Consider the following 43,123-nt stretch of genomic DNA (forward strand, 5'->3'; position numbering starts at 1 on the left):
AAAATATCTGGGCAAGATTTGTTCCGGTACTCGATAATAATGGCGCGTTGTATATTGGCCATTCGGAGCGTGTCTCGGGTGGGGCAGAGCAAAGTTTCGTTAGTGAAGGTGTTACGATTTATAGGAAATCATTGACGGGAGGCTCGAAATGACGGTTCGTGTTGTTATCGTTGACGATTCCGCGACCATGAGGGCGATTATCGCGAGTACGTTGAGAGCTGATCCTGATATTGAGGTTGTCGGTGAAGCCGCGGAACCGCATGAGGCCCGTCAGTTGATCAAACGTCAAGCACCTGATGTGATTACACTGGATATTGAAATGCCGAATATGGATGGCATTTCTTTTCTTGAAAAAATCATGAGGCTACGTCCAACACCTGTTATTATGGTTTCCTCTTTGACCCAGTCTGGAGCGGATATCAATTTACGCGCGCTTGAGATAGGTGCTTTTGATTGTGTTGCTAAGCCGTCTTCTATATCTCATGACAGCTTCAATCAACTTGCCGAGAAAGTGAAAGCCGCGGCATTGGCGCGTCGTAAACCAAGGTTTGCCGATGGTTCGTCCCATTCACTGGCTCCTTCCAATTATGAGCCGGATGGCAGAATCGTGGCGATTGGGTCTTCAACAGGTGGTGTCGAAGCATTGATTGAAATTCTTTCAAAATTTCCGGAGAATTGTCCACCGACAATTATCAGCCAGCACATGCCTCCGACTTTTACAAAAAGTTTCGCAGCGCGTTTGGATAAATTATGTAAACCGAAAGTGCGAGAAGCTGAAAGCGGGATGCGTCTTGCCGTTGGGCATGTATATCTTTCACCTGGCGACAAACATTTTGAATTGACCGGAAGGAATGTTCTGGAAATCAATTTGACCCAGACAGACAAGGTTAATGGTCATCGCCCATCGGTGGATGTGATGTTTAAATCCGTTCGGGCTCATGTGGGGGGGCGTGTTGTCGGTGTGATTCTGACAGGGCTTGGTTGCGATGGCGCGAATGGGTTGCTTGCATTGCGTCAGGCTGGCGCTGAAACCATAGGCCAGGATGCCGCTTCTTGCGTGGTTTATGGCATGCCGCGCGCGGCGTTTGAACTGGGCGCCGTGGAACGGCAATTGCCGTTGGAAAAAATCGCCGAACAAATATTATTGCTGACATCCGTTCACCGGAAGGTGCCGGCGGCATGACGACATCCTTGCTGCCGTATCAAAAGGACGGAGAGCGGCGAATCAACATCGTACAGGGTCATCATTATGTGGATAATGACCCGCGTACTGTCCTGACCACGATATTAGGTTCATGCATTGCGGCTTGTATTTGGGACGACATGGCGGGCGTGGGGGGCATGAATCATTTTCTCCTGCCAGGGGATGGCAGCGCAAAAGGCGCGCCGGCAGGCAATGAAGCAAAGCGATATGGTGTGCATTTGATGGAGCTTTTGATCAATGACTTGCTCCGACGCGGTGCGCATAAACCCAGAATGAAAGCAAAACTATTTGGCGGGGCCTGCATGATGAAAGGACTAACGGATATTGGCACGTTGAATGCGACTTTTGCGGAAAATTTCCTCAAGGGTGAAAATATTGAACTGGTGGGAGGTAGTTTGCGCGGTGGGTTTGGGCGGCGCATCCAGTTCTGGCCTGTGACTGGCCGGGCCAGGCAGGCGTTGTTAACGAAAGAGACCGCTTCCATCATGCGTGAGGAGACGGCCCGTCCGCCCGCCGCGCTGTCTGGCGCGGGACAGGTGGAGTTGTTTTGAGCTGATCTGAGATTGGCGAAAATTTAGAGTTTGTTCCTTTGTGGAAGGAGGATGGCAGCTTGACTGGCACGGAAGCTCATATGGAAGATCACCATACCTCCTTGAGGCTTATCCTCAACGCGGTCGGAGAGGAGTTCCGTGAACTCGGGCGTTTTTCAGAGCGTTTTCAGGTGAGCCTCAGTCCCGCCGTTAGAAATTTGGCTTTGGATCCGGCATGTCACAGAGATGTTCAATCGCTGGATCTTTTGGCTCAGCGTCTAGCGGCCTTGTCGGGCTATATCATGGAAATCAGCCAGCTTTTGCCCGATGATCTGATGCTTGATTCACGTAATGCCCTGGCCTCCATCACATTGTCGGAATTGCAATACAGGTTGAAGGGGGCGCCGGTTCCGATTGAAGAGGGGCACCGTTCCGGTGAGTTGGAATTGTTTTAAGTATGAACCACTCCATGAATTCTTAAAGATTCCGGCATTAATTGTGCAATGACGGCAAGGGCTATCCAGATCATGGAAGGGAGTAGCGTGCGACATGTCTTATCATGCCGAGCATAAGGGCAATGAACATAGTGCGGAGTTTTTGTCCGTTCGTGTCGGAACGCAGGAATTTGCCATCGATATAAGAACAATTCGGGAAATTCGCGGTTGGATCGCCTCCACCCATCTTCCGCATGCGCCGCCTTTCATCAAGGGGATGATCAATCTGCGGGGAAGTGTCCTGCTGGTGATCGATTTGGCACAGCGGCTGGGGCTTCCCCCCATCATGCCCAGTGCGGCTTCCGTGGTCGTCGTGGTCGAATGTGGGGATAAGGCGGTGGGTCTGCTGGTGGATGCGGTATGCGACATTATCACTGTTACGGAAGATATGCGTCAAAATACACCCGAAACCGGCAGTGATGTTCCCAAGGCCTATATCGAGGGGCTGGTGATGATGGAGAGCCGGATTGTGAGCATACTTCTCATCCAGGCGCTGATTCCGGATGAAACGGTTCAGAAAATGGCTGATATGGCAATGGCCTGATTCTCACACGCGTAAATATGAAAAAGACGGCTTGGAGGCCGTCTTTTTCATGGTCCGCGATGCTTTATGACAACCGGCTGTCTAAGCCAGACCTGCTTTAGTCGGCGGCGAGCGCCATTTGCTTGCGGGCCAGGGACTGGCTCACATAGCCTTCCACGGCCTCGGATACTTTTTCCGCATGGTTGGCGAATACGTGATCCGCTCCTTCGAACACGCGGTAATCAATGGCCACGCCTTTTTGCTGGTTGAGCTTGTCGACCAGTTTGCGCACGGAATTTTCGGGCACCAGCTCATCAGCATCGCCGTGAATGATCAGGCCGCCGGTTGGGCAGGGGGCCAGAAATCCGAAATCATACCCAGCGGCGGGCAGGGCCACGGAAACCCAGCCGGAGACTTCCGGCCGGCGCATCAAGAGTTGCATGCCCACGAAGGCGCCGAAAGAATAGCCCGCGATCCATAAACCGCCATGGCCGGGGTTCAGCGCCTGCATCCAGTCCAGCGCTGCGGCGGCGTCGTTGATCTCGCCCATGCCCCCGTCGAACTTGCTCTGGCTACGGCCTACACCCCGGAAATTGAAGCGCATCACCGAAAAACCAAGGCGCTGGAACACCTGGTACATGGTGTAGGTGATACGGTTATTCATGGTGCCGCCATGCAGCGGGTGAGGGTGCAGCACCAAGGCCAACGGCGCACCGCGTTCCTTGGCGTGGTGGTAACGGCCCTCAAGGCGGCCTTCTGGGCCAGCGAACATCACTTCAGGCATACTCGAACTCGTCTTTCATGCTTAATATAAATTCGTCACATCTTGCGGGTAAAATTTATTGCGAGACGCTTTTCCGGAGAAAACGGCTCTCAGGCAGATCATCCGAAAAAGTTGACCGCATAGGTCGGGATACCTAAATGCTCCTCAAGATCTGTGGCTGACATAGCGGATTTAATACCTGTTATTTCTCCTCAGGTCTTTCAATATAACCTGCTTCTGGGCTGTTTATCCACGGAAATTCGCATGCCCCTTATGTTTTTGCGCGAGACGATCCAGGCTTACCGTAAGAGCGACCCCGCGGCGCGGTCGAATCTTGAGGTTTTGCTTTGCTACCCAGGGCTGCATGCCGTGCTGGTTCATCGCCTTGCGCATGGGGTTTGGCGGGGTGGGTTTGTCACACTGGCCCGGCTGATCTCGCATATCGGGCGATTTCTCACGGGAATCGAAATTCACCCAGGGGCAAAAATTGGCCGGCGGTTCGTGATCGATCACGGGATGGGGGTGGTGATCGGTGAAACGGCTGAAATCGGGGATGATGTATATATATATCATCAGGTTACGCTAGGCGGCACCAGCTCCGCCCAAGGCAAGCGCCACCCGACGATCGGTAATAACGTGATCATTGGCGCCGGGGCGAAAGTACTGGGGGCCATCAATGTGGCGGAGGGAGCGCGGATCGGCGCCAATGCCGTGGTGGTGGCGCCGATCCCGGCGGGCACCACTGTTGTCGGCATTCCGGCCCGGCCGGTGGAACGCGGCGGCCGCAAGCCGCGCTTCGATGCCTATGGCACGCCCTGCGACCCCTGTATCGATCCGCTTTTTCATGAAATCGAGCTGTTGCGTGGCGAACTGACGGCCCTGGAAGCCCGTATCCAGGCTCGTGATCCGCAAGCCGTGGAGCTTTTGTCCCCCCAAAAATGATTTATCTGGACGCCAACGCCACGGAACCCTTGCGCCCCGAAGCGCGCGAGGCCGCTCTGGCCGCCATGGAAACAGGGGGCAATCCTTCCTCCGTGCATGGGGCTGGCCGCGCGGCGCGCAAAATTCTGGAAACAGCGCGCGAGCGGGTGGCTGCCTTTGTCCATGCGCGCCCGGCGGATGTGATTTTCTGCGCGGGGGCCACGGAGGCGGATGCCCTGGCCGTGCATGCGCTGGGGGCCGGAAGGCCTGTTTTCATCGGCGCCACCGAGCATGATGCCATCCGCGCGGCCGCCCCCGGCGCCGTGACGATACCGGTTCTGGCCGATGGGCAGGTGGATTTGGCCGCCTTGGAGGCGTTGCTGGCAGATCATCCGGGGGCTCTGGTGTGCTTGATGGCGGCGAATAACGAGACTGGCGTGCTGCACGACATTGCCGCGGCGGCTAGGCTTTGCGCCAAGGCGGGGGCTTTGCTGCATGTGGATGCTGTTCAGGCGATTGGCCGCGCTAATCAGGACTGGCTGGCGCTGGGGGCGGCCAGTTTTGCGCTTTCGGGTCATAAATTCGGCGCTTTACCTGGGGCGGGCGCGTTGGTTACCCGGTCCAATCTGGAGATCAAGGCGTTGATCAAGGGGGGAGGGCAGGAGCTGGGGCGGCGTGGCGGCACGCCGGCCTTGCCGGCCATAGCCGGTTTGGCGGCAGCCCTCGGCGCGCCTTATGAGGCAGGGCAGATTGCCGCCTGGCGCGATGAGATCGAGGCTTTTGCCCTCTCCCATGGCGCCGTGGCGGCCGGCCGCGCCGCGCCGCGCTTGCCCAACACGGTCTGTCTCATCCTGCCCGGCGTGAGGGCGGAGACCCAGCTCATCGCCTTGGACATGGCGGGCATCTGTGTTTCCTCGGGTTCAGCCTGTTCCTCGGGCAAGGTCACCGCCAGCCATGTGCTGCTGGCCATGGGGGTGGATGGGGCACTGGCCGGCCAAGCGATCCGGGTTTCGCTGCCCTGGAACGTCCAGGGTGAGGCAGTGCGGAAATTTCAGACCGCTTATGCTTCCATGCTTGCCCGCGCCTTGCGAAATGGCGTCCAATCGGCTTAACCACCCCGGCGGATTTCAAGGATTATTCATGCCCAAAATGACTTTCATCGAACGCGACGGCACGCGCCGTGAGGTTGAAGCCCCGTTGGGGCTTTCCGTGCTTGAGGTTGCGCATAAGCATGGCATCGACATTGAGGGGGCTTGCGAGGGGTCGCTTGCTTGTTCGACCTGCCATGTCATCGTCGACCCGGACTGGTTCGACAGGCTGAAAGGACCCTCCGAGGATGAGGAGGACATGCTTGATCTCGCCTTTGGGCTGGAAAAAACCTCCCGCCTTGGCTGCCAGATCGTCATGACAGACGCGTTGGATGGTCTGGTGGTGAAGTTGCCCGCCGCCACCCGGAACGCGGGCAAGTAATATGAAGGTGGTGGTCGCCATGTCCGGCGGCGTCGACAGCTCGGTCGTGGCCGGGCTGATGGCGCGCGAGGGGCACGAGGTGATCGGCGTCACATTGCAGCTTTACGATCATGGAGCGGCGGTGGGGCGCAAGGGGGCTTGCTGCGCCGGGCAGGATATTCATGATGCCAAGCGCGTCGCGGACCGGCTCGGCATTGCCCATTACGTGGTCGACAGCGAAACCCGCTTCAAGGAGCGTGTTATTTCCGCCTTCGCGGATTCTTATGCGCAAGGCCAGACACCCGTGCCCTGCATTGCCTGCAACCAGCATTTGAAATTTGGCGATTTACTGGAGATGGCCAGGGATCTTGGCGCGGATGCGCTGGCCACGGGCCATTATGTCCGCCGCCTGGAAGGTCCGGATGGGGCTGAGATGCACAAGGCGGTCGACGAGGCCCGCGATCAGAGCTGGTTTTTGTTCGCCACCACCCAGGAACAGCTGGATTTCTGCCGATTCCCGCTGGGCGGTTTTGCTTCCAAGGCCGAGGTTCGCGCCGTGGCGGTTGAGATGGGGCTTACCGTGGCCGAAAAAGCCGATAGCCAGGATATATGTTTCGTGCCCTCTGGCAGCTATGCCGGAATCGTCGAAAAATTCCGCCCGGACGCGTTGGCGCGGGGTGAGGTCGTGAGTGAGGATGGCAGCGTGCTCGGCGTGCATCAAGGTATCGCGCGCTATACGATCGGCCAAGCCAAGCGTCTGCCGGATAAGGCGGCGCATATGGTGGTGAAGGCCATCGAGCCCGGCACCAAGCGTATTGTCGTCGGTCCACGCGGCGCGCAAAGCCGCACGGTCAGATTGCGAGATGTGAACTGGCTGACGCGCGCGGGGACGTTGCGCGCCGGGGTGAAGCTGCGCGCGCGAGATGAATTGCATGCGGCCACCATCCATCCGGAGGGTACGGGGGCCATTTTGGAGCTGGATGAACCAGCCCTCGCCGCGCCTGGGCAGGCCGCGGTGTTTTACGAAGGCTCGCGTATTCTCGGGGGCGGCTTTATCATCTAAAATACAAATCAAAATATGGTTTTGTTGCCTTCTTGACTGTTTTTGCTACAGTCCAAAGTTGTAACGCCGCTGACGCCGAAGGGGGCGGTGCGGATGGCTCTGGAAGGCGGCATGTCTGGTTCAAGCTACACCTCACTGATCGGCACGGGTGATACGCTTACCGTTACGTCTCCTTATAGTGTCGCCACCAATTTGACATTCGAGAATGAAGGCACCGCCAGCGGTGTCATTATCTTCTCGCGCACGGGCATCGCGGCGGGTACGGCCACCCTAAATGGCACGATCACGCCGGTGGCGGATTTTGGCGGTGGGACCATCGGGAATTTTCTGCCCAGCGCCTACCGCAATTATGGGTTTCTGGGCGATGAGGTCAGTATTCAGGCGGTGGAGAGCCTGTTCAACGCGTTGGACAGCGCCAGCACCGCCGCCGCCGACAATGCGGACTTCGCCGACCATATCACGCTCGCGGCTCGCGGCGGCAATCACATCCTCATAGAAAATGGTCATGTGGAGGTCAGCGCTGGCACGCCCTTCACTCTCGATGCCAATCAACAACTCATTATCGACGAGATCGCCCTCGGCCTGTTCGGCACCGCCGCCAATCAGGGCACACTCGAAATTTCCTTTGCCGAGCGGACCAACCCCAACAGCAACAATCCCTTCGTCGATGCGATGATCGTTGCCGATACCCCGGTCAATCCATGTTTTGCAGCTGGCACGCTGATTCTCACGACACGCGGTGAGGTGCCGGTCGAGACATTGACGCAGGACGATAGGGTGATCGCCCCGGACGGGGAGGAAGAGCAGGTGGTCTGGATCGGGCGGCGGGAGCTTGATCTCGCCAATGCGTTAAGGCCCGAGCGGCTCCGTCCTGTTGTGATCGAACCGGATGCCTTGGCCGATGGGGTTCCCGCGCGCCGACTGTGCCTTTCGCCCGATCATGCGCTTTATCTCGATGGTGTTTTAGTGCCGGCTAAACTCTTGATCAATTGGAACAGTATCCGCCAGGACCATATGCTGTCGCGCGTGACATATTATCATATCGAACTGCCCAGCCATGGTGCCCTGTTCGCGGAGGGCACGGCGGTGGAATCCTTCCTCGATACCGGGCATCGGGGGGTGTTCGACAATGCGCGCGAGCAGGTTGTCGCCATGCCGGATGCGATGCAGGCCCGCCGTGAGGCGCAAAGCTTCGCGCCGCTCTGCATGGGGGGAGCAAAGCTTGAGGATCTCCGCGCCAGAATCGCCAGCCGGCAAGTGGGGCTTCGCCTGTCGGGAGGCTGAGTGGCGGGTCCGGAAGCCCGCATATTTTGTTTGCCTGCGGAGGCATTCGACATCCGCTCTGAGCGGGAGATGCGGTGCTTGTTGATTTAGCTGGTCGGGGTCAGCCCCGCGGCGGAGAGCTGAAGATGCCTGCTGCTGGTTTCATAATGGCTGATGGCGACGATGGTGGTGCCCGGCAGCCGGGCCCGCAATGTGGCGCGAATGTCTTCCGCCAGTTTTTTATCCATGGCCGATGTCGCCTCATCCATGAACAGCCAATCCGGTTTGGCCAGCAAGGCGCGCGCCAGGGCAAGGCGCTGCTGCTCACCGCCAGATAAAGCGAGGCCCCAATTGGCGGTTTCTTCCAGCCGTGGCACCAGATGCCCTAGCTCCAGGGCGCTGAGGGCTTCCGCCGCCGCTTCGTTGGACAGGCTGCTCTCGGCGGCGGGGTAAGCTAGGTTACGCTTGAGCGTGCCCAGCGGGAAATAAGGTTTTTGCGGCAGGAACAGGAGGCGCCCCGACGGGCGTGTGATTTCACCCGTGCCGAAGGGCCAGATGCCAGCCAAGGCACGGAAAAGGGTGGATTTGCCACTGCCGGATGGGCCCGAAATAGTGATGATTTCCCCTGGCGTGAGGGTCAGGGAGGCATGGTCCAGCAATTTCCGCCCATCCGGCAGGGTCAGGGTCAGATCCTTCAAGGTCAGCTCGCTCTGGCCATTGCTGATTCGTGGCCCGCCGGTGGCCACGGCGCGCGCGGCCTCCATCGCTTCATGGAAACCGTAAAGACGAGAGACCGTCGCCCGCCAAGTTACGAGGCTGGTATAGGAGCCAATGAACCAGGACAGCGCCCCTTGAACCTGGCCGAACACCATTGGAATTTGGCTCAACCCGCCCAGTCCGATCTCCTTGGCGAAATAGCGCGGCAGGATCACCACCAGCGGGAAAATATTGGCGACCTGGTTGAAGCTGATGGTGAAGAAATTCAGGGCCTTGGTCCGGCGCATGATCGACCAGAAATTATCCCGCACCAGTTGGAAGCTGGAACGCAACTCCGTGTTTTCCTCTGCCTCGCCATGGGAGAGGGCGATCGCTTCCGGGTTTTCGCGTACCCTGACCAGCCGGTAGCGGAAATTCGCCTCCAGCTTCTGCTGGCTGAAGGAAAGCGGTACCAGCTTGCGGCCGATGAGGTGCGTCAGCCCCGTGCCGACCAGAGAATAGAGGATCGCAACCCAGAGCATATAGCCATGGATGGTGACGCCAAAGAGCGTGATGGAACCGGAAATGCTGTAGAGAACGAACACGAAGCTGAAGAGGGTCACCACATTGGTGATGAAATCCGTGCCGAGCGAGAGCGTGTTGGCGGTGAAATTATTCAAATCCTCGGAAATGCGCTGGTCGGGATTGTCCACCACGGCGCTGGGGGCCTGGCTGAGGCTGATATTGTAATAGGCCCGGTCCTGAAGCCAGTTTTCCACATAATGCACGGTCATCCATTGCCGCCATTTGATTTGCAGCATCTGGCTCAGATAGGTGGCGTAAACCGCGATGAGTACATAAATGATCACCAACTCGGCGAAGCCGGGCATTGGTCCCTTACCCTTGATATGCACGAGCGGCATGTAAAGCAGGGTTACCACTGTTTTGACGTCGTAAACCTGGATGGCGTTGAAGAAATCGTTGTTCCAGTAGGTCAGGACCACGTTCAGCCCGACCAGCAACAGGTTCAGCGCGATCACCGACCCTAGGAGCCCCCATGCCGCCCATTTTTCATCGGATTTAAAATAGGGCTTGGCCAGGCTCCAGCCTTCGGCGAAACCGGTGAAGAAATTCGTCATCGTGCGGCGCATGGCTCAGCCCTCCAGTGTCTTCAGACGCAGGCGGATGACGCCATGCAGAACATCCGGGTTCACGGGTTTACCCTTGCGCAATATCTCGATTGTTCCGGCGCGGGCCAGACGTTGCGCCGCCAGCTTTACCGCCGCCAGAGAGCGCCGCCAGCTTTCATCGCGCGGGTGACCCGCCAGTGCTTTCGCGGCTTCGGTGGGGCAGATCGATTTGTCCGGCCCGCGGGCGGCGAGTGTGTCGAGAATGGCCTGTTCGGCTGGATCGGCGGTCATGAGCCGAGCCTTATGCCTGATCCGCGTGCCCCTTCAAAGCCAGATCAGGTTTCAATTTGCAAAGATGGATTGCCTTTTTTCTCACCCCTGTCCGAACATCGCGGTCAATTGGTCCCCGGGGATCGCGGGTGTGAAATGGCTGCCTTGCCCTTCATCCGTGCCGATTTGGCAGAGCAGATCATATTGCGCCGCGGTTTCCACCCCATCCGCCAGAACGGAACAGCCCAGGGCATGCCCCGCCTCGACCGCCGCGCGCGTGATGGCGGTGGAGGCCGCTCCCTCGCATAGATTTTGCACCAGCGATTTATCCAGCCTCAGGCTTGAAAAGGCCATGCGCTTCAGCGGTGCCAGCGAGGCATAGCCTGTGCCGAAATGGTTCAACCCCAGATGCACGCCCAGCGCTTGCGTCGCTTTCAGGGCAAAAGCCGAATCCTCATTTTCATCCAGCAGCATCGCCTCGGTGATGAGTAATTCCAGCCTTTCCGGCGCGACGCCCGAATCGTTTAACGCTTCCAGCAGTTCCCTGGTCAGTTGCCCGCTTTGCAGATGACGCGGAGATATAGCCAGGGCGATTCTGAAATGGGCGGGCAGGCGGGCCGCCTCGTGGCAGGCCGCGCGCAGCATCCACCCGCCGACTTCGATGATGACATCCGATTGTTCGGCCAGCGGCAGGAAATGGCTGGCCTGGATGAAGCCGCGCCTTGCATGGCTGAGCCGTAGCATTGCCTCCGCGCCCTGAATCAGTCCCGTGGACAAGGACAGGATCGGTTGGAAATGCAAGGCAAGCCCATCCGCCGATAGGGCCTGGCGCAGCTTTTGGACGATCCGCCGGCGTTCGACGATCTTGTGTCTGGCATGATGCTGCCTGAGTTCCCGTTCGGTGTGCGCGACCGTTCCGGAAGCCGGTGTGAGCTGCATCTCAACAGGCGGCTTTGTCGTTGGCATGGCAAAACTGGAATGGCATGCGCGGGACTGTGCAGTCCGTTTCTTAACAATTGCCCAAGGAAAAAATTGTATTTTTTGGCAAGATTTTGAGGGTTGATACGATAAGGTTAGCGCAAGATTGTCGCTTTGGGCCGCTTTTCGCGCCGGTCTTCCTCAGGCCTCGGTTAGGCGTTTGCCTCTGGCGGGGGCCAGCGCCGCCTTGAGGCTGGCAAAGGCACTTTCAACGCCATATTGGCTGATCACATAGGCCAGGGCCTGTTCCGGTGGCGGGGGCGCCGCCGCATGCCGTAGAATTGCCAAGGCGAACATTCCGGCACTGCCCGCCATGATGAAAGGGGCGTTCGGTGAAATGTCGAATCCCTGCAAGCTAGGGGGGGTAGCGATGGTGAATAATCCATGCCGGGCATAATCCAGCATCTTGATCTTCAATCCGGATCCCGTCCGTAAGGGGGAGATGGCCAGCGCGGCCCGATGCAGCAACGGCGCCAGATTGCGCACACGCCCATGCACCACGATTTCCGGCGGCAAACGGCGGCGCAGTGCCGGGCCGCAATCGCCGATCAGATCGAGCGTCAGCCCATGCCCTCGTAATTCCGGCCAGATTTCTGAGAAGAACCAGCGCAAACCATCCAGGTTGGGGAGAGAATCGCTTCCCACGAAGACCAGCCGTCCCGCGATTCGCCGGGTTTGAGACGGTGGTGGGCAGGGCAAGGCCGGCATGGGGGTGATGAAAATATCCGTCGCCGGGCACATTTCCCGCAGCAATGCGGCTTCCTCGGGTTGAATCGCGGCGATATGCCCGGCTTGTTCCAGCAGCTTGGCCTCGCGGTCGCGGGTCAGAGTCTCTGGACGGACCGTATAGCCAGCGGCGCGCAGGGCTTCGGCGCGGCGGTAAAACAGATCATGGGTGATCAAGACGCTGTTTCGGCCGGCCAGTTCCGGTTCGCTCAGCAAGGGGGCGCGGAAGATCGTATCGATCAATACGGCATGTGGTCGCAGCCTGGCGATGGCGCGGGCACACCAGCGCAGATCGTCGGCGGATGGAAAGCCGCCCAGCACCGCGTCGGCTTTGTTCCGGCGGCGGTGCAGCCTGGCGGCGAAGGGGGCGGGGAGGCGCCGCAGCATCTGGCGGGCCAGCGTCCTGGCCGCCGCGATAGGGGAGGACGGCGTTACATAAGGGCCGACCCGCAAGATATGCGGTCCCGTGAGGCGCACGAGATCGTAACGCTCCACGGCGGAAACCAAGCGCATGCCGGTGAGCAGAATGACGACTTCGTGCCCCTCGGCGCGCAACCAGGATAGAATGGCATAATTAAGAGCCAGATGCCCGGCGGCATCCGGTCTGGGCAGTTCGTCGGTGACGAAGACGATCACCTGCCCACGATGCGGTCAGGCCGCGTTCTGCGTGATGCCCTTTTCGGAGAGCAGGGTCTGCAGCTCGCCATTCTGGTACATCTCGGTCACGATATCGCAGCCGCCGACAAACTCGCCCTTGACATAGAGCTGCGGAATGGTCGGCCAGTTGGAGAAACCCTTGATCCCTTCCCGGATTTCCGGTGCTTCCAGTACGTTCACGGAAGCAAAGGGGACGCCGGAATGCTTTAGAATCTGTACCACGCGGGCCGAGAAGCCGCATTGCGGGAATAGCGGCGTGCCCTTCATGAACAGCATGACGGGGGCACTGTCGATATGTTTCTGAATTTCGTTGAAAACGGGATTTTCCATAGGGTGTCGGTCCTTAATCCGGCGCGGAGGTTTGCAGCGCCAGGGCGTGAAGCGCGCCGCCCATGCGGCCCTGAAGAGCAGCGTAGACCATCTGGTGCTGACGCACACGGGAGACGCCCCGGAATGCCTCGGAAACCACGGTCGCGGCATAATGGTCGCTATCCCCGGCAAGATCCTCGATATGGATCTTGGCATCGGGGAAGGCTGCCCTGATCAGGGTTTCGATCTCACCCGCTGGCATGGCCATGTTTTGCAATCCTCTTCAGGCGAACCAGCGGGGGAAAAACCCCTCATGGGTTTCGCGCAATTGAGGCAAAGATATGGCAAGCCCATCGGGCAGAGTCAATTTTTTCTCATCGGAGGAGCGTCCGATATGTTGTGCGGGAATACCCGCGGCGGCGGCGGCGGCCAGCAAGGCCGTGGCGTCAGCCACGGCCAGCACATAGCGGCCTTGATCCTCGCCGAACCAATATTCCGCGCCGCCGGCGCCGGTCAGCTCCGCGCCGCACGCTCCGGCCAGGGCCATTTCGGTCACGGCCACCAGCAACCCGCCATCGGACACGTCATGGCAGGCGGCGACATCACCGGCCAGAATCCGCGCGCGCACGAAATCGCCATTGCGCCGTTCGGCGACCAGATCCACGGGCGGTGGCGCGCCTTCCTCACGGCCCAGAATTTCACGCAGATAGAGCGAGCATCCCAGCTCGCCCTTGGTTTCCCCGACCATGACCAGCGCAAGGCCGGGTTTCAGCCCATACCCCACCGCCTGGGCGGCGTCCTCCAGCACGCCCACGGCGCCGATGGCCGGCGTGGGCAGAACCGGGCGGCCCTCGGTCTCGTTGTAAAGTGAGACATTGCCAGAGACGACCGGGAAATCCAGCGCCAGGCAGGCCGCCGCCATGCCCTTGATGGCGCTGGCGAACTGTCCCATGATTTCTGGTTTTTCCGGGTTGCCGAAATTCATGTTGTCGGTGATCGCCAGCGGTTTCGCGCCCGTGGCGGTGATGTTGCGCCACGCCTCGGCCACGGCCTGGGCGCCGCCCGCCTCGGCATCGGCCACGCAATAGCGCGGGGTGACATCCGTGGTGATGGCCAGGGCGCGCTTGGAGCCATCCAGCCGGACGATGGCGGCATCGGCCTGGGCGGGGCGTTTCACGGTTTGCCCGCCCACGGTCGAATCATATTGGTCGAAAATCCAGCGGCGTGAGCAAAGGTCCGGTGTGCCGATTAGTTTCAGCAGGGCCTGGTCCAGCGGCGCATGGCTGGAAATCGGCGCCAGTTTCGCGGGCTTGGGGGTTTCCGCGACCGGGCGGCGGTAAAGCGGCGCGGCATCGGCCAGCGGGCTGAGCGGAATGTCAGCCTCCACTTGGCCCTTATGTTTCACGACAATGCGCCCGGTATCGGTGATATGACCGATGACCGCGTAATCCAGATCCCATTTCTCGATGATGGCGCGCGCCATGTCCGAGCGTTCGGGTTTGAGCACCAGCAGCATGCGCTCCTGGCTCTCGGAGAGCATCATTTCATAGGCGCTCATGCTGGTTTCGCGCTGGGGCACATTGTCCAGATTCAGCTCGATGCCAACTCCGCCCTTACCCGCCATCTCGACGGAGGAAGAGGTGAGGCCCGCCGCGCCCATATCCTGGATGGCGACGATCGCATCCGTCTGCATCAGCTCCAGGCAGGCTTCGATCAGAAGTTTCTCGGTGAACGGATCGCCCACCTGCACGGTCGGGCGCTTTTCCTCGGAAGCGGAATCGAACTCCGTGGAAGCCATGGTCGCGCCGTGAATGCCATCGCGTCCGGTCTTGGAGCCGACATAGACCACCGGATTGCCCACCCCCGCGGCGGCGGAAAGAAAAATCTTATCCTGGCGGGCGATGCCCACGGTCATCGCATTCACCAGCGGGTTGCCGTTATAGGCCGGGTGGAAATTCACCTCGCCGCCCACGGTCGGCACGCCGACGCAATTGCCATAGCCGCCAATGCCGCGCACCACGCCATCCACGACGCGCTTGGTGACGGGCAGGGCCGGGTCGCCAAAGCGCAGCGCGTTCAGGTTGGCGATGGGGCGCGCGCCCATGGTGAACACGTCGCGCAGAATGCCGCCCACACCGGTCGCGGCCCCCTGGTAAGGCTCGATGAAGCTCGGGTGATTATGCGACTCCATCTTGAAGATGGCGGCCAGCCCGTCGCCAATGTCGATCACGCCGGCATTCTCGCCAGGGCCGTGGATGACCCAGGGTGCCTTTGTCGGTAGCTCCTTCAGCCAGACGCGGCTGGATTTATAGGAGCAATGTTCCGACCACATGACCGAGAAGATGCCAAGCTCGGTGAGGCTCGGGGTGCGGCCCATGATCTCAAGGACCTTGCCCCATTCCTCCGCGTTGAGGCCGAAGGATTTGGCGAGGGTTTCGTTGATTTCGGTCATGCTGCCGCCAGGGAATCGAAGAGAGGTTTGCCATCGGTGCCGCCCATCAGCGGATCGACGAGGTTTTCCGGATGTGGCATCAGCCCCAGCACCCGCAGATTGGGCGAGAAAATGCCCGCGATGCCGCGCGCCGAGCCGTTGCGGTTGAGGTCGCTGTAGCGGAAGGCCACCAGCCCGTCGCCTTCCAGCCGGTCCAGCGTTGCCTCGTCGGCGGTGTAATTGCCGTCGCCATGGGCCATGGGGGCACGGAATTCGGCGCCTTTTTCCCATTTGGAGGTAAAGACCGTGTCGCTGCGCTCCACTTTCAGCATCGTGTCCATGGAGAGAAAGCGCAGGCCCGCATTGCGCAGCAGCGTTCCCGGCAGCAGCCCGGCCTCGGTTGCGATTTGGAAGCCATTGCATACGCCCAGCACATAGCCGCCTCTTTCGGCATGGGCCTTTACCGCGCGCATGATTGGGCTTTGCGCCGCCATGGCGCCGCAGCGAAGATAATCGCCGAAAGAGAAGCCACCCGGCAGGATCACAAGATCCGTGCCGGCGGGCAGCTCCGTCTCCTTGTGCCAGACGATCGCCGGTTCACGGCCAAAGCTCTGGCGCACGGCCAGGATCATATCGCGTTCCCGGTTGATGCCGGGGAACAGGAGAATGGCGGCTTGCATGGCCCGCTTCTGCCGTAAGAGCGGGCTGGGAGCAATATGCCCTGGCTCAGCCCGGCTTTGTCCGGGCGTCCAGTAATTTTTCCATCAGGCTGTTGCTGTCGATTTTTTCGTCGGTCAGCGCCATGGCCAGCACCTCGCCGCCGAACACGTTGGGCGCGAGGATCATGTCGGGCTGCACCCGGCGCACCCGCTCCAGATTCTTGCGGCTATTCACGGCGGCGACTTTCTTGGCTTCGGTGTTCACCTCGCGCAGAGCCAGGATCACGAAGGCGTTTTCGGCATCGTCGTCGGAAAGGGCAAGAACCGCATGCGCGGTTTCCGCGCCAGCCTTGCGCAGCACGTCCAGTTCCGTCGGGTCGCCCTTGACCAGTTCCGCCTCGCCGAAATCGTCATCCGTGTCGCTGATGACGATCACGGATTCGTCCCGGGCCAGCAATTCGCGCGCGGTATTATGCGCCAGGGGGCCGTTTCCGGCGATGATGTAATGGTTCACCCGTTTCATGCGTTTCCTCTTGGGTTCGATGATGCGGTTGAGGCGCCCCTGCACCAGCGGCCCGACCACGGCGGTGATGGAGGTGGCGAATACCGTGATGCCGACAATGATGAGCGACATCACGAACAGCCGCGCCTCGTCGGTCTTGGGGGCTATATCCCCATACCCGACCGTGGACATGGTGACGATCGTGAAATAGGCCGCCTGCGGCAAGGTGACGATCGGCGGTGAGAATCCGTCTCCCAGGATCAATGAGCCCAGCACGCCATAAGTGAGCAACAGGGCCGTGGCGGCGGTGGCGAATAGCGAGGCGGCGGCGATCGAGGAGTTCTGGAAGTCACGCCCGGAGACGCACAAGGCCAGGAACAAGGCCGCGATATAGAGGAACGGGCCAGAATGCCAGGATTGGTGGCTATAGCCAAGGGCCAGCGCGCCTTGGGTGAAGGTGATGAGCAGGGCGGAAATCCAGGCCAGGCGCGAGCGTAGAAGCAGCCCAATGGCGATGAAGATCTGCAAAGTGCCGACCACGGCGCTGGGCACGCCTTGCAGGATCAGCTCCGGCACATTGGCATTGAGGGGGTGCAGCGCGTCGAACAGGCCGTTGAGCTGAAGATGCAGATATTCCGAGGCGTAGCGCTTTATGGTGGGCAGCAGGGCCAGCAACCCGGCTCCTCCAACGGCGCCGGCCAGGAGAATATGGGGAAACCAGAGATCGAGCCGGGCCCGTTTATAGACGCGCCAGGCCAGTCGTTGAATCAGCCCGAAAGTATCTCGAAGCCTGTGGAAGAGTTTCATGCCGATCCGGCCCGGATGGAAAAGAGGTGCCTCATGGCCTCTTGTTTGGCGAGGCGAAGGCCGGATTTAAAGTCTTGCGCCGGGCTTTTCTCCGGCGCGCGGTACGGATATCAGCCCGCCACCTCGACCTTGAAGCTTTCGATGACCGTGTTGGCCAGCAGCTTGCGGGCCATTTCCTCGGCCTCGCTCTTGGCTTGGGCCGCGTCCGTTCCGGCTAGTTCCAGCTCGATGATCTTGCCCATGCGGACTTCTCCCACCTGGGCGAAGCCGAGATTGTTCAGCGCATGGCCGATGGCCTTGCCCTGCGGGTCAAGCACGCCGTCCTTCAGCATGATGGTGACGATGGCCTTCATGAATCAAAAAACCTTTTCATGGATGAATGCCGACAAGTGGCGGTGTTACTGCATCGTCTCCGGGCCCTTCAGGTCGCGCGACCCGGCCTCGGGGAGGATGCCAAGGCGCCGCGCCACTTCCTGATAGGCTTCCTCGATCTTGCCGAGGTCGCGGCGGAAACGGTCCTTGTCCATCTTTTCGTTGGTCTTCGAGTCCCAGAGACGGCAATTATCCGGGCTGATCTCATCGGCCAGGACGATGCGCATCTCTTCGTTCTCGTAGAGGCGGCCGAATTCCAGCTTGAAATCGACCAGCGTGATGCCGACGCCAAGGAACAACCCGGTGAGGAAATCATTGATGCGCAAGGTGAGATGAACGATGTCGTCCATATCCGGCGGGGTGGCCCAGCCGAAGGCGGTGATATGCTCCTCGGCCACCATCGGATCGCCGAGCTGGTCGTTCTTGTAATAATATTCCACGATGGAGCGCGGCAGGCGCGTACCTTCGGGAATGCCAAGACGCTGCGCCAAGCTGCCCGCCGCGATGTTGCGGACCACCACCTCGATGGGGATGATCTCAACTTCCTTAATAAGTTGTTCGCGCATGTTGAGGCGGCGTATGAAGTGCGTCGGGATGTTGATTTCGGCCAGCTTCATCATCAGGAACTCGCTGATCCGGTTGTTCAGCACGCCCTTGCCGGTGATCGTCCCCTTTTTCTGGGCGTTGAACGCGGTGGCGTCGTCCTTGAAATACTGCACGAGCGTACCGGGCTCGGGCCCCTCGAACAGAATTTTTGCTTTGCCTTCATAAAGCTGGCGGCGGCGGGCCATGGATCAAAACCTTCGAAATTAACGGAGCCGGTCTATACCAACTGAACCGCGGGAATACCATGGGGGCAGTCGCATGGGCGCCAAGCCTTGGTGGGACATGCGAAAAATGACGGGACAATGTATCTGACCGGTCATAATGGGAGCCGCGCGAACCTTTCCGATCATCCGTGCCGCCTTCAGCGGTTTGCTAGCCATGTTCGTCAGTGTCGGGGTGGCCCGGTTTGGGTTCGCGCCGCTGGTGCCAGCCTTGGCTGACGCGCATTGGTATAGCGCGGCCACTGCGTTCTGGCTGGGTACGGCCAACCTCGTGGGTTATTTTATCGGAGCGGCGGCCATGCGGGTCTGGCGCCGGCCGTTCGCCGCCAAACCCGCCGTGCTGCTGTTCATGGGGTTGACCGCCGCCGCCATGCTAGGCTCGGCCCTTAATTGGGGGTGGCTCTGGTTTGGCGCTTGGCGGCTGGTTTCAGGTGTCACCGGCGGTGTGTTGATGGTTCTGATGGCCGCCGCCGTGGTGGGGCGCGCGCCGCCCTCGGCGCGGGGACGGGTTTCAGGCATCACCTTCGCTGGCATGGGGGCGGGCACGGCTTTCAGCGCCATCTTGGTGCCGCTCCTGCTGACGCGCGGGTTGATATTCACCTGGCTGACCTTTGGCGTGGTGTGCGGTTTGGCGACATTGGCCGTGGCGGTGATGATGCCGCCAGCGAGAATCGAGCCTTCCCCCCGGCATGAGGCGGCGGGGCTGCCGCCTCGTCCGGTTCTGTTGATGATCGCCGCTTATGCGCTCTCCGCGCTGGGTTTCGTGCCGCATATGCTGTTTCTTTCCAGCTTCGTGGCGCTCGGTTTGGGGCGCGGCGTGGCGGCCGGGGCGCAAATCGCGGCCTGGCTCGGCGTGGCCGCGATGCTGGGGCCGCCATTATTGGGGCGGGTTGCCGACAGGTTTGGGTTTCTGGTGACGTTGCTTGCCGGCTATGTGGTGATGGGGTGCGGCGTGGCGGCGCCGTTGCTGCTGCATGCCCAGGCCGCGCTGATTGTTTCCACCGCCGCGGTGGGCGTGGTGGCGCTTGGCGCGGTGATGCTGGTGGCCGGAGCGATCGCGGGGATGGTGCCGGCGGCTCGTCTATCTGGCGATTGGGGGCTGGCCACCATGGTTTACGCGGTGATGCAGGCCGTGGTGGCGGCGTTTTTCTCGCATCTGTTCCATGTCACCGGAAGCTACGCGCTGCTGTTTGGTATTGGCACGGTGGCGATGGCGGTTTCCGTGCTGCTTATTCAACTCGCGGCGCGGGCGGAGGCGCGTTAGCGCCCCGCCCGGCCGATTGACAAGGTTGATCAGCTCAAGGCCGGTTCCAGCGCTGGATAATCCGTGTAGCCAGCCGGGCCCGCCGCGTAGAATGTTTCGGGTACGGGCTCGTTCAGGGGTGCATTCCTGATGAAGCGGGCGGGAAGGTCAGGGTTGGCGATGAAGGCTGTGCCCCAGGCCACGGCGTCCGCCGTGCCCGCCGCCAGCGCGGCCTCGGCGCTTTCCCGGGTGAAGCCTTCATTGGCGATATAGACGCCGCCGAAGATTTTCTTCAGCTCCGGCCCAATGGAATCGGCGGCCTGATGCTCGCGCGCGCAGATAAAGGCGATATCCTTTTCGCGCAGTTCACGGGCGACATAGGAGAATGTCGCCAGAGGGTTCGAATCACCCATCGTATGGGCGTCACAACGCGGCGCAAGATGCACCCCCACCAGCTCCGGCCCGAAAACGGAAGCGGCGGCGTCGGTTACTTCCAGCAGCAGCCGGGCGCGGTTGGCGATGGAGCCGCCATATTCGTCTGTCCGCTGATTGGTCGAATCTTGCAGGAACTGATCCAGCAGGTAGCCATTGGCGCCATGAATTTCCACGCCGTCGAAACCGGCCATCTGCGCGTTCATCGCGGCCTTGCGGTAGCATTCGATGATGCCGGGGATCTCGCTGGTTTCCAGGGCGCGCGGTGTCACGTAATCCTGCAGCGGCCGCACCAGACTGACATGGCCCTGCGCGGCGATGGCGGAAGGAGCAACCGGCAACTCGCCATTCAGGTAAAGCGGCGCGGAGATGCGCCCCACATGCCAGAGCTGGGCAAAAATGCGCCCGCCTTTTTCATGCACGGCCTTGGTGACGAGCTTCCAGCCTTCCACCTGCTCCTGGGACCAGAGACCGGGTGTGTCTGGGTAGCCGACTCCCATCGGGGTGACGGCGGTGGCCTCCGAGATGATCAGCCCGGCCCCGGCGCGTTGGGCGTAATATTCGGCCATCAGGGCGTTGGGCACGCGCCCCGCGGCGGCGCGGCAGCGTGTCAGTGGCGCCATGATGATGCGGTTGGGCAGCGTCAGCTCACCGAGCTGTAGCGGGTCGAACAGGTTAGGCATGGTACATGTCCTTCTTGGTCAAGACGGTAATGGGCAAACCGGCGCGCGCATGGCGCGCCGGTGGGCAGGGCGGCAGAGGTAGGGCGTGGTTCCGCGCGATCATAGATTCTCCCGCAAGGCGGCGAGAAACTGGGCGATGGCGGTTTCGTCGCGTTGATAGAATACCCACTGGCCGATCTTTTTGGCGCTGACCAAGCCGGATTGGTGCAATGTGGCGAGATGGCCAGACACCGTGGATTGCGACAAGCCGCAGGCGGATTCGATCTTGTTGGCGCAGACGCCCCATTCATATGGATGTTCCTGGCCCGGAAAATAACGTTCTGGCTCGCGCAATTCATGCAGGATCTTGCGGCGAACCGGGTTGGCCAGGGTTTTCAGGCAATCCTCGAATGTCGGCATGTCGTTTTGGATCGGCATGATACGATAGTTAAATCGGAAAAATACGATTTAAAGGGTGTCAGAGCGGAATTTTGCCCAGCCCGCCGGGACGGTCAAGGATATAGGTGGGAAAGGCGGTGCCGCTGATCTTGCCACGCAGATTGGCCAGGATTTCGCGTCCGCGCTCCGGCGCCACATGAAAGCGCGCGGTGCCGGGGGCGGCATCGAGCTGGTGGAGATAATAGGGCTTCACCCGGGCGCGCAGCATGGTGTGGAAGAGATCGGCCAGGGCCATCTCCGAATCGTTCACCCCGGCCAGCAGCACGGATTGGCCGAGAAGTGGGATGCCAAGGCGTGAGAGCCGGCGCAGGGCCGCGTTCGCCGTGGGAGAGAATTCCCGCGCATGATTGGCGTGGACGGCGATATAGAGCGGCTTGCGCGTTTCCAGTGCCGCCAGGAGCGCGTCGTTGATCAAGGACGGGTCCGCCACGGGCACGCGGGTATGGATGCGCAGCAGATCGACATGGGGGATGTCATCCAGCGCTCGCAGGATGGCACCGAGACGGCGCGGCGAGAGGATCAGCGGATCCCCGCCGGTGAGGATCACCTCATGGATGGCGGGGCGAGCGGCGATGTAGGCATAGGCGGCGTCGAGTTGCTCAGCGGAGAGCAAGCCGCCATCTGGCCCCACCTGCTCGCGCCGGAAGCAGAAGCGGCAATAGACGGGACAGGCGAGAAGCGGTTTCAGGAGGGCGCGGTCGGGATAGCGGTGAACGATGCCGGGGAGGGGGGACAGCGCTTCATCGGCGATCGGGTCCACATCTTCATGCGCGGCGGTGATCAACTCGGCCGGGTCGGGCAGGAATTGCAGGCCGAGCGGGTCGCTGGGAGAAGTGATCTTCGTGGCGAGCGTGGGCGGCACGGCGATGGCATAGCGCGCGGCCACCTCTTGCGCGCCATGAAGGTTCTCGGGCCGCAGCAATCCGGCATGGACCAGATCCTGGGGGGTACGCAATGTGCGTTGCGGGGGAGCGGAAATTCCGTCGGGCATCGGGAGCGTGTAAACCCGACGCCATGAGCTCTCAACCCTGGCAGACCCTGCCCGACCGCATGGCGCTTCTGCGCCGGCGCAATCTTTTGGCCGCCGGCGTGCGCGCCTTTTTCAACGCGCGTGGCTATATGGAGGTGGAAACCCCTTATGTGGTGCCCGCTCCGGGAGAAGAGGTGCATTTACGCGCGCGCCGGGCCGGGGATGGGTGGCTGAATACCTCGCCGGAATTCGCCATGAAAAAATTACTGGCCGGTGGGTCGGGGCCGGTTTTTCAACTGGCGAGGGTCTGGCGGGAGGAGCCGTGGTCCGACACGCATGCGCCGGAATTCACCATGCTGGAATGGTACGATCTGCACGACGATATGGGGCGGCTGATGCAAGAGACATTCGCCCTGTTGCAGGCCACGCTGCCGCCAGAGGTTAATTGCAAGGGCGTCGTCACGCGGCTGGACGAGCCGGAATATCTGACTGTGGCGGAGGCGTTCACGCGCCATGTGGGCGCGGACGTGCTGGCTACGGCGGGGGATGCGCCAGCCTTGGCGGCGCAGGCCGGGGTGAGGTTGCGTGAGGGGGAGGGCTGGGAGGATCTGTTTTTCCGGCTGATGCTGGAACGGGTGGAGCCGCATCTGGGCCGGGACCGTGCGACATTTCTCACGCATTGGCCCGCCGCGCAGGCGGCCTTGGCCAGGAGATGTCCGGAGGATGGCCGGGTGGCGGAACGTTTCGAGCTTTATGTCTGCGGGATCGAGTTGGCGAATGCCTTCGTGGAACTGACGGATGCAGTCGAGCAACGGGTGCGGTTTCAGGAGGACCGGGCGCGCCGCCATGCGTTATATGGGGAAGACTGGAAGATGGATGAGGCATTTCTAGAAGCCGTGGAGGCGCTGCCGGCCTGCGCGGGGATCGCGCTGGGGTTCGACAGGTTGGTCATGCTGGCGGCTGGTGCGCGGCGCATCGCCGATGTGCTCTGGCTACCGGAGATTTGAGGCCCTGGTGGGATTTGTCATGGACATGAGCAGGCGAAGCGCCTCCCGTTCCAGGGTAACATCCGGTCGGATAAGGTTATGCACGAAGCTGACAAGCCAGAGCATTCTCCGTGCGCCGACACGAACGGAAAACGCTCCGGATCCTGGCGTGGGAAGGAAGGATAGAGGAAAATGCGAAAGGCCATTGCGCTTGGCCTGATATTGCTCCTGGCCGGATGCACCGCCGGGCCCAGCCTGCAATCGCGGCTGGCCGCTTATATCGGTGTGCCGGAGAGTACGCTGGTTCAGCATTTCGGTGTGCCCGTCAGGCAGATCAGCGTGGATGGGGTGGATTATCTGGCCTATCAGGTGCGTTATCAGGCGCAAACCATGCCCGGGCCTTACTGGGGTGGGCCTTACTGGGGTGGGCCTTACTGGGGTGGGCCTTACTGGGGCGGGCCGTTCTGGGGGCCCGGTTGGGGGCCGTATGGCGGGTTTCCCCAGGATGTGCGGGTCTGGTCTTGCGAGGCGACCTTTGCCCTGGTGAAGGGTAAGGTGGAGAATGTCAGCCTGCGCGGGAATGATTGCCGGTAGGCGGGGCTAGGTGGCGTCCTGGATTGCGCGCAGCATTGCCTGCACACCCGCCGCCGCGCCAGCCTCGTGATTCCAGACCGCGCCGCTGACCGCCAGGAATTCCGCGCCGGCGCGCACGAGGGGGGCGCAGTTATGGGCATTGATGCCACCAATGGCGACGCAGGGAATTTCCATCGTCTCGGCCCAGGTTCTCAGCGTGGCGATGTCCGCCATTTCCGGCGGTTCCTTGGTGGTGGTGGGAAAGAAGGCGCCGAAGGCAACATAATCCGCCCCGGCTTCCCCGGCTTCCATCGCCAGATGGCGGGAATTATGACAGGTGACGCCCAGCGTAAGATCGCCCAGGATTTTCCGGGCCTGCTTGGCGGGCATGTCCGTCTGGCCGACATGCGCGCCATCGCAGCCGGATTTCACCGCCAGGACGGGATTGTCGTTCAGCAGAAAGGCCACGTCCCGGCTCTGGGCGATGGGGCGCAGGCGGTCGATCGTCCGTGAAAGCTCGGCTTCTGGCACATCCTTCAGCCGTAATTGCAGGGCGGCGACATCCCCCGCATCAAGCGCGCCGGCCAGGGTCTGCTCGAAATCGGCGGGCAGGACGGGCGGTGTAATGAGATAGAGGCGGCAATCGGCTGTCATGGCGCTGTCCAATAAAGAGGCGGCCTTCCGGATAAAAGGCCACCTTTGGGAGTTTTCGTGAGTGGGGCCGGAGGAGGCTGGCCGTTATTCCGCAAAATAAGGGCCGGGTTCAGGGAGCGCTTTGCGATCCAAACACGCCATGAGCCCATCAAGCTTCAGTCATTTCAAATTTTTGTGGGATGAGGCGGAAACCTCCCCGCGGAGCATGGCCGCCCGGTTTCATTGGTCTGGCGCGAACCGGGTAACTCGCGCCAGACCGGTCTGGATTTGAATCAGGCCTTGTTCAGATAGATGTCGATGATCTTTTGCAGCATGGCCAGGGCTTCCTCGCGGGGGCGCTGGAAGGTGTTGCGGCCGATGATGGAGCCATTTGCCCCGCCGTCGCGCAGACCGCGAATTTCCTCGTAGAGCCCATCCAGGCTCTTTGCCTCGCCACCGGAGAAGACCACGATACGCTTGCCCGCGAAGCAGCTATCGACCACATGCTTGACCCGCTTGGCCATGGTGGAGGCATCGAACCCGGCATAGGATTTCTTTGCGGCTTCCAGCGAAATGACTTCCGTGGGAGGCTTCACCTTGATGATGTGGGCACCCAGCAGCGCGGCCATATGCGCGGCATAGGCGCAAATATCCAGCGCCGTCTCGGCCGCCTTGTCTAGGTTCGGGCCGCGCGGATAGGACCATACGACCACGGCGAGGCCGGCGGACTTTGCCTCCTCGGCCATTTCGCGGATCTCTTCCATCAGGTCGAAGGCGAATTCGGATCCTGGGTAAATGGTGAAGCCGATGGCCGAGCAGCCCAGGCGCAGCGCGTCCGACACCGACCCGGTGAGGGCCTGGTTCTTGTCCGTGGCCAGGGAGTTGGAGGAATTCACCTTCAGGATCGTCGGGATCTGACCGGCGAATTCAGCCGCGCCAACCTCCAGCATGCCAAGCGGCGCGGCATAGGCGGACAGCCCGGCATCGATGGCGAGCTGATAGTGATAATACGGATCATAGGCGGCGGGGTTGGGCGCGAAGGAGCGGGCCGGGCCATGTTCGAATCCCTGATCGACGGGTAGAATGACCAGCTTGCCGGTGCCGCCGAGCTTGCCCTGCATCAGGATGCGGGCGAGGTTTGCCTTGGTGCCGGGATTGTCGCTCTCATAATGCGACAGGATTTTCTTAACCGTCTCGGTCATCGCCATATGAACCAGTCCTCCTTTGGGAAACTGGCGGCCATGTACCCCATGGCGGCGGCAATGTCATCCGCCAAGCCAGGGTAGGAGCCGTTTTTCGGCCCCTGACAGCCGCAAATCCAGTGCCGGCGGCGCGCTGGCGCGCAAAAGCGCCCCCTTGTGCCGGGCCAGGGCGGCGACCTCGTCCCAGGCCGGGCAAGGGGCGAGAATCACCCCCGCCAGCCCGGCGGCCAGCGCCTCCGCCGCCCGGCCCGGCGCGCCCGCGCAATCCAGCAGGGCTGGGCCTTCATGCCCGCCAGCGGTCAGTAATTCACGCCACCAGGCGCATCCCCAGGACAGCCCCGCGCCAGGGGCCGACAGCAGCGTGACGGGCCGGGCGGGACGCCGCGCCAACCGGACATCCGCCAGCCCGTGCACGATGATCGCGGGGGGGAGGGAACTGTTTATGAGAAGAGTGTTAATCATAGTTAAGTTATGACAAGGCTTCTTTCTTGACCTCGCATGGGAGGCTCGGGTTGAATAGTCTCCATGTCGGAGTCGGAATCTGAAGACGAAATCCTGGATCGTATCGAGGAAGCCCTGCGCAAGATCGCTGGCGCCGCCCAAGGAGGCAAGACAGTTCCTGCGAGCGAGGCCGGGCTGGACCGGGAAGCGCTTGCCGCCACCTTGGACAAGCTGATTGCCCGCCTGCGCGCGGGCCTTGAGTCTCCCGAGACGCCCATAACGGAGTAAAGCCATGGCGCAGGTTACCATTCGCATCAATGGTTATGCCTATACGGTCGGCTGCGAGGATGGGCAGGAAGATCATCTGGCCAAGATGGCGGAGGAGATCGAGCAGCGCATCAGCAGCATCAAGGCGATCGGCGGTCAGTCCGGCGAGGCGCGGTTATTGATGCTTGCCGCGTTGCTGCTGGCCGATGAGCTTTACGATCTCAAGCATGGTGGCGGTGCCAATGCCCAACCCGTGCCGCCTCCCGCCAAGGCGGATGGCGAACGCCGCGCCCGGCTGCGCCGTGTGGCCGCGCGGGCGGAGGAAATCGCCTCCGATATGCTGGATCTCTGATCTCACGCCAAAAGATTGCAGAAACGCTGGTTCCCGCTTAAATCGTCCGCAGGAGCTGCCCGGTGCGTCAGGCAAGACATCCCCTGGGCCGTTAAGCACTTCCCTCGGGGGCTGGCTCTGTCCGGGCCGTGGTCTGGATATCCGGCGCCCACCTGCATGAGCAGGCCTTGGGAGGATGCAAACGCCAACGGCCAGGGCGGCTCCACCTGATTTTTCTGGCGCGGGCTGGAACAATGTGTGAAAACAAGATCTTCTGTGCCAGATTCCGCGGGGCTTTATTGACCGGCCGGTTGCATCCTGGCATCCTTGGTCGCTGGGGGACAGCATGACTCGTTCGGAATTGATCGCAGGATTGGCCGAGGATAATCCGCATTTAACCGTTGCGGATGTGGAGAAAATCGTTTCCGCCCTGTTTAACGAGATGACGGCGGCCTTGTCGCGCGGGGAAAGGGTGGAGTTGCGCGGCTTCGGTGCCTTTACCGTGAAGCGCCGGCAGGCGCGCTCGGGCCGCAACCCGCGCACCGGAGAGACGGTCGAGGTTGCGCAGAAATCCGTTCCCTTTTTCAAGGCCGGCAAGGAATTGCGGGAGCGGATCAACAAACCCGTTCCGGCGGCGGCAAAGAAGACAGGCGGAGTAAAAAGCTGAAATCGATCAAGTATATCATTGGCTTCCTGGTTATTCTGGCGCTGGTGATCTTCGTTTTATCCAACCGTGTGGCGGTGCAGATCGGCTTTTGGCCATTTGGCACGGTGTCCGCGTGGCTGGGGCCGGTGGCGGTTGGAGCGCTGGCCATTGGGTTTTTCCTGGGGTTGGTCGCGGCATTGCCGCGGCAGCTTCATTGGCGCCGCCGGGCGCGCTCCGCCGAAAAGCGTGTCACGGATTTATCTGCTCAAGCCCAGCCTCCCGCCGTGAAATGAGCCGTTCATGACTGGGCGTTTAATCGCGGCGATCGACACGCCGGAGTTGCCTCGCGCCCAGGCGCTGGTGCGCGCGCTAGCCCCGCATTGTGGGATGGTCAAGCTGGGGCTTGAGTTTTTTCTCCGTCATGGGCCGCAAGGTTATGTGGCGGCGGCCCAGGGCGCGGATGTGTTCCTGGACCTGAAGCTGTACGACATTCCGAATACGGTGGCGGGGGCGGTGCGCTCCTTGCTGCCATTGGCGCCCAGGCTGGTGACCATCCATGCCGGTGGTGGGGCGAAGATGGTGGCCGCCGCCGCCGAGGCCGCCGCCCAAGCCGGCGCGGCACGGCCAAAAATTCTGGCGGTGACGGTGTTGACCAGTTTCGATGGGGCGGGGCTTGCGGAAACCGGCGTGGCGGGGGGCACGGCGCAGCAAGTGTTGCGTTTGGCCCGTCTGGCGTTGGCGGCCGGGGCCGATGGGCTGGTTTGTTCCGCGCATGAGATTTCCATTCTGCGGGATGCGTTTGGGGAAAAACCATTGCTGGTGGTGCCTGGAATTCGCCCGGCGGGCGCGGCCCTGGGGGACCAAGCGCGGGTGATGACGCCAGAACAGGCCGTGGCGGCTGGCGCGGATTATATCGTGGTCGGGCGGCCGATCACCAATGCGGAGAATCCGGCCATGGCGGCGCGGGCCATCGCGGAGGCGATCTCGTGAAACGCGTGAAGATCTGCGGCCTCAACCGCGCGGATGCGTTCGACGCGGCGGTGGAAGCGGGGGCCGATTACGTGGGATTCGTGTTCTTTCCGCCGTCTCCGCGTTTTGTGACGGGTGTGGAAGCCGGGCAGCTTTCCGCCCGCTGCGGCCAGGAAGGGCCAAGGCGCGTGGGGCTATTCGTCAATCCGACCCTCGATGAAGTCGACGATATTTTGAGGGATGTATCGTTGGATATTTTGCAGGTGCATGGCGCGCCGGCATTGGTGGCAAGCCTGAGGGATAGATTCGGCAGGCCGGTCTGGCGTCAGATCGGCGTGGAAACCGAAGCGGATTTTCCAGCGCCTGATGAAGTATCCGACGGTTTCGTCGTTGAGGCCAAACCGCCCGCGGGGGCGACACGGCCGGGCGGCAATGCGGTGCGCGCGGATTGGGATTTGTTGTCGCGTTTCAAGCCCGTGAAACCCTGGCTGCTGGCGGGTGGGCTGACGCCGGAAACCGTCGCGGAAGGGCTGCGCAGGACAGGTGCGCCGGGCGCGGATGTATCCTCAGGCGTGGAGACCGCGCCGGGCTGCAAATCCCCGGCCTTGATCAAGGCGTTCGTGACCGCGGCGCGGGGGTAGGCTGGTTTGCCGTTGCGGGCCGCCGATTACATGTATTGACAGATTACATGTATTGAAGGAGCGATGCTGGAAATCGCGAGGCTCCGTGAAGCGGCCGGTCAGAGGGTGGCTCCGTATTCAGGAGGCATATTTCCTTACATAAGGTGCTAGCGTTTCGGCGATGCGGGTCATGCCCTCACGATTCGGGTGCAAGGCGGGTTCCGGCGGGGTCAAGCGGGGATCCACATATAAACCGGCATCCACCTTGCCGTTCTCGATGAACAGGTGTCGCAGATCCACGAAGCTCACGGTCTGGCTGCCATCGTAATATTTGGCGAGCGCCGCGTTGGTGGCCTGTGTCTGTTCATCCACCCAGGCGCCGCGAATGCAGGGCAGTACGCCCAGCAGCAGGATATGCGTGTCTGGAAGGCGCTTATGGGTATTGGCGACGACGGATTCGATCGCCGGGGCGGTCATGTTCGCATCCCAGTGCGGACGGCCGAAATTATTGGCCCCGATCAGGATGATCGTGAGTTTAGGGTGCAGCCCGGCGACTTGCCCATGATCCAGCCGCCAGATCAGGCTGGCCGTCGTATCGCCGATGAATCCGAAATCCAGCGCGCCGTAAGGGGCATAATATTTGTCCCAGATGGGCTTGATGTCGTCATAGCCATGCCCGCCTTGGCGTTGCCAATAATAAGTGATGGAATCGCCCAGCCAGACGATCCTGGCATTGGGGTGGGCATCGCGTTGGGCCAGGGTTTCATGCCAGCGCGTGTTCCACCAGGGCAGGTCGGTGCGGCCGATTGGAGCCTCGGCGATGTTGAAATGCGCCTGTGCGGCGGCGGGGGCGAGCAGCATGGCCCCCGTCAGAAGCCGGCGTTTCATAGTCCGGCTTCCAAGAACAGGAAGGACCCGGCTCCGGCCACGGCGCAATAGATGGCGAAGGGCTTCAGGGCCCAGTCGTCGTGATTTTTGAAGTAATGCATCAGGAAGGCGGTGCTCGCATAGGCGACGATGCCAGAGACGATGGCTGCCACCAGTGAAACGCCGAGCAGCGCATGCAATTGGTGCTCATGGATGAGCTTGGGGACTTCCGCAACCCCCGCGGCGAGAATGACGGGCGTGCCCATCAGGAAGGAGAATTTCGCCGCCCCGGCATGGGAAATGCCGCGTTGCAGCCCGCCGACGATGGCCGCGCCCGAGCGTGAGATGCCCGGCAGAAAGGCCAGGCATTGGAATAGCCCGATGATGAGCGCGTCACGGTAGGAAATACCGTTCTGGTGCGCTTCACGGCGGCGCAGGCGTTCGCCCAGAAGAAGCACCCCGGCATTGACGATGAGAAAGATGCACGCGATGAGCGGCGTGCCGAAAAGATGCGAGATGGGTTTTTTAAACGCCGCGCCAATAATGACCGCCGGTATGGTGGCCACCACCAGCTTGGCGAACAAAGCGCGGGCGGAGGCGTTTTCGGCCTTGTAGCCAAGCCCCAGGACGCCGCGCGCCATGGTGAGCCATTCCACATAGAAATAGGCGATCAGCCCGATGGCCGTGCCCAGATGCAGCATGACCAGGAATGGCAGAAAACCGGGGCCGTGCTGATCGATTCCCCAATGCAGCACGGCCGGCACCACGACCGCGTGGCCGAGGGAACTGACGGGAAATAGTTCCGTCGCCCCCTGCAGGATGGCGAATAAGACGGCATGCACGAAATCCATGAGATCTCCTGTCGAGTATGGTGCGTCACTGAGTCACGCCCTACCTGCTGCATTGCAGAATTCTCCGCTGCCGTTAAGTCGGAAGACATGTCCGATTCCACTCCCTCCCGGCTGATGGTCGGGCTATTGGCGGCTTCCTGCGGCATTGCCGTCGCCAATATTTATTATGCGCAACCCTTGCTCGGGCTGATCGGCCCGCAATTGAACATGGGGCCGCGGGCGGAGAGCTTGATTGTCAGCCTCACGCAGCTTGGTTATGCGGCCGGGCTGTTGTTTTTAGTGCCGCTTGGAGATCTGGTGGAAAACCGGCGTCTGGTGGTGTTGACCCTCGCTTCGGCGGTCATTCCCCTTCTGCTCGCCGGGTTGGCCTGGAGCGGCACGGTGATGCTGGTGGTGTCGGTGCTGATCGGTCTGACGTCCGTGGCGGTCCAGATGTTGATCCCTTTGGCGGCACATCTGACGCCGGAGGCCCGGCGTGGCCGGGTGGTCGGGCTGGTGACGAGCGGGTTGCTGTTCGGCATCCTGTTTTCACGCCCACTTGCCTCCCTCGTGGCGGCTTGCACGTCCTGGAGAGCGGTGTTTTTTATTTCGGCGCTGCTCATGGCTGGGCTAACCCTGCTGCTCAGCCGTGCCTTGCCCCGCCGTGAGCCAGGGGCGGGACATCATTATGGCGCGTTGCTCGCCTCGTTATTTACCTTGCCGGTCAGATTTTCGGTGCTGCGCCGCCGCGCCGCTTATCATGCGGCGTGCTTCGCGGGGTTTTCTCTGTTCTGGACGGGAGCCCCCTTGTTTCTGATCCGCGATTTCGGTTTCACCCAGCGCGGCATCGCGTTGTTCGCCTTGGCGGGGGCGGCGGGCGCGTTCGCCGCGCCCCTCGCCGGGCATTTGGCGGATCGTGGTCATACCAAAGTCGGCACGCTGGGCGCGCTGCTGGGGGTGATGGTGGCCTTTGGCATCGCTTCACTGGGCGGCGTGGTGCGTTCCGTGGTGATATTGGCGCTGGCCGGGATTGTTCTGGACGCTTCGGTACAGACCAATCTGGTGCTTGGCCAGAGAGCCATTTACATCCTGGCGCCGGAGCTGCGTTCGCGCATGAACGGAGTTTTCATGGCCATCTTCTTTTTAGGAGGAGCGGTCGGTTCCGCCGCCACGGGGGTGTTGCTGGCGCGCCTGGGCTGGGGCGGGTTGTGCGTGGCGGGGGCGGTTTTGCCGCTGCTGGCGCTGATCTATTTCTTTTTTGCCCGGGCGGCCTGACCTCCGTCTGGCATGAAACTGGCGGATGGAAATCGCCTTGGTTGAAGATCCGGCTTTATGGCAGCTCATAATTGTGCTGCTCTTCGTTTATGCCGGAGGCGGAAACAAGTTTGGCGCATGGCGCGGCACGCGGCGCGGCCTGGAATTTCGTGACCGTGCTGGCCGAGCGGGGCATTGGTTTTCTGATATTGGCTCTATTGCTGCGTATGGTGCCGGCCAGGGAGGTTGGGTTGATCGCCATTGCCACGGCGATTTCAGAACTGGCCAGAAGCGTCGCCAATAGCGGAGCGGGTGAGCAGGTTCTGGCCAATCCTGGTGAGGCCCGTGTCGAGGCGGGGGCGTTCTGGAGCCAGCTTGTTTCGGCATCGCTCTGCCTGCTGATATTGTGGGGGATGGCGCCGTGGGTCGCGTCTTTGTACCGACTTCCGGCCTTGGTGGTGGTGCTGCGGTTCATGGCGTTGAGCGTGGTGATGACGTGTTTTCTCATCGTGCCATCCGCGCGGCTGACTTCGCAATTTCGTTTCAAATCTATTGGGTTGATCTCGTTGGGCAGCACTTTGTTGGGAGGTGCCTGCGCGTTACCGCTGGCCTTCATGGGGGATGGTCTGGAGGCGCTGGTCGCACAACGGCTGGTGGGGGTGGGGTTTTATGCCGTGGCGGTGGCGGTCTGCGCGGGCTGGGTGCCGCCAAGGCCGCCCTCCTGGCCGGTGCTGAGGGAGGGGTTCCGCTTCTCCCGCCCATTGATGGAAGCCGCCTTCGTGGATTTCATTTCCGTCTCCGGTTACGTGATGTTGGTGGGGCTACGCATGCCGGTGACGGCCTTGGCGCAGTTTCGCATTGCTCAGCGCTTGTCGGATGTTTTGCAGGAGGTGGCGTTTTTACCCGCGCGCAAGCTGTTCATGCCGGTTCTGGTGGCGGTGCGGGCGGATGAACAGCGGCGTGCCGCCGCGCTGCACCGGATGCTGGAACCGCTCTTGATGCTTGTTTTTTTCGTCAGCGCGGTGAGCGGTGCCGCTTCGAGGCCTATCATTCTGTTGATGTTCGGGCCTGAGTGGCAAGGGGCCGTACCCGTCTTCGGTATTCTCACCTTGGCGGTGCCCGCCTTGGCGCTATACGGCGTGATCAACCCGCTTCTGACTGCATCCGGCCAGGCGAGATCTGTATCCTGGTATGCCTGGGCCAATGCCGCCAGTATCGGTGTGATTTGTTGGTTGGCGGCGCCGCGCGGGCTGGTGACGCTGGCCTGGGCGTTGGCGGCACGGGCGGTGGTGGGGGTTGCGTTGTTTCTGCTGGCGCTGCGGCAAGGGTTGGCATCGGCCTTCTGGCCCGTTTTCCGGTTGCTGGGTTTGCCGCTGGCGGGGTTGGCGGGAGCCAGGCTGGCGGCTCACGGTGTGGGAGAGATGCTGGGAGCCGCCAGCCCGGCAGTGGAACTGGCCGTGCTGGTACTGACCAGCGCGTTGGCTTACGCGGCGGTCATGCTTGTGCTGGCGCCGTTTCGGATGTGGCGCATGGCGCGCAGGCTGAGCAGCGCCTTTTCGGAAGGGCGTGTTCTGCCATGAAACGTGGTTTCCCTTGCCCGGAGGGCTCCATGCTGTTTGAATAGGCCGCCCATGAACGCCCCCCCGATCACCTTGCGCCGCCCGGCGCGACAAAAAACCGCCATTGTGCTGACTTCCCCGCATTCGGGGCGCGGTTATTCGCCGGAATTCCTGAAGGCTTCGCGTCTGAACGCGGATACGATCCGCGGGTCGGAAGATAGTTTCGTGGATGAGCTGTTCGATTTCGCGCCCTCGCTTGGCTTGCCATTGCTGGTGGCGGAGTTTCCCCGTGCCTGGTGCGACGCGAACCGGGAACCCTGGGAGCTGGACCCCGCGATGTTTACCGACAGCCTCCCTGATTATGTGAATAGTTCTAGCCCGCGCGTGGCGGCCGGGTTGGGAACGCTGGCGCGCGTGGTTGGCACGGGGGAGCCGATTTACGCACGCAAATTACGGTTTTCCGAGGCGAAGGAGCGGATAGACCAGTGCTGGCGGCCGTTTCATGAGACGCTTGCCGGATTGATCGAGGAAAGTCTAGGAATGTTCGGCCATTGCCTGGTGCTGGATTGCCATTCCATGCCCACGCCGTTCAGCCGCTTTGGCGGTCGGCCGGAGATTGTGCTCGGCGATGCTCATGGTACGAGTTGCTTGGCCGCATGGTCCAATCATATCGAGCGGCTGTTCCAGGAGCAGGGCTTTGCTGTCCGGCGCAATGACCCTTATGCGGGCGGGTTCATCACCCGCCACTATGGCCGCCCCTGTGAAGGGGTGCAGGTGATGCAGATCGAGATTGCGCGCGGGCTATATATGAATGAGCGCCAATTTACCAGGAAGCCATCCTTCGAGGCGGTGCGGCGCAGATTATTGGCCATTCTGCAGGGGGTGATTGAGGTGGAACAGGCCTGGGGGGCATTGGGGCCTAGCTTCAATGAAGCCGCTGAGTAAAAAAAGGCGGTGCAAATAGCACCGCCAAGTTTAGGGAGGAAACGTCCAAGAAACAGGGGAGAAACTCACCCTGTAAGATCTATATAGATGAATTTATGTTGCACTGCAAGAGAAATTTTGCGGCGCAACATAAAGTTGGCCGCTTTCTTGGAGTGCATTGTAAATCAATCGATTGGTGTTCAGTGACAGGGCATGGCGTCAGGTGAGGATGGGGTGGCGGCCCGGAAGGGCTGCTTTCGAACGATTATTCCCGATAATGGGCTTTACCTTCGTCTAACCCCCGATTAAGAGCAGACAGGATGATTTTGTCTGCAAGATCATTCTAGCCGGAGGGGTGGCCGAGAGGCTGAAGGCGGCGGTTTGCTAAACCGTTATACGCTGTCAAGGCGTATCGTGGGTTCGAATCCCATCTCCTCCGCCATAGATTTTTCTGTTTCGTTTCAAATGTTTATGGGGCTTTGACGGCAAAGGCCACGGCCGGAGCGGTAAAGGTCAACCGGAAAGCCGCCTCACCGGAAGAGGCGCCGGGCAGGGTGAATTTGCGGCGCATTGGGCTAGTCTATTATGTGCGCTTCACCATTCCCACGTATCGCCGGCGGGAGTTTGGCGGGAAAGGTGAGGGGGGGCCGGACGCTTGAGGCATGTGGCCTCAAGGAAACCCGGAAGTGGTGCGCAATTATCAAATATTTCAGCCGCCGCATTCACGATACTTTGTCCCCGTGATGAGCCAAGAAGCTTTCCATATTCAGGATGCCAAATTGGTTTCGTAGCTATTGACAGAGGCGGGCCCTGTCGATTCACGGATCATCAGTGTCACGGGCGCGGGCGGTGGAGAAGTTGGTTCAGCGCCGTCCACCAAGCTAAGCAGCAGTTTGACAGCTTCCACGCCGAGCTCCCTCGCGGGTTGCCGAACGGTGGTAAGGCTCGGAGTGAGGAGGGAAGCCAGAGGCAGATCGTCAAACCCGACCACGGAGACATCCTCTGGCACGCGCAGGCCGATTCGACGGCAGTAGGAAAGGGCGCCGATCGCCATTAGGTCGTTCGCGCAGATCAGCGCGGTCGGCCGCTCACCTGAGGGGGGGCTCAGAGCCTCCGCCGCCAGCTGTTCACCCGACTCCATTCGATAGTCGCCGGTAAGCACCGGTACGGCGTCGGGGTCCAATCCCGCCGCGGCAATGGCCTCGCGGTATCCCGAGAGGCGCTGTTCGGCGGTCCAGAGCTCCGGTGGGCCGCCAAGAATGGCCATGCGTTCATGACCGAGCGACGTAAGATGAGCCGCGATCTCACGTGCTCCCCGGCGGTTCTGCGATACCACGCACGGCAGACCAAAGCCGAGAAGCTTTTCGTCAACGAGGACGACGGGGCCGACCCGGGTCAGTTCCACCAAAGACTCCATTCGTGTGTCGGCACCGGAAAGATAGATGAGGCCGTCAACCCGTTGGCTGCGCAGCAACCGGCTGTTCCAGGATTCGACTTCACCGCTTGCCTCCGGTGTACAGAACACAACCAGGACGTCTTTTTCTGACGCGGCCTGCTCCACGCCCTCGGCGATCATCGCGAAGTACTGGTTGACAAGGTCGGGGACGACGAGGCCGACGGTCGCCACATTGCGGCGCTTGAGATTGCGGGCCGATTCGTTTGGCAGATAGCCCAGAGCACGGACGGCTTCCAGTACCCTTGCCCGCCGGTCGTCCGCAACGGGCCCGCTGTCGTTGAGGACATAGCTGACCGTGCTGAGCGCAACGCCTGCCCGCTCGGCGACGTCTTTCATCGTGGGCCGGCGCACCGGCATCTTCCCCGTATATCTCCCCGGAACCCCACCCTTTGATGTAGGCATAACGTACTCCGCTCACCGTCGCATCGGACCGTGAATATTCGTTTCAACATTCAGTACAGCGTTAATGCGCCTACGCGACCGAGCAAGGCATCGCGCAATGCCATAATAGAACCGCTTTTAGGTTAGGGTAACATCTTTGCTTGGTTTGGAACAGTCCGGAGACGGCACGGTTCATGCGCCAAGGTGTGGCCCGTTAAGCGGAGGTCGCCATCCATTTGATTGAATCGTGGATGCTTTCGGTTTGAGAGAAGGGGAGGCTGTAACAGTTTTCTGGCAGCTAAAAGCCGGAAAAGAAGGTTGTGATGGCCGCTTTCATACCATCGTGGATGAGGCGGTTGGTTCGGAAGCCTGAGGCGATGGATGTGTCGACATGAGCTTCCCCCTAGGTCGGCCAAAATACCTTGTTGACAAGGTTAAATTCTTATAGTCCTAATGCATTGTAGAAAGCATTCTATTTGGTGTGAATGGAGCTTTATATCCACAAAACAGCGGATGCTGTTGCCTGATTTACCTTATACATAGAAACGTTAATGCCTTCTCGGTGATCGGCATGGTTGTCGGCAAGGCGTGTACAGCAAGAGGTTGTAATGTTCTTTCTTAAAGAAATCCAAAAAACATTGTTGACAAGGCTGAAGCCGTATTGTCTTAATTAAAATAGAAACCATTCTATTTTGGTGTGTTGACAGCAAGCCCTCATACAGAAAGCGGCTACTGTCTCCTGTTTTCGTCTACAAATGGAACCGCTGGTCTACACGATAGAATCGTTAATAGTCTGCCGGAATCAACACCGTTGTTGGTACGGCGCCTAACAGAAAGAGGTTTTTAATGTCCTTAGGCGAGCAGTTTGATAATATCATCATCAACACAGACAACTATAAGCACTGCCACTATCCGCTATACCCGCAGGGGACGGAGTATATCTCCTCCTACATTGAGTCGCGCGGCGGCGAATTTCCAGTGACCATGTTTGTCGGGTTGCAGGCCTTTTTGCGCGACTACCTCATGCGTCCCGTGACGCTAGAGGATGTGGATGCGGCGGAGTTCCTGATGCGTGAGCAGGGCATGCACTTCAATCGCGAGAATTGGGTGGGGATTATCAACGATCATGGCGGCTATTTGCCGGTCGAGATCGAGGCGGTTCCAGAAGGGACCGTGATGCCCACCAATAATGTGCTGGTTCAGCTCATCAACACCGATCCGAAATATTATTGGGTGACGAGCTTCTTCGAGACCGCTCTGCTGCGTGCTGTGTGGTATCCGACCACCATCGGCACGTTGAGCTGGCTGTGCAAACAGGTGATCCGTACCGCGCTGGAGCGGACCTCCGACAATGTGGGGGCTCTGCGGTTCATGCTCCACGATTACGGCGCCCGTGGTGTCAGTTCCCAGCAATCGGCAGCACTGGGGGGCATGGCTCATCTGGTCAATTTTAACCAGAGCGATACCACCCCAGGCATCCTCGCCGCCAAGCGTTGGTACAATGCGGTGGCGCCCTCCAATTCTGGCCCCAACTCAGAGCATGCCGGCTTCACCTCCTGGGGGCGCGATCACGAAGTCGATGCGATCCGCAACATGCTTGAGGTCTATCGCGACCATGGTGTGGCGCTGGTTCTCACCGATACTTATGATCACGAGAACTGCGTCAAAAATATCCTGGGTGGCGAACTGAAGGAGATGGTGCAGAGCTTCCCGGGGCTTGTCGGTGCGCGCCCGGATTCTGGGGATGTCGTGCAGGTCACGGCGGACACCACTGAATGGCTCATGGAGGCCTTCGGTTATGAGATCAACAGCAAGGGGTTCAAGATCCTGCCGCCGTTCATCCGTGTGGTGCAGGGAGATGGCGTGACCGGGGAGAGCTTGCGCCGTGTCTATATCGAGATGGAGCGCCGTGGTTTTGCCGCTGATAACGCGATTTTCGGTATGGGTGGTGGTCTGCTGCAGCATGTCAATCGCGACACGAACAACTTCGCGCAGAAGGCCATTGCCGTATGTGTGAATGGTGAGTGGCGCGACATCGCCAAGAAACCGACATATGCCGGGTTCAAGGCTTCGAAGGCTGGTCGGCTTGCCCTTATTTTAGAGGACGGTGAGTACAAGACCGTGCCGCGTGATTCGGTAAGCCCGGAACAGAACCTGCTCAAGCCGGTTTTCCGCAACGGCAAGCTGCTTAAGAAGTGGGATTTCGCGGAGTTGATCGCGGCAAGTGAAGCGCCCGTGCCGCAGAAATGGTATGAAAGCTGGATCACGCCGATGCTCAAGGCGGATGCCCCAACGGAAATGGTCACGGCTTGAACATGTGATGCCCGGGACATCTTCATCATGGTTCTGGGCACCGTGGCATCTATGTTGCCGTGGCTGGTTGGTTTCAATCGCCACGCAACATTTTTCTAGTCAACAGCAAGTACAATTGAGGAACAGACGATGGCAATGAAGTTCTGGGTGACGGCGCCGTTCTTTTATCCCGACATGAGCCGGCCTTGGTCCGAGGTCCTGGACAGCATGCTCAGGATCGTCGACGCGGCCGAGGAGTTCGGCTTCGAGGGGATCACGATCAATGAGAATCAATTCCAGAACTACGTGTGCAATCCCTCGGCGATGATGTTCGCGGCTGTCGTCGCCCAACGGACCAAGCGGCTTCGCATTGTTCCGGGTGTGGTTGTTTTGCCGGCTTATAACCCGCTTCTTGCCGCCTCTCAGATAAGTCTTTTGGATCATCTTGCCCCCGGCCGTATCGGCATTGGCGTGGCCCGCGGCGGCAGCCGCCTACAGCTTGACCGCCTCGGCGTGAAGCCGGCGAATCAACGCGCGATGTTCGATGAAGGGCTTGAAATTGTCCGCCGCCTTTTCGCCGAGGACGATGTTTCCTTCGATGGTCAGTTTTACTCATTTCCGCCGACGACTCTTGTTCCGAAACCCGCGACATTGCCGCATCCTGATATCTGGATCGCTTCGCAAAGCAATGATGGCGTTCGCCGGGTCGCGCAGCAGGGGTTGAATCTGATTACGGCGCCCAATTACGGCAATTTTGAACCCTATGGCGACCTCGAAGAGCTTATAGAAAGCTATAATGACGAGATCGCCAAGACTGGAAACCCGCGTGGCGAAGTCATGGTTCTCCGCCACACCTGGCTCGGCCATACGGAGGAAGAAGCGCTTGAGTATTTCGACGACGTCGTGAACGAATATAATTACTACATGGCGTTGGTTAAAGGCCCTGGTACCGTCGATACGAAGGAAGGCCGCTTGGCCACGCGAGATGTTGGCGAGAGCCGCGATTATGTACACCGAGGAAAAATGACGCCCGAACAGCATTCGTTTTCCAAGGACAAATTGCTCGAGAAATATGCCGACCCGATCCTCACCACACCTGATCGTATGATTGAACGTTTCAAGAGCTATGAAAAGATCGGGGTCGATCACTTGGCTTGCCTCATCGCCGTTGGCATGCCCACCGATGCCATCATCAAAAACATGAAGATGATGGCGCAAGAAGTCTTTCCGGCTTTCGCCGATCAGAACCAGGCTGTCAGCAACGAGGCGAAGGCCACGGTTGCGGACAAGAGCGATGCTCCCTCTCTTGCCTGAACGCCAGCCAGAGGTTGAAGACAGAGAAGAGGGGGAGAGCAGGTGATTAACGAAATACGAGAGTACACGCCAATGCCAGGGCGGTTGGCGGATGTCATCGACCTATTCAAGAAAGTCGTGATACCGCTTTTCAACCGCCATGATATGGCAATAATCCAGGCTGGATTCACCACCGTCGGCGCCAACTCGTTCAACGAGATGGTCTATATAATGAGGTTCTCTGACCTTGCCGATTTAGAACGTAAATGGAATTCATTCCTCACCGATCCAGACTGGGTCTCGGCCTTGGCGGAGCGCGAGAAAAATGGACCGCTCTATCAGGCCATTCGGCGCCGGGTGGTCGACTCTAGCCCCTTCGATGAATTCCTGAGCAGGGTTACGGCCCCGCTGTGACGCCTTTCATTGTTCGACATCACAAGAACGGCCTTGGCCGAACATCTGTAGGTACACGATTTTCATGAATACTCGCGCAGCCAGAGCCCCCATCGCCAACCCGGGAAAGTTCTACATTGACGGAAAATGGGTCGCGCCTTCGACACCCCACATGATTGATGTGATCGAAGCGGCGACGGAAGAGCTATATTTCACCGTTGCGCAAGCCGAGACGGCGGACGTCGCGCGCGCTGTCGAAGTCGCCCGCCGTGCTTTCGATGAAGGCCCTTGGCCGCGTATGTCGCCCAGGCAGAGAGCGCAATATCTGCGCGCCTTCGCCCAAGCCATGACCAAGCGGTTCGACGATGTGGTTCAGCTATGGCCGCGTGAGACAGGTGTCATTGCCCGTATCGTGCCAGCCGTCATGGAAGAGGTGCCGGCCGCGTTTAATTATTATGCGGATTTAGCAGAGGCATATCCGTTCGAGCAGGAGGTGCCAACAAGCTCAGGTCAGGGCTTCGGAATGATCGTTGGCGAACCCGTGGGTGTCGTCGGCGCGATCATTCCGTGGAACACGCCGATGCATCTTGCCGCATGGAAGTTGGCGCCCGCGCTGCTGGCCGGGTGTGCGGTGGTCGTCAAAGCTTCGCCGGAAGCTCCGGGCGCTGCGTATATCATCGCCGAAATTGCCGATCAGATTGGGCTTCCACCGGGTGTGGTGAATGTGCTCACGGCCGATCGTGTGGCGTCCGAGGCGCTCGTGACCGATCATCGTGTCGACAAGATCACTTTCACCGGTTCCACGAATGTCGGCAAAAGAATTGCTGGTATCATGGCTGAACGGGTCGGGCGTTACACGCTGGAACTAGGCGGCAAGTCGGCGGCGATCATTCTCGACGACATGGATATTGCCGAGGTGGCTGATATCTTGACGGGCGGTGCGTGTTTCGTTTCCGGGCAGATTTGTGCGTCGCTGACCCGAATCATTGTGCCAGGCCACCGGCATGATGAAATGCTCGAAGCGCTTGCCGATCGATTCTCCCGCATCAAGATAGGGAACCCGTTTGACGGCAGCGTGCAGATGGGACCGCTTGCCTCTCGAAGGCAGCGTGAACGTGTCGAGGGTTATATCCAGATTGGCAAGGACGATGGGGCAACGCTCGCCTTTGGAGGTAAGCGACCGAAGGGTCTCGACCGGGGCTGGTTCGTGGAGCCGACAGTGTTCGGGAATGTCGATAATGGCTCACGCATCGCTCAGGAGGAAATCTTCGGCCCCGTGATCTCGGTTATTGCCGCGGCAGACGAGGACGATGCGATCCGGATTGAAAATGATTCTGTGTTCGGCCTCAATGCTTCTGTTTTTACTCATGACGTGGATAAAGCTTGGGCGGTTAGCCGGCGCCTGCGAACGGGAACCGTGGGCCAGAACGGCAATCGGGCGGACTTTGGCATTGGCTTTGGAGGATTCAAGCAGTCCGGGATCGGACGTGAGGGGGGAGTCGCGGGCTTGCTTCCTTATCTGGAGAACAAGACCGTGGTTCTCAACCAGAGACCATGTCCACCCATGGGTGAAGAGCGGGCAGGGAGAGGCGCGTGAGCACCTTCACCGAGAGCGCGGCTGAGGGGGGGCTCCACGTCTTTGACATGGATGGCACCCTGCTGAGGAGTACCGCCACCATCGAACTCTTCCGTCAGATGGGGCAGCTTGAGGCTGGGCTGGAGATGGAAAGGCTGTGGTTCGAAGGCAACATCTCCGACACGGAGTTCTGGACGAAACTCCTCGTAATCTGCCAGGACGCCACAATGGCTGATTTCGATGCGGCCTTCCACAATGCCCCATGGATGGATGGGATCGCAGAGACCTTCTCCGACATCCGCTCTCGCGGCGAGACGGTGATCGTGATCTCCCAGTCGCCGGCATTTTTCGTCCAACGGCTTCAACTCTGGGGAGCGCATGAAACATATGGATCGGCGGTGGAGCCGGGAATGCCGCTGCCCAGTTCAGCCACGTTGATGCCGGAGACAAAAGTTACCCTTACGGAGGCAGCGCTGGCAGCACGCATGCTAGATGCGCATGACTGCGTGATATACGGTGATTCTACCAGCGATGTAGGATTATTCACGTCTTTTTCACATACGGTTGCTGTCAACCCCACGCCGAAATTAGCGGCCTTGGCGGCGGCACACTATGTGGGGACCGATATTCGAGAGGCGTATGCGATGGGCCGACGGTTCATCGGCACCGCAAACAGAAAGCAAACAATGCAAGGAAGTGAAGGCTGATGAGCATTACAGAGTCGTCGATCAAGGTTCTGTTCGTGGGTGAGTCGTGGGTGAAGCACACGATCCATATGAAGGGCTTCGACCAATTCCATTCAACCGAGTATGAAGAGGGGGCGGGTTACTTCCTGCATTGCATGGATGATGCGGGTTTTGACGTTACCTATATTCGTGGCCATGAGGTCTCCCTGCGCTTTCCTCGGTCGGCGGAGGAGATTAACAAGTTCGATGTCGTTGTCATCTCCGATATCGGATCTAACTCCTTCCTGCTACCTGACGAGACATTCCTGAAATCGGAGAAATCACCAAACCGGCTTGGCCTTGTGGCGGACTTCGTGAAGCGTGGTGGTGGGCTTGTCATGATCGGTGGGTATCTCTCCTTCACCGGAATTGATGGCAAGGGACGCTATGGCATGAGCCCGTTGGCTGAAGTATTGCCGGTCACGTTGCTGCCATATGATCCCACATTCCCCAAGTAAATCGCTGATTTTGCTGTCAGGATCTCAATATTTCCGATATAAATCATGGTGTTGATGGCCGTGAGGGGCGCGTTTGATGGATCACCCAGAGGGTGCGGGTTCGAAGC

The 43,123-nt window shown here is 60.2% G+C and carries 51 protein-coding genes, 1 tRNA gene and 1 other RNA gene (1 of these 53 cut by a window edge); 32 read left to right on the top strand and 21 right to left on the bottom strand.

Annotation, left to right across the window (positions count from 1 at the left end):
• From AB7D48_RS11270 to AB7D48_RS11290, 5 genes are all read left to right on the top strand, one after another.
• On the top strand, nucleotides 1–152 hold the end of the coding sequence (locus AB7D48_RS11270; RefSeq protein WP_427979023.1) for a CheR family methyltransferase. The gene continues 736 nt to the left of window position 1, outside the view; the window shows 152 of its 888 coding nt (coding positions 737–888); the start codon falls outside the window, past its left edge; its stop codon occupies nucleotides 150–152.
• Complete coding sequence (locus tag AB7D48_RS11275; RefSeq protein ID WP_427979026.1) at nucleotides 149–1,183, top strand: protein-glutamate methylesterase/protein-glutamine glutaminase; 1,035 nt, start codon at nucleotides 149–151, stop codon at nucleotides 1,181–1,183. Before AB7D48_RS11270 ends, AB7D48_RS11275 begins: the two co-directional genes overlap by 4 nt.
• Nucleotides 1,180–1,755 (top strand): chemotaxis protein CheD, encoded by a 576-nt coding sequence (locus tag AB7D48_RS11280; RefSeq protein ID WP_427979028.1) that lies wholly within the window; start codon nucleotides 1,180–1,182, stop codon nucleotides 1,753–1,755. Before AB7D48_RS11275 ends, AB7D48_RS11280 begins: the two co-directional genes overlap by 4 nt.
• 59 nt (nucleotides 1,756–1,814) lie before the next feature.
• On the top strand, nucleotides 1,815–2,189 hold the full coding sequence (locus tag AB7D48_RS11285) for a hypothetical protein (protein WP_427979030.1): 375 nt from the start codon (nucleotides 1,815–1,817) through the stop codon (nucleotides 2,187–2,189).
• A gap of 94 nt (nucleotides 2,190–2,283) precedes the next feature.
• Nucleotides 2,284–2,772: a chemotaxis protein CheW gene (locus AB7D48_RS11290; protein WP_427979033.1), complete on the top strand. Its 489-nt coding sequence runs from the start codon at nucleotides 2,284–2,286 to the stop codon at nucleotides 2,770–2,772.
• A gap of 97 nt (nucleotides 2,773–2,869) precedes the next feature.
• On the opposite strand, the gene AB7D48_RS11295 is transcribed toward AB7D48_RS11290, so the two are convergent.
• Nucleotides 2,870–3,535, bottom strand: a complete 666-nt coding sequence (locus tag AB7D48_RS11295) for an alpha/beta hydrolase (protein ID WP_427979036.1) — start codon at nucleotides 3,533–3,535, stop codon at nucleotides 2,870–2,872.
• A 243-nt stretch (nucleotides 3,536–3,778) separates the two neighbouring features.
• Here AB7D48_RS11295 and cysE point away from each other — a divergent pair, with 243 nt between their 5' ends.
• The 5 genes from cysE to AB7D48_RS11320 are packed head-to-tail and all read left to right on the top strand — an operon-like array spanning nucleotide 3,779 to nucleotide 8,231.
• On the top strand, nucleotides 3,779–4,456 hold the full coding sequence (gene cysE, locus AB7D48_RS11300; RefSeq protein WP_427979039.1) for a serine O-acetyltransferase: 678 nt from the start codon (nucleotides 3,779–3,781) through the stop codon (nucleotides 4,454–4,456).
• Entirely contained in the window at nucleotides 4,453–5,547 is a 1,095-nt protein-coding gene (locus AB7D48_RS11305; protein ID WP_427979042.1) for a cysteine desulfurase family protein, read from the top strand. Before cysE ends, AB7D48_RS11305 begins: the two co-directional genes overlap by 4 nt.
• Before the next feature lie 28 nt (nucleotides 5,548–5,575).
• The gene (locus tag AB7D48_RS11310) at nucleotides 5,576–5,905 is read left to right on the top strand and encodes a ferredoxin family 2Fe-2S iron-sulfur cluster binding protein (protein ID WP_427979045.1); all 330 of its coding nucleotides are present in this window, start codon (nucleotides 5,576–5,578) and stop codon (nucleotides 5,903–5,905) included.
• A gap of 1 nt (nucleotide 5,906) precedes the next feature.
• Nucleotides 5,907–6,947 (top strand): tRNA 2-thiouridine(34) synthase MnmA, encoded by a 1,041-nt coding sequence (gene mnmA, locus AB7D48_RS11315; protein ID WP_427979047.1) that lies wholly within the window; start codon nucleotides 5,907–5,909, stop codon nucleotides 6,945–6,947.
• 42 nt (nucleotides 6,948–6,989) lie between these two features.
• Nucleotides 6,990–8,231 (top strand): Hint domain-containing protein, encoded by a 1,242-nt coding sequence (locus tag AB7D48_RS11320; protein WP_427979049.1) that lies wholly within the window; start codon nucleotides 6,990–6,992, stop codon nucleotides 8,229–8,231.
• 86 nt (nucleotides 8,232–8,317) lie between these two features.
• Here AB7D48_RS11320 and AB7D48_RS11325 read toward each other — a convergent pair whose 3' ends face one another.
• From AB7D48_RS11325 to purC, 11 genes are all read right to left on the bottom strand, one after another.
• Nucleotides 8,318–10,057, bottom strand: a complete 1,740-nt coding sequence (locus AB7D48_RS11325; protein WP_427979052.1) for an ABC transporter ATP-binding protein/permease — start codon at nucleotides 10,055–10,057, stop codon at nucleotides 8,318–8,320.
• Nucleotides 10,058–10,060: 3 nt separating this feature from the next.
• Entirely contained in the window at nucleotides 10,061–10,327 is a 267-nt protein-coding gene (locus AB7D48_RS11330; RefSeq protein ID WP_427979055.1) for a DUF3253 domain-containing protein, read from the bottom strand.
• Nucleotides 10,328–10,408: 81 nt separating this feature from the next.
• Entirely contained in the window at nucleotides 10,409–11,245 is an 837-nt protein-coding gene (locus tag AB7D48_RS11335) for an EAL domain-containing protein (protein ID WP_427979058.1), read from the bottom strand.
• A gap of 180 nt (nucleotides 11,246–11,425) precedes the next feature.
• Nucleotides 11,426–12,646 carry a glycosyltransferase family 4 protein gene (locus AB7D48_RS11340; protein ID WP_427979060.1) on the bottom strand — a complete coding sequence of 407 codons (1,221 nt, stop codon included), beginning with the start codon at nucleotides 12,644–12,646 and terminating at the stop codon, nucleotides 11,426–11,428.
• A 15-nt stretch (nucleotides 12,647–12,661) separates the two neighbouring features.
• Nucleotides 12,662–12,997 (bottom strand): Grx4 family monothiol glutaredoxin, encoded by a 336-nt coding sequence (gene grxD, locus AB7D48_RS11345; RefSeq protein WP_427979062.1) that lies wholly within the window; start codon nucleotides 12,995–12,997, stop codon nucleotides 12,662–12,664.
• A gap of 13 nt (nucleotides 12,998–13,010) precedes the next feature.
• On the bottom strand, nucleotides 13,011–13,244 hold the full coding sequence (locus AB7D48_RS11350; protein WP_427979065.1) for a BolA/IbaG family iron-sulfur metabolism protein: 234 nt from the start codon (nucleotides 13,242–13,244) through the stop codon (nucleotides 13,011–13,013).
• A 15-nt stretch (nucleotides 13,245–13,259) separates the two neighbouring features.
• Entirely contained in the window at nucleotides 13,260–15,428 is a 2,169-nt protein-coding gene (gene purL, locus AB7D48_RS11355) for a phosphoribosylformylglycinamidine synthase subunit PurL (protein WP_427979067.1), read from the bottom strand.
• Nucleotides 15,425–16,087, bottom strand: coding sequence for a phosphoribosylformylglycinamidine synthase subunit PurQ (gene purQ / locus AB7D48_RS11360; protein WP_427979069.1), 663 nt, complete (start codon nucleotides 16,085–16,087; stop codon nucleotides 15,425–15,427). The genes purL and purQ overlap by 4 nt, the downstream gene beginning before the upstream one ends.
• 46 nt (nucleotides 16,088–16,133) lie before the next feature.
• Nucleotides 16,134–17,375, bottom strand: a complete 1,242-nt coding sequence (gene kch / locus AB7D48_RS11365) for a voltage-gated potassium channel protein (protein ID WP_427979071.1) — start codon at nucleotides 17,373–17,375, stop codon at nucleotides 16,134–16,136.
• 110 nt (nucleotides 17,376–17,485) lie between these two features.
• Nucleotides 17,486–17,728 (bottom strand): phosphoribosylformylglycinamidine synthase subunit PurS, encoded by a 243-nt coding sequence (gene purS / locus AB7D48_RS11370; protein ID WP_427979073.1) that lies wholly within the window; start codon nucleotides 17,726–17,728, stop codon nucleotides 17,486–17,488.
• 45 nt (nucleotides 17,729–17,773) lie between these two features.
• The gene (gene purC / locus AB7D48_RS11375) at nucleotides 17,774–18,538 is read right to left on the bottom strand and encodes a phosphoribosylaminoimidazolesuccinocarboxamide synthase (RefSeq protein ID WP_427979075.1); all 765 of its coding nucleotides are present in this window, start codon (nucleotides 18,536–18,538) and stop codon (nucleotides 17,774–17,776) included.
• 136 nt (nucleotides 18,539–18,674) lie between these two features.
• Here purC and AB7D48_RS11380 point away from each other — a divergent pair, with 136 nt between their 5' ends.
• Complete coding sequence (locus tag AB7D48_RS11380) at nucleotides 18,675–19,838, top strand: YbfB/YjiJ family MFS transporter (RefSeq protein WP_427979077.1); 1,164 nt, start codon at nucleotides 18,675–18,677, stop codon at nucleotides 19,836–19,838.
• A 29-nt stretch (nucleotides 19,839–19,867) separates the two neighbouring features.
• Here AB7D48_RS11380 and AB7D48_RS11385 read toward each other — a convergent pair whose 3' ends face one another.
• The 3 genes from AB7D48_RS11385 to AB7D48_RS11395 all read right to left on the bottom strand — a co-directional run bounded on the left by AB7D48_RS11385 (nucleotide 19,868) and on the right by AB7D48_RS11395 (nucleotide 22,361).
• Entirely contained in the window at nucleotides 19,868–20,932 is a 1,065-nt protein-coding gene (locus AB7D48_RS11385) for an alkene reductase (RefSeq protein WP_427979079.1), read from the bottom strand.
• Nucleotides 20,933–21,031: 99 nt separating this feature from the next.
• Entirely contained in the window at nucleotides 21,032–21,349 is a 318-nt protein-coding gene (locus tag AB7D48_RS11390) for an ArsR/SmtB family transcription factor (protein WP_427979081.1), read from the bottom strand.
• A 40-nt stretch (nucleotides 21,350–21,389) separates the two neighbouring features.
• Nucleotides 21,390–22,361 (bottom strand): lysine-2,3-aminomutase-like protein, encoded by a 972-nt coding sequence (locus AB7D48_RS11395; RefSeq protein ID WP_427979083.1) that lies wholly within the window; start codon nucleotides 22,359–22,361, stop codon nucleotides 21,390–21,392.
• 23 nt (nucleotides 22,362–22,384) lie between these two features.
• On the opposite strand from AB7D48_RS11395, the gene epmA reads away from it, so the two are divergent.
• Nucleotides 22,385–23,347 carry an EF-P lysine aminoacylase EpmA gene (gene epmA / locus AB7D48_RS11400; protein ID WP_427979085.1) on the top strand — a complete coding sequence of 321 codons (963 nt, stop codon included), beginning with the start codon at nucleotides 22,385–22,387 and terminating at the stop codon, nucleotides 23,345–23,347.
• A 171-nt stretch (nucleotides 23,348–23,518) separates the two neighbouring features.
• Nucleotides 23,519–23,920 (top strand): hypothetical protein, encoded by a 402-nt coding sequence (locus tag AB7D48_RS11405; RefSeq protein WP_427979088.1) that lies wholly within the window; start codon nucleotides 23,519–23,521, stop codon nucleotides 23,918–23,920.
• A 6-nt stretch (nucleotides 23,921–23,926) separates the two neighbouring features.
• On the opposite strand, the gene thiE is transcribed toward AB7D48_RS11405, so the two are convergent.
• From thiE to AB7D48_RS11420, 3 genes are all read right to left on the bottom strand, one after another.
• Entirely contained in the window at nucleotides 23,927–24,553 is a 627-nt protein-coding gene (gene thiE, locus AB7D48_RS11410) for a thiamine phosphate synthase (protein ID WP_427979090.1), read from the bottom strand.
• Between the two features lie 272 nt (nucleotides 24,554–24,825).
• Nucleotides 24,826–25,740 carry a class I fructose-bisphosphate aldolase gene (locus AB7D48_RS11415; protein WP_427979092.1) on the bottom strand — a complete coding sequence of 305 codons (915 nt, stop codon included), beginning with the start codon at nucleotides 25,738–25,740 and terminating at the stop codon, nucleotides 24,826–24,828.
• A 57-nt stretch (nucleotides 25,741–25,797) separates the two neighbouring features.
• Nucleotides 25,798–26,196 carry a hypothetical protein gene (locus tag AB7D48_RS11420; protein ID WP_427979095.1) on the bottom strand — a complete coding sequence of 133 codons (399 nt, stop codon included), beginning with the start codon at nucleotides 26,194–26,196 and terminating at the stop codon, nucleotides 25,798–25,800.
• A gap of 63 nt (nucleotides 26,197–26,259) precedes the next feature.
• Between AB7D48_RS11420 and AB7D48_RS11425 the strand changes: the two genes are divergently transcribed.
• The 7 genes from AB7D48_RS11425 to AB7D48_RS11455 all read left to right on the top strand — a co-directional run bounded on the left by AB7D48_RS11425 (nucleotide 26,260) and on the right by AB7D48_RS11455 (nucleotide 29,029).
• Nucleotides 26,260–26,463, top strand: coding sequence for a hypothetical protein (locus AB7D48_RS11425; RefSeq protein ID WP_427979098.1), 204 nt, complete (start codon nucleotides 26,260–26,262; stop codon nucleotides 26,461–26,463).
• Nucleotides 26,464–26,467: 4 nt separating this feature from the next.
• The gene (locus AB7D48_RS11430) at nucleotides 26,468–26,794 is read left to right on the top strand and encodes a cell division protein ZapA (RefSeq protein ID WP_427979100.1); all 327 of its coding nucleotides are present in this window, start codon (nucleotides 26,468–26,470) and stop codon (nucleotides 26,792–26,794) included.
• 49 nt (nucleotides 26,795–26,843) lie between these two features.
• A non-coding RNA gene (gene ssrS / locus AB7D48_RS11435) (6S RNA) lies at nucleotides 26,844–27,001 on the top strand.
• A gap of 118 nt (nucleotides 27,002–27,119) precedes the next feature.
• Nucleotides 27,120–27,440 (top strand): integration host factor subunit beta, encoded by a 321-nt coding sequence (locus AB7D48_RS11440; RefSeq protein WP_427979102.1) that lies wholly within the window; start codon nucleotides 27,120–27,122, stop codon nucleotides 27,438–27,440.
• 44 nt (nucleotides 27,441–27,484) lie between these two features.
• Nucleotides 27,485–27,712 carry a LapA family protein gene (locus AB7D48_RS11445; protein ID WP_427979104.1) on the top strand — a complete coding sequence of 76 codons (228 nt, stop codon included), beginning with the start codon at nucleotides 27,485–27,487 and terminating at the stop codon, nucleotides 27,710–27,712.
• 7 nt (nucleotides 27,713–27,719) lie between these two features.
• On the top strand, nucleotides 27,720–28,409 hold the full coding sequence (gene pyrF / locus AB7D48_RS11450; protein WP_427979107.1) for an orotidine-5'-phosphate decarboxylase: 690 nt from the start codon (nucleotides 27,720–27,722) through the stop codon (nucleotides 28,407–28,409).
• Nucleotides 28,406–29,029 (top strand): phosphoribosylanthranilate isomerase, encoded by a 624-nt coding sequence (locus AB7D48_RS11455; RefSeq protein WP_427979109.1) that lies wholly within the window; start codon nucleotides 28,406–28,408, stop codon nucleotides 29,027–29,029. The genes pyrF and AB7D48_RS11455 overlap by 4 nt, the downstream gene beginning before the upstream one ends.
• A gap of 117 nt (nucleotides 29,030–29,146) precedes the next feature.
• On the opposite strand, the gene AB7D48_RS11460 is transcribed toward AB7D48_RS11455, so the two are convergent.
• Together AB7D48_RS11460 and AB7D48_RS11465 are read right to left on the bottom strand one after the other, a co-directional pair.
• The gene (locus AB7D48_RS11460) at nucleotides 29,147–29,896 is read right to left on the bottom strand and encodes a GDSL-type esterase/lipase family protein (RefSeq protein WP_427979112.1); all 750 of its coding nucleotides are present in this window, start codon (nucleotides 29,894–29,896) and stop codon (nucleotides 29,147–29,149) included.
• Nucleotides 29,893–30,726, bottom strand: a complete 834-nt coding sequence (locus AB7D48_RS11465) for an undecaprenyl-diphosphate phosphatase (protein ID WP_427979114.1) — start codon at nucleotides 30,724–30,726, stop codon at nucleotides 29,893–29,895. The genes AB7D48_RS11460 and AB7D48_RS11465 overlap by 4 nt, the downstream gene beginning before the upstream one ends.
• 87 nt (nucleotides 30,727–30,813) lie before the next feature.
• Between AB7D48_RS11465 and AB7D48_RS11470 the strand changes: the two genes are divergently transcribed.
• The 5 genes from AB7D48_RS11470 to AB7D48_RS11490 all read left to right on the top strand — a co-directional run bounded on the left by AB7D48_RS11470 (nucleotide 30,814) and on the right by AB7D48_RS11490 (nucleotide 35,101).
• The gene (locus AB7D48_RS11470; RefSeq protein WP_427979116.1) at nucleotides 30,814–31,980 is read left to right on the top strand and encodes an MFS transporter; all 1,167 of its coding nucleotides are present in this window, start codon (nucleotides 30,814–30,816) and stop codon (nucleotides 31,978–31,980) included.
• Between the two features lie 89 nt (nucleotides 31,981–32,069).
• A complete protein-coding gene (locus AB7D48_RS11475) occupies nucleotides 32,070–33,539 on the top strand; it encodes an oligosaccharide flippase family protein (protein ID WP_427979118.1) in 1,470 nt (489 codons plus the stop codon).
• A 51-nt stretch (nucleotides 33,540–33,590) separates the two neighbouring features.
• On the top strand, nucleotides 33,591–34,463 hold the full coding sequence (locus tag AB7D48_RS11480; protein ID WP_427979120.1) for an N-formylglutamate amidohydrolase: 873 nt from the start codon (nucleotides 33,591–33,593) through the stop codon (nucleotides 34,461–34,463).
• 328 nt (nucleotides 34,464–34,791) lie between these two features.
• A tRNA-Ser gene (locus tag AB7D48_RS11485) sits at nucleotides 34,792–34,884 on the top strand.
• A 37-nt stretch (nucleotides 34,885–34,921) separates the two neighbouring features.
• Nucleotides 34,922–35,101, top strand: a complete 180-nt coding sequence (locus AB7D48_RS11490; protein WP_427979122.1) for a hypothetical protein — start codon at nucleotides 34,922–34,924, stop codon at nucleotides 35,099–35,101.
• A 107-nt stretch (nucleotides 35,102–35,208) separates the two neighbouring features.
• Here AB7D48_RS11490 and AB7D48_RS11495 read toward each other — a convergent pair whose 3' ends face one another.
• Entirely contained in the window at nucleotides 35,209–36,234 is a 1,026-nt protein-coding gene (locus AB7D48_RS11495; RefSeq protein WP_427979125.1) for a LacI family DNA-binding transcriptional regulator, read from the bottom strand.
• A gap of 292 nt (nucleotides 36,235–36,526) precedes the next feature.
• On the opposite strand from AB7D48_RS11495, the gene AB7D48_RS11500 reads away from it, so the two are divergent.
• From AB7D48_RS11500 to AB7D48_RS11530, 7 genes are all read left to right on the top strand, one after another.
• Complete coding sequence (locus AB7D48_RS11500; RefSeq protein ID WP_427979127.1) at nucleotides 36,527–36,652, top strand: hypothetical protein; 126 nt, start codon at nucleotides 36,527–36,529, stop codon at nucleotides 36,650–36,652.
• Between the two features lie 473 nt (nucleotides 36,653–37,125).
• Nucleotides 37,126–38,592, top strand: coding sequence for a nicotinate phosphoribosyltransferase (locus tag AB7D48_RS11505; protein WP_427979128.1), 1,467 nt, complete (start codon nucleotides 37,126–37,128; stop codon nucleotides 38,590–38,592).
• 129 nt (nucleotides 38,593–38,721) lie between these two features.
• Nucleotides 38,722–39,885 carry an LLM class flavin-dependent oxidoreductase gene (locus AB7D48_RS11510; protein WP_427979130.1) on the top strand — a complete coding sequence of 388 codons (1,164 nt, stop codon included), beginning with the start codon at nucleotides 38,722–38,724 and terminating at the stop codon, nucleotides 39,883–39,885.
• A 42-nt stretch (nucleotides 39,886–39,927) separates the two neighbouring features.
• Entirely contained in the window at nucleotides 39,928–40,278 is a 351-nt protein-coding gene (locus AB7D48_RS11515) for an NIPSNAP family protein (RefSeq protein ID WP_427979132.1), read from the top strand.
• Nucleotides 40,279–40,342: 64 nt separating this feature from the next.
• Entirely contained in the window at nucleotides 40,343–41,854 is a 1,512-nt protein-coding gene (locus tag AB7D48_RS11520; protein ID WP_427979134.1) for an aldehyde dehydrogenase, read from the top strand.
• A complete protein-coding gene (locus AB7D48_RS11525; RefSeq protein WP_427979136.1) occupies nucleotides 41,851–42,540 on the top strand; it encodes an HAD family hydrolase in 690 nt (229 codons plus the stop codon). The genes AB7D48_RS11520 and AB7D48_RS11525 overlap by 4 nt, the downstream gene beginning before the upstream one ends.
• On the top strand, nucleotides 42,540–43,016 hold the full coding sequence (locus tag AB7D48_RS11530) for a glutamine amidotransferase (RefSeq protein ID WP_427979139.1): 477 nt from the start codon (nucleotides 42,540–42,542) through the stop codon (nucleotides 43,014–43,016). The genes AB7D48_RS11525 and AB7D48_RS11530 overlap by 1 nt, the downstream gene beginning before the upstream one ends.
• The last annotated feature ends 107 nt before the right edge of the window (nucleotides 43,017–43,123 follow it).

Source organism: Acidocella sp. (assembly GCF_050253495.1).
Taxonomy (GTDB): domain Bacteria; phylum Pseudomonadota; class Alphaproteobacteria; order Acetobacterales; family Acetobacteraceae; genus Acidocella.

What these genes read in the sequence shown, in the direction of transcription:
- AB7D48_RS11275 (WP_427979026.1), top strand. Translation starts at nt 149, where the DNA reads ATGACGGTTCGTGTTGTTATCGTTGACGATTCCGCGACCATGAGGGCG.
- AB7D48_RS11280 (WP_427979028.1), top strand. Translation starts at nt 1,180, where the DNA reads ATGACGACATCCTTGCTGCCGTATCAAAAGGACGGAGAGCGGCGAATC.
- AB7D48_RS11290 (WP_427979033.1), top strand. Translation starts at nt 2,284, where the DNA reads ATGTCTTATCATGCCGAGCATAAGGGCAATGAACATAGTGCGGAGTTT.
- AB7D48_RS11295 (WP_427979036.1), bottom strand. Translation starts at nt 3,535, where the DNA reads ATGCCTGAAGTGATGTTCGCTGGCCCAGAAGGCCGCCTTGAGGGCCGT.
- cysE (WP_427979039.1), top strand. Translation starts at nt 3,779, where the DNA reads ATGCCCCTTATGTTTTTGCGCGAGACGATCCAGGCTTACCGTAAGAGC.
- AB7D48_RS11305 (WP_427979042.1), top strand. Translation starts at nt 4,453, where the DNA reads ATGATTTATCTGGACGCCAACGCCACGGAACCCTTGCGCCCCGAAGCG.
- AB7D48_RS11310 (WP_427979045.1), top strand. Translation starts at nt 5,576, where the DNA reads ATGCCCAAAATGACTTTCATCGAACGCGACGGCACGCGCCGTGAGGTT.
- mnmA (WP_427979047.1), top strand. Translation starts at nt 5,907, where the DNA reads ATGAAGGTGGTGGTCGCCATGTCCGGCGGCGTCGACAGCTCGGTCGTG.
- AB7D48_RS11325 (WP_427979052.1), bottom strand. Translation starts at nt 10,057, where the DNA reads ATGCGCCGCACGATGACGAATTTCTTCACCGGTTTCGCCGAAGGCTGG.
- AB7D48_RS11330 (WP_427979055.1), bottom strand. Translation starts at nt 10,327, where the DNA reads ATGACCGCCGATCCAGCCGAACAGGCCATTCTCGACACACTCGCCGCC.
- AB7D48_RS11335 (WP_427979058.1), bottom strand. Translation starts at nt 11,245, where the DNA reads ATGCAGCTCACACCGGCTTCCGGAACGGTCGCGCACACCGAACGGGAA.
- grxD (WP_427979062.1), bottom strand. Translation starts at nt 12,997, where the DNA reads ATGGAAAATCCCGTTTTCAACGAAATTCAGAAACATATCGACAGTGCC.
- AB7D48_RS11350 (WP_427979065.1), bottom strand. Translation starts at nt 13,244, where the DNA reads ATGGCCATGCCAGCGGGTGAGATCGAAACCCTGATCAGGGCAGCCTTC.
- purL (WP_427979067.1), bottom strand. Translation starts at nt 15,428, where the DNA reads ATGACCGAAATCAACGAAACCCTCGCCAAATCCTTCGGCCTCAACGCG.
- purQ (WP_427979069.1), bottom strand. Translation starts at nt 16,087, where the DNA reads ATGCAAGCCGCCATTCTCCTGTTCCCCGGCATCAACCGGGAACGCGAT.
- kch (WP_427979071.1), bottom strand. Translation starts at nt 17,375, where the DNA reads ATGAAACTCTTCCACAGGCTTCGAGATACTTTCGGGCTGATTCAACGA.
- purS (WP_427979073.1), bottom strand. Translation starts at nt 17,728, where the DNA reads ATGAAGGCCATCGTCACCATCATGCTGAAGGACGGCGTGCTTGACCCG.
- purC (WP_427979075.1), bottom strand. Translation starts at nt 18,538, where the DNA reads ATGGCCCGCCGCCGCCAGCTTTATGAAGGCAAAGCAAAAATTCTGTTC.
- AB7D48_RS11380 (WP_427979077.1), top strand. Translation starts at nt 18,675, where the DNA reads ATGGGAGCCGCGCGAACCTTTCCGATCATCCGTGCCGCCTTCAGCGGT.
- AB7D48_RS11385 (WP_427979079.1), bottom strand. Translation starts at nt 20,932, where the DNA reads ATGCCTAACCTGTTCGACCCGCTACAGCTCGGTGAGCTGACGCTGCCC.
- AB7D48_RS11390 (WP_427979081.1), bottom strand. Translation starts at nt 21,349, where the DNA reads ATGCCGATCCAAAACGACATGCCGACATTCGAGGATTGCCTGAAAACC.
- AB7D48_RS11395 (WP_427979083.1), bottom strand. Translation starts at nt 22,361, where the DNA reads ATGCCCGACGGAATTTCCGCTCCCCCGCAACGCACATTGCGTACCCCC.
- epmA (WP_427979085.1), top strand. Translation starts at nt 22,385, where the DNA reads ATGAGCTCTCAACCCTGGCAGACCCTGCCCGACCGCATGGCGCTTCTG.
- AB7D48_RS11405 (WP_427979088.1), top strand. Translation starts at nt 23,519, where the DNA reads ATGCGAAAGGCCATTGCGCTTGGCCTGATATTGCTCCTGGCCGGATGC.
- thiE (WP_427979090.1), bottom strand. Translation starts at nt 24,553, where the DNA reads ATGACAGCCGATTGCCGCCTCTATCTCATTACACCGCCCGTCCTGCCC.
- AB7D48_RS11415 (WP_427979092.1), bottom strand. Translation starts at nt 25,740, where the DNA reads ATGGCGATGACCGAGACGGTTAAGAAAATCCTGTCGCATTATGAGAGC.
- AB7D48_RS11420 (WP_427979095.1), bottom strand. Translation starts at nt 26,196, where the DNA reads ATGATTAACACTCTTCTCATAAACAGTTCCCTCCCCCCCGCGATCATC.
- AB7D48_RS11425 (WP_427979098.1), top strand. Translation starts at nt 26,260, where the DNA reads ATGTCGGAGTCGGAATCTGAAGACGAAATCCTGGATCGTATCGAGGAA.
- AB7D48_RS11430 (WP_427979100.1), top strand. Translation starts at nt 26,468, where the DNA reads ATGGCGCAGGTTACCATTCGCATCAATGGTTATGCCTATACGGTCGGC.
- AB7D48_RS11440 (WP_427979102.1), top strand. Translation starts at nt 27,120, where the DNA reads ATGACTCGTTCGGAATTGATCGCAGGATTGGCCGAGGATAATCCGCAT.
- pyrF (WP_427979107.1), top strand. Translation starts at nt 27,720, where the DNA reads ATGACTGGGCGTTTAATCGCGGCGATCGACACGCCGGAGTTGCCTCGC.
- AB7D48_RS11460 (WP_427979112.1), bottom strand. Translation starts at nt 29,896, where the DNA reads ATGAAACGCCGGCTTCTGACGGGGGCCATGCTGCTCGCCCCCGCCGCC.
- AB7D48_RS11465 (WP_427979114.1), bottom strand. Translation starts at nt 30,726, where the DNA reads ATGGATTTCGTGCATGCCGTCTTATTCGCCATCCTGCAGGGGGCGACG.
- AB7D48_RS11470 (WP_427979116.1), top strand. Translation starts at nt 30,814, where the DNA reads ATGTCCGATTCCACTCCCTCCCGGCTGATGGTCGGGCTATTGGCGGCT.
- AB7D48_RS11475 (WP_427979118.1), top strand. Translation starts at nt 32,070, where the DNA reads ATGCCGGAGGCGGAAACAAGTTTGGCGCATGGCGCGGCACGCGGCGCG.
- AB7D48_RS11480 (WP_427979120.1), top strand. Translation starts at nt 33,591, where the DNA reads ATGAACGCCCCCCCGATCACCTTGCGCCGCCCGGCGCGACAAAAAACC.
- AB7D48_RS11495 (WP_427979125.1), bottom strand. Translation starts at nt 36,234, where the DNA reads ATGAAAGACGTCGCCGAGCGGGCAGGCGTTGCGCTCAGCACGGTCAGC.
- AB7D48_RS11505 (WP_427979128.1), top strand. Translation starts at nt 37,126, where the DNA reads ATGTCCTTAGGCGAGCAGTTTGATAATATCATCATCAACACAGACAAC.
- AB7D48_RS11510 (WP_427979130.1), top strand. Translation starts at nt 38,722, where the DNA reads ATGGCAATGAAGTTCTGGGTGACGGCGCCGTTCTTTTATCCCGACATG.
- AB7D48_RS11520 (WP_427979134.1), top strand. Translation starts at nt 40,343, where the DNA reads ATGAATACTCGCGCAGCCAGAGCCCCCATCGCCAACCCGGGAAAGTTC.
- AB7D48_RS11530 (WP_427979139.1), top strand. Translation starts at nt 42,540, where the DNA reads ATGAGCATTACAGAGTCGTCGATCAAGGTTCTGTTCGTGGGTGAGTCG.